Source organism: Bradyrhizobium sp. MI1.7 (assembly GCF_055811795.1).
Window position 1 is genome coordinate 46191 of the sequence record NZ_JBVVPO010000025.1, and the last position, 57671, is coordinate 103861.

Below are 57671 nucleotides of genomic sequence, written 5' to 3' on the forward strand. Positions count from 1 at the left end.
CCCCCCCGGGGGCCCCCCCCCCCTCCCCCCCCCCCCCCCCCCGGGGGGGTGTTCCCCCCCCCCCCCCCCCCCCCCCCCCCCCCCCCCCCCCCCCCCCCCCCCCCCCCCCCCCCCCCCCCGCCGATCCGGGATCCATACTCCCAGCGGATAGTTGAGACGGACGGTGGTAACTCCAAGTCTTCGCCAAACCACTCCCTGTGGTTATGGTCCCGGATCTGCGCTTCGCTTGTCCGGGACGACGGGGGGTAAAGAGCGCGAGTCTCACTCCCTCCCGAACGTCCGCTTCAACTCCACCTTCGCGCGCTCCAGGTTTTGCGCGAATGTGTCGTCTTTCTGACGTGAGCCATGCGTCAACTCCCAGCGGCTCCATCGGAAACGGACGATCCCAAGCGCTGTTCCCGCGGGAACCCGCCTTTGCCGCAGGCGTTGTCGCAGGTGGCAGGCGGAATGCCGCACCTCCATGATCGGAACGCCCCTGTCCACACCATGTGAACCGGGGCCGCTTCCATTGGTTAGACCCAGCAACGCGATGGAATTGCAGCAAAGCCCAGCGCTGAATTATGGACCTGCAGTCTCTGCGGCGGTCGCGGCTGACCGCATCATCGAGACCAGCATTCCCGCGCGGCTCGATGCGCTGCCGTGGAGCGGCTTTCATACCCGCGTCGTGCTGGCGCTCGGGATCACCTGGATCCTCGACGGGCTCGAGGTGACGCTGGCCGGCGCGCTCTCCGGCGCGTTGAAGCAGAGTCCGTCGCTGCAATTCTCCAATCTCGATCTCGGTATCGCCAATTCCGCGTATCTTGCCGGTGCGGTGCTCGGCGCGCTCGGCTTCGGCTGGCTCACCGACCGCATCGGCCGCAAGAAGCTGTTCTTCATCACACTGGCGCTTTATCTCTCCGCGACCGCCGCGACCGCCTTGTCGTGGAATGTCGCGAGTTACGCGCTGTTTCGTTTTCTCACCGGCGCCGGCATCGGCGGCGAATACACTGCGATCAACTCGACGATCCAGGAACTGGTGCCGGCGCGCTATCGCGGCTGGACCGACCTCGTCATCAACGGCAGTTTCTGGATCGGCGCGGCGATGGGCGCGGTGGCGGCCATCGTGCTGCTCGATCCCGCATTGATCGGTCCCGATCTCGGCTGGCGCCTCGCCTATCTCATCGGCGCGACCCTTGGCCTCGTCGTGCTGTTGATGCGGATGTGGATTCCGGAGAGCCCGCGCTGGCTGATGATCCACGGCCGGCCCGACCAGGCCCACGCCATCGTGGACGAGATCGAGCGCTCTGTGATCGGGCATGACCGGCATGCGAGCGATGGCCGCTTCACGAAAATACGCCTGAAGATGCGCGACCACACTCCGATCAGGGAGGTCGTGCACACGCTGTTCTTCGTCTATCGTCAGCGCTCCCTGGTCGGCCTCGTGCTGATGAGCGCGCAGGCGTTCTTCTACAACGCGATCTTCTTCACCTTCGCGCTGGTGCTGACCGACTTCTACGGCATCAGCGCCGAGCATGTCGGCTGGTATCTCCTGCCGTTCGCCGCCGGCAACTTCCTCGGGCCGCTGCTGCTCGGCCGCCTGTTCGACACGCTCGGCCGCCGCGTCATGATCACGTTTACCTACGGCGTATCGGGCGTGCTGCTGGCGCTCTCGGGCTATCTGTTCTCGATCGGCGCGCTGAGCGCGCAGGGGCAGACCATTGCCTGGATGGTGATCTTCTTCTTTGCCTCGCCCGCCGCGAGCGCGGCCTACCTGACCGTCAGCGAGACGTTCCCTCTGGAAGTGCGCGCGTTGGCGATTGCAGTGTTCTACGCGGTCGGCACCGGCATCGGCGGCGTGATCGGGCCCGCGCTGTTCGGCGCGCTGATCGACACGGGATCACGCACCAGCGTGTTCGCGGGCTATTTGCTGGGGGCCTTCCTGATGATCGTGGCTGCGATCGTGGCCTGGCGCTACGCCGTCGCCGCGGAACGCAAATCGCTCGAACAAATCGCGCGGCCGCTTGCCTTTATGGAGTAGACTATGAAATCGGAACTCGCGGAATTGGATCAGAAGCGCCCCATGGTTGACGAAGAAGCGCCCGACGCGGTGCCGGTGCCGCATGCGCTCGTGCCGCATCTGGGGGAGACCGCGATCCTGCTCGACATCGACGGCACGCTGCTCGACCTGATGCCGACGCCGCGCGAGGTGTGGGTGCCGCCGGGCCTGTCGGAAACGCTGAACCTGTTGACCGAGCGCACGTCCGGCGCGCTGGCGATGGTCAGCGGCCGTTCGCTCAACGACATCGACCTGATCTTCGCACCCGACGTGTTTCGCGCGGTCGCCGGTCACGGCGCGGAAATGCGCCTGTCGGTGGGCAATGAGGCCGACGACGTGCACGCGCCGCCGATGGACAAGGAGCTGAAGCGGCGCCTGGCTGCGATCGCCAAGCTCAGCCCCGGCATTCTGCTCGAGGACAAGGGCTATTCGCTGGCGCTGCATTATCGTCTCGCGCCGCATGCGGAGAAGGCGATCTTCGAAGCCGTCTCGCTGATCCGCGCCGATCTGCCCAATGCGCCGATCGAGGTGCTGCCCGGCAAGTTCGTTTGCGAGATCAAGCATTCCGGCTTCACCAAGGCCACCGGCGTGCGCGAATTGATGAAGCATGAGCCCTTCAAAGGGCGCCGTCCGATCTTCATTGGCGACGACGTTACCGATGAGACCGTGTTCGCGATCATGCCCGACATGAACGGGCTGTCCTTCTCGGTCGGTCGCCGCGCCATCGGCGTCAACGGCCATTTCGATGAGCCGAAGGATGTGCGCGCGTTCCTCGCGCGTCTGCTCGACGACACAAGGTTGGAATAAGGCACCGACACCTCGGGGCCACATTGTCGCTCGCGTGGTTCGCTTGCGCGCGCAATTCATGCTGGGCAACACAGTCACGAAAACTGACTTTGTTGAGCGAAACCGCCGGGTTCCCAGCAGAAAAACTGGTTCCAACGCATGTGCCTGATTTTGGTTTCATTTCGTACAAATGATGGACAGGAACCATATTGATGAACAGCAGTTAAACGGGTTGGAATGAAGGAGGGGACGACCTGTGAATTTAGTCGTCGTTTCAAATCGAGTTGCGCGCGGTAAACCCAACGAGCCGATGACGGGCGGCTTGGCTGCGGCATTGCTTCCCGTGGTGGAACATTCGGGTGCTATCTGGGTGGGTTCGTCGGGCCGTGTGCGCGACGGCCATCAGAAGGAACCGTTCGCCGAGATCGAAGCGCTTGGCTCGGGTGCGATTGCGACGCTGGATCTGCCGGCGGCGCACTACGGCGGCTATTACGAAGGCTTTGCCAATTCGGCGCTGTGGCCGGCGCTGCATTCGCGCAGCGATCTGATCCGCGTCTCGCGCGACGACTATGTCAGCTATCGCGAGGTCAACGCCTTCATGGCGCGCGCCTTGATGCGCTTCCGGAAAGCGAAAACGGCTTTCTGGGTGCAGGATTATCATTTCCTCGCGCTCGGCGCGGAGCTGCGCGATCTCGGCGTCGATGATCCGATCGGCTTCTTCCTGCACACGCCGTGGCCGGTCGCCGCGGTGATGCAGGGCGTGCCCAATCATCGCGAGCTGATCACGGCGATGCTGGCCTACGATCTGCTCGGCTTCCAGACCAATGAGGATTGCCAGAATTTCCTCGGCTATGTCGCGGGCGAACTCGGCCTCGCCGTCGAAGACGGCGTTGCGATCTCGCAGCATGGCCGTACGCGTTGCGAGGTCTTTCCGATCGGCATCGATGCGGAGAAGTTCGCAGCTTACGCCGCGAAGTCGGCCTCGCATCCCGACGTGTCGCGGCTGCGCCGCAGCCTCAACGGCGAGCGGCTCGCCATCGGCGTCGACCGGCTCGACTATTCCAAGGGTCTCGTCAATCGCATCAGCGCGTTCGACCGGCTCTGGACCGAGCATCCGCAGTTCGCGCGCAGCATCTCGCTGCTCCAGATCGCCAACCCCTCGCGCGGCGCGATCGAGGCCTATGGCAATCTCCAGAACGAGGTCGCGCGTCTCGTCACCGACGTCAACGGCCGCCACGGCGAGGTCGACTGGACGCCGATTCGCTACCTCAACAAGGGCTTCAGCCAGACCGTGCTCGCGGGTCTCTACCGCACCGCGCAGATCGGCGTGGTGACGCCGCTGCATGACGGCATGAACCTCGTCGCCAAGGAATATGTCGCCGCGCAGAACCCGGCCGATCCCGGCGTGCTGGTGCTGTCGAAGTTCGCCGGCGCCGCCAACGAGCTCGAAACGGCGCTGCTGGTCAATCCGCACGACATCGACGGCATGGCGCGCGCGATCGCGGTTGCGGCCGCGATGCCGCTCGCCGAGCGCAAGATGCGCTGGGACGCGATGATGAAGAAGCTGCGCGGCCACACCATCCAGCAATGGTCCGCCGACTTCGTCGCCGAGCTGGAGAAGTGCCGGACCGAAAAGGCCGTCGTCGCGCCGCTCGAGACCCAGCCGCCGCAGGCACTGCGCTGGCTGAAGTCGGCGATATCAGGTGTGCGGCTGATTTAAGCTCGCTTGCTCTCCCCGTTCTCGCGGGGAGAGGCGCTCAATAACAATACGACACCCCGTCCAAAATCGCGCATTGCCGCTTGTTCGGCGCGTTGGGATCGTCCAGCGGCACCATGCCCTTGCCCTGGCCGACGAACACGCCGGGTCCGACATGCACCGAGCTCTTGTTGCCGATGATCACGCTCGGATGCGGCGAGGCGTTCGAGCGCGTCCCGTCCGGCCAGATGATGGCATCGCCCGAAAGCACCCCGCGCCGCCCGTCGTCGCAACTCACGTCGACGCCCTGCCGGGTGCAGACCTGCGCGGCGGCCGACGCGGCAAAGGCGGAGCCAAGGGCCGAAATCAGGCCCAGCGCGACGATGGTCTTTTGGATGGTCATGGCGTCCCCGGTCGTGTTTGGCGGTCTTGAGTGAATCGTCGCGCCAAACCCGCTTCCGGTTCAGCCTTTGAGCGGTTCCGAAGCGCCAGCTGGCGCCAGATATTGTCTTTCAAATACAATATCTTACGGAAAATTCACCCGATTTCCCCGCGATCTCTTGCAAAATCATCGGCTCCCCTTCAAGAGAGGGCGCTCCGGAGAGATGGCCGAGTGGCTTAAGGCGCACGCTTGGAAAGCGTGTGTGCGGGAAACCGTACCGTGGGTTCGAATCCCACTCTCTCCGCCAGTATATTGTTCGCCACTGTTCGTGGTCGTTCGAACTCCACAATAAAATCAGTGACTTATGCCGAAAGACTGTACTTCGCAGTTCGTCGGTGTTCTTCCTAATCGGGTCACTGACCGTAGCTTTAGACCGTGGGTTCGGAGGACGGTTCTCTCGGAGGAACAATGGCTGGACGGCTTAAACCACTCGACGTAGAGCGCATTATAGAGCCCGGCAAATACACCGACGGTGGCGGCCTCTACTTGATCGTCACAGGAGCAACGTCGAAAAGCTGGTCTTATAGATATTGGAAAGACGGGAAAGAGCGGTGGCACGGTCTTGGCTCGTTGAAGGAGGTGTCACTAAAGGACGCGCGGCTTGCGCGGGATGCGGCTCGGCTGCGCGTCAAAGGCGATCGCAGCACCGCCGGCGTCGACATCGTCCAGGAACGTCGAAAGGCGCGCCAAGACGCGAAAGCCGTCGTGGCCAAGGTGGTGTTGCCGACCTTCGAAGAATGCGCGGAAGCCTACATTCGGGCGAACTGGTCGACCTGGAGTGAGAAGCATCGAGAGCAGTGGCCGTCCTCCCTCAAGCGCTACGCCTACGCCACCATCGGCAAATTGACGATCCCGGAGATTAAGCCAAGCCACATCCACGACCTGCTGGAGCCAATTTGGGTGGAAAAGCGGGAGACTGCGAACCGCGTCCGCGGCCGAATTGAAACGATCATCGCAAAGAACGTCAATATCGATGATCTGGAGTTCCGCAATCCAGCCGAACTTACGCGGCAAATGCGCGAGAAACTCCCAAAGCGCACCAAGCGAGTCGTTCGGCATCATCCCGCTTTGCCCTATGCGGACGCACCGGCATTTTTGTCGCTTCTGGCTAGCGCTCCGGGCAGAGCTGCTGCCATGTTGCGCTTCCTAATCCTCACCGGTTGCCGCACCAATGAGGCAGTCGAGGCGCGTTGGTCCGAGATCGATCGGCAAAACTCAACTTGGAAAATTCCGGGTGAACGAATGAAGATGGACCAGGACCACTACGTTCCCTTGTCCGACCCTGCATTGACGGTGCTTGACGAGTTGAGCGATGGACGCCAAGGCGAACTGATCTTCACCGGTCCTGATGGCGGAGCATTCTCCGAAAACGCAATGCTCGCAGTGCTTGATCGTCTTGGCTACGGACACGTAACGGTACATGGGTTTCGATCAACCTTTGCAACTTGGGCCGAAGAATGCACTGATTATCCGGACGGCGTACGCGAGGCCGCGCTCGCACATAAGTACAAGAGCGAGACTACCGCCGCTTATCAGCGGGGCCAAAAGCTGGAAAAACGACGCGCGCTGATGAAGGATTGGGCCACATTCCTCACTGGCACCAATGTGATCCAGCTGCATGACCGCTGGCCGGATAGAGCCAACGAACGGAGCAGCGCAAAGAACTGACGGCACGGAACCGCAACTGACCGACGTTCTATCAAAAGGGTGTCCGTAGGATGTCCGCTCAGGCGGATCACCGATCCCATCGCGGGGCCGCTGTTTGCCGGCGAGAGCGCCGAAGGCGACCTGGCCAGTGGCACGATCTCCTTCTTAAGTCCGACCACCCCATCGTCGCAGCCCATCGGGACGTTCTGCACAAGATCGGCGTGACCAACGGGGATGTGGAGCGGCGTATCACAAACGCGAAACTCCATTTCTGATGGCAGACGTGGATGTTGTCGCGACTTATGAACTCTACAACGTCAATCGGGCCAAGCTGAAAACCTCATCCACCGAATTTTTGCTTCGGCTCAGCTCTATGTGGAGATCAAGGATCGCTTTGGGAATCCAGTGATCCCGCGCGAATGGTTTCTTGTGCCGCTGTTCGTGGTCAACGAAACAGTTGACCGGATCAAGGACGGAACGATTGCACATACGATCCGAAAGCGGCAGCATTTGTGTGTGTAATCTAGCCGTCTTTGAAGCTGCCATTCGTGAACTGTGCGAACTTTTTGACTGCACGACTTAGTATTCGATCGATGGTCGCACGGCAGATGATGGATTCGCTCGCGCGGAGAACACTGGCCGAGCGGCAACCAATGTTAGCGTTTCGACTTCGCAGGCAAATGAAGAGGGCGAATGGGTTTGGTGTTTGTTTGAGCGAAAAACGACCTCTCACAATTCAAAGGGAAGCCATTAGGTAATGAAAGCTGTCGGTTGTATACGCTTTCGGATTGTGCGGAAAGGTGATATTAATCAAAACGTGTATTAGAGGGAGTAATTTTATGCCCACAATCCAAGAACAAATTCAGATTATTCAAGACCGATACAGACCCCAATTGGAAGATTTGCAGAAGCGGGCCCAACGACTTGTCGATGACTACGAAAAACCTAGCGACGAAGGAGCCGCCGTTGGTATCGACTTCAAGATCGATTGGAAAAATGAGGACATCATCTTTGATGTTCCCTCTGTCACCATGCGGTCGACAACAATATCCCTCGATCTGCCAGAGGTATTCTCTGAGCGTCAAACCATCATTTTTCATACACCATCAGTTCGCATGGTGGACAGGAAAGTCGGGGAGTATCCGGAGTTTCATGGGCCGTTTAACATCGAGTGGAAGCCTATAATCGTTTCTGTTCCAGAGCCGTTTTTGGAGGAACAAAAGATTATATTTGATCTTCCTTCAGTGAAGATGAAGCGCCAAGAGATTAAACTTGATCTGCCCGAGTTTAGAATGGAGACGGTCAAGTGGGTTCTCAAATTGCCGCAAATCACAGTAGTAAACGTTAGAGCAGAGACTGCTAAGCTAAAAGAGGCGGGAGAGCAGCTGAAGAGCGAGGGTGACAGCATCGGCTCGCGCATGAAATCAGAAATTGAAGCGGTCGTCGGCGGTATGAAGGCCGCGGGCGCTCAAGGTCGATCCGGTGCAAAGAATGAGGTTGCAGCTGGATACGATGGCGCAATCGCGAAATTGAAATCTAGCATCGATGAGCTAGTAGCAAAGGGTATCGACCCGATTAAGGTGCCCACAGATGGTGGCGATATCAATCTTCGAAAACAGCTGACAGAATTGATAGCTCAGCGAGAAGCAGCCCTTGGCAAGATTGATCACGACACGGCTGACCTGCCTCTGGCCGCTTAATAAGCCTTGGCTTACCGCCTCCTTGCGGGCAGATTTTGTTCAAGTGGTAGAACACTAGGATACTGTCTGCCTGCATCGCTCTCACAAATAACCCAGCCTCGTCTGCTGCAATGAGATGCGGCCTTGCTTCATTCGTTGGTGAGGGTTGGAAATGGCAACGCTCCGGAAAGGCGGCTATCGACACCTAATCTATTTCATTGACGGCACTTGGCTCTGGGCCGGGAGTGGAAACACGCTTGACGTTTATTCAAACGTTTATCGGATGAACACATTGCTGAACGTCGATGCTACTGATGGTCACGCTCAAATAGTGCACTACAGCAGAGGTCTTGGCGCAATTGGCGGAATAAGACGGTATATCGACGGAGGATTTGCAAACGGGATCGACGTTCTGATTGCAGACCTGTACGTGAATATCTGCTCAAACTATCAACCAAACGATAGAATCTACATCTTCGGCTTTTCCAGAGGGGCGGTAGTTGCCCGAGCATTAACTGGACTTTTAGCGAAAGGAATTCTCGAAGATAAATATATCAATAGTTTTGCGGACATTTGGGCCGACTATCTCGGTGAGCAGGAGGTTTTAGAGCCTGGTTTGAGGGATGATGGTCCGCGGGCCAAACAGGCAATAGCAGATTACAAGTCCCTTTGTTCCGACGCCCACCCGATGATTGAATTCGTGGGCGTGTACGAAACCGTGTCTGGCGGCCATGGCTGGGCAGCGGGCGCTCAACGGCTACGACTTCAAAAGGGCAGACTGCAAGCGAACGTTAAGAATGCAGTGCAGATCCTGGCGATGGACGAAACAAGGTCCTTTTTTCGGCCAATCATGTGGACCGGGGTAGAAAAATCGGCCGTCTCTTGGATGGAGCAGATATGGATGCCGGGCGTGCACTCTGATGTCGGCGGCGCCTATGCGGAGAGGACCCTCGGAAACATAGCATTGATAACTATGATCGATAGAGTATTGGCAAAGACGCGCTTAAGTTTTGATCTAGCAGCATGTCGAAAATTGAATTGCAAGCTGAATCCCGCGGATCCTGTTCGTATCCACTATGAGTACGCTAACAAGTACTGGCGCCTTTGTTGTCCTTGGCCAGTCACGCGGCGCGTTAACCGCGATGTCGACCAATCGTTTCATCCTATCGCAAAGTACCTTCAGAACAATGTCGTTCGCTATAAGTCGACTAACGATCGGTCCCGCTATGAATTGCCATCAGATTTCGCACAGTTAAAGAACGAAGCTCCAGAATTCCTGACGGACCATTTTGAGAGCATCTTGCCTGACTAGGACGTGGAGCCTCATTAACGCGCCGCGAGACTCAACCTGTGTCGGCAACAAAAGCCGCCGCGCCTTTGATACGAAGTCAATACGACTATCCGGCCGCTTAAGATGGTGTCCGAGGAAGTAAAGCGATCGGCAAAATATCGCCAGATCACCGCCTCGGTTGGAGAGATCGGGCTGGTCGAACCGCCCGCCGTGACCCGCAGCCGTGAACAGCGAACAATTCCTGCTTCTCGACGGCCATCTGCGACTGGAAATATTGAGAGATGGCGGAATTGCTGAGTTTGAATGCTTAGTATCCAGGGAAGACGAGGCTTTCACCCACAATAAGCGCGTTAACCGCATTGCTATCATCCAGCAGCATCGGATGATCCTCAAGGCCGTTGAGGACGGCGTTCCGGAGGCGCGGATCGCTAAAGCGCTCAATGTAGGTGTCGCCAGCATCCGGCGACGACGAAAGTTGCTGGATGGCATTTGTGCGGAGGCAGTCGAGCTCCTAAAGGAGAAGCAACTGACGCTGCATGCCTTCTCGGAGCTCCGGAAACTCGGGCCCATTCGGCAGATCGAGGCGGCGGGAGCTGATGATTGCGATGAATAACTATTCCAACAGCTATGTCCGTTCACTGGCGGCTGCGACCCCGGACAGCACAAGCGCTTGTCGGACGAGCAGCTTGCTTTGATTGAACGGGAATCTGCTTCACTCGCACGCGAGTTCAAGGTCGCAGAGCAGACCTATGGCGTCGACCATCTCTACCTGGTGCTCGCCATAGGCTATCTCGCGAAGCTCCTGCGCAACGGCAAAGTGGTCGGCTATCTCGCTAAACATTTCCAGGAGCTGCTCTTCGAGTTTCAAAAGATAACGGAAGCCGAGTCTACTGCGGCCTAAGCGCAATCTAGCCTTTCAGAATCGGGTTTCTGGCCCGACTTCGTAGCTTTGAACCGTAGCTATCGAGCTGGGCACTGAAGAAAATAGCATAATCAAGAGAGTATGGAGGAGGGAGTATCCTTCATCTCTACACATTCATTTTGCGGATTGGTGGTTGTAACATACTCTGCCGGTTTCGGCGAAGGTCAGCTATCACGTAGGCTATTTCGTACCGCAATCCCGGACGTGAGCTGACAGGCGCCAGCAGGATGCACTTGTAAAGCGACCCTCCGCTAGGGCACGAACGTATTCGTCCAGCAAAGGGAGCGGGAGCCTGGATAGCCTGCTCCTTCCATACTCCTCTCCGCCCTCCGCTCCGATCAAGGTGCACAACACCCGATATTCAAGCTCGAAAACGATCGTGAGTTGGTGACTAGATACTTCGGTATTGCTTATATTACTTGGGAGAACGGATTTCCTATCCTGAGCGCTTGGATTTCCTATCTTGCCGGTTTCGATTTCTCCTCTTGATGCTTTCCACACTCGGGCACCTCGATCCGCGCTCTCCGGTTTGCGGCATTCAGCGTAGGCGGCCAGTAGCCGGCGCTCGAAGCTATCTAGGGAGAGCAGCTGCAAAAGACCGCAATGAGATAACGCAAACCGATTGGTTGCCGTCCTTGCCTCGGGGTACTTCCAACCCGCGCCTTCCTCTACTACGATCAATCCGAGGCGCCTGAGCGTCTGAAATGCTGAGTTTACCGTTCTGACGGTGAGGCGCACCTTTTCAGCGATGGTCTTTTGGGAGGCCCATCCGGTCCCAAACCACTCGTTATCGGCGTCCGTGTTGATGTAGGAGGCGATCTGGCAAGCGACGAGCTTCTCGGCGCTCGTCAGGTGAGATGACCCCACGATCGCCTTCTTCCAATCGAAAATGGACTTACGGGATCCTGTGACATCAGACGAATACCAATCCAACGCCTCGCTAAGCGTTTGTGGTTTTACTTTACTGCTGAGCTCTTCACGGGCAAGCCTTTGGCGTCTCGCGCGGATTGTCCGCGAGTTTAGCGGTGTGAACACGCTTCACCTTGTCGTTCGGTTGGACTGGTATATTCAGCAGCTCTCAGGTCGGCTAAGGCACCCAATACGTCAGGCACCTTTCAAATTGCGCTTGCTTGCGCGAGCCTCTGTCGCCTTGGTTGTAGACGACCACCGAGGACAAGATGCCTGCGCCTCGATCTGGCGCTGCACGTACTCGTGGATCGACGACGTGAGTACGCGGCGCGCAGCGCCTTCCCGGTAAGACAGCAACTCGCCGAGTTTGAGCAGGTGATAGATACGGGTTCGGCCGCAGCCGAGGATTTCAGCCGCCTTGCGGGGCGAGACGCCGAGTGCATTGGTGCCGTTGAGTCTGTTGTCGCTCACGTTCGCTCCTGTTCGCAAACGTGTTCGCGCTAACATGTACTTCACGGGCAAAGAAGAAGATTAGCTATCGACTTTGCCCGCCATCGCGCGAAGTTCGAACAACATGCGTAAATCTTCACAACGGCCTTGATGCCAGGACTCGAAAAAGCCGGGCGCAACAGATCGGTGGGAATTGGTTTTTCGGCGTTTGCGCGCGCCAGTGACTAGGGGACGCTTAGTTGCTTTTATGAATGAGTTCAGCGAATAGGGAGTACCTTTACTTTGCTCGATGCCGAAAAGTCGGGCAAACGTGATCGCAAAGTCGATATACGGACCGCCCTTCGCAGCCCGCGCCTGAACTGTATCGCCCCCTGAGAAGCCGGCCGCCGTAAAAACCGCAGGAAGATAATGTCCGAACAGTCGTTCGAAAGGGGTCCAATCCTTGAATGACTGCTTGTAAAGGTCGTCATCGCTTGCAAACGCTACAGCCGCTTCGTTTTCTAGGCGCACGATCAGTTCTTGCGCGAGCTCACTTGACGTTTTGGCCGGCCTGGGTTTGTGAGCGTCATCCCAAAGTACTTCATTGTTCAGAAGGCTGGCCAACTTGCGCGCGATGGGAAGTGCCTCTTGGTACACGCGACGCCGCTCCGTCTCGTGTTTTCCCGTGCTATATTTTCGAGCGTCTACAAACCAGTCTAAACACCAGCTGATCGCTTTGCAGAGTGCCTCTACATTTACGTCGGATGGGCGGAAACGGTCTTCGACCGATCGGACAAGGCGAGCAACATTCGATTCGATTCCCTGCATGTGAACCCCAGCACCACACCTGAACACGTTGAGCTATCTGCCGTCCAAGCATCGACTTCAGAAGGTGGAGTGCAAGCCCATTCACCTAGGTAGGCGTTCTGATTACCCGGTGCGTTGGGCCACACTGGCCAGTATAATTTGTACATCCTAACGCGACATTCTGAGGAGGAGGAGAGTACCGCCGTTCATCTGAGAGAGAGAGAGGTCCCGGCGCGATTGAGGCGCGGTTAAATCGGCGCCCGATGCGGTTTGCAGCTTTCGGCGTTGCTGACGGGAAAGAAAACTAGTCATCTCCGCCCGAGGGACACTGATTCACCGCGCCGCCTCACCTGTCTCATGAGACAGTCGCCCCAATGGCAATGCACGATACGGCACTGATTTCCGCGGCTTATAGCCTGTTCGGGCCTGTGAGACAGGAGATGAGACATACAACGCCAGAACTGATCGGCCCGGCTGATCGCCTCGAAGGGCTGGGTAACAGGCATTGATGAGGCCGGGATCGCTGTGGCGGCCCGGGACGCTTCTGGCGCCCCTGTGCGACTGCTGGAGACCGGCACGGGCGGCGATGGCCGGGTCCGGTGAACAACCGCCTCCGGTCATTCTCGGTCTATGACGCGCCGGTGAAGGCGCAAAAGCAGCACGGCGATCCCACCCATGTCGGGCTGATGTTGTGGGACACCCTATACGCGATGGTCTGCGAGCTGGGCGCTACGCCTGAGGGCGGCAGCAACTAGATCGATCCCGTGATCCGATACAATCTGGCCGAGGGCCGGACCCTGGAAGACGTACTCGCCTTCATGGAGCAGGCCGCCAATGTGGTCGAGGCCAAGCTTGCCCCGCGCCCGGCCCGCCGGCAGAGGCGGCAGCGTCGTGAAGTTCGCTTGGCGCGTCCTGGATGCGTTCTGGAGCCTGTGTGGCACTGGCATCATCCTCTCCACGGCTACTGCATGGGCATGCAGATCGGCTACGGCCGTGGCGCGCGAGACACCGCCCGACTCGTGATCGAGATGAGACAGGGCGCGGTTGAGACATGCCCACGGCATACCGCAAGCAATGCCACGGGCATACCGCTGGCATTGCCACAAGCATAGGAGACGACATGGCACATACGAGAGGCGGCGGCATCGGCAGCATCGCCGGCAGCTAAGACCACACAATAAGAGCTGATCTCCGATTTCCGTGACCCAGGCAGAGGGGGCGGGCGGGGCGGCCATGGCGGCAGCACCGAGGACGACCTCAATCACTGGTCTAGGGCTTGCGCCAATTCCTTATCCCATGCGTCAGACAGTGAGTCAGTGCACTGACGGAGCCGACTAGGGTGTCTCACGCATTTCGCGGAGGAAAGCGCCGATGATAGAATCGCTTAGCGTGGGACATTGAATGTAGAATGTAGCGAGGTGAGACAGCGAACTTCGTCCATGGACAGAAGCCAAGTGCGGTAGGGATGATGGTCATTGGGGCGGAGACTATTCGAAGCTCGCAGTCGACTGATTATCGAAGCGCATCCGGACGGCATTGTGTACCCTCATCGCAGTTCGGCCGTTCGTTCTGAGGCGGGGGCACGTAGTTGGCACCGACTGCATCGGCCAGTATTCGGTAGCCGTCGGCCATTCCCATCATCCTGAGGCTCAGCACGGCATCTAATCGGCGCGTGGCTGCCCACCCGTCGAGCATGTCGGCCAGGAAATGGAGCTCCGAAGCGGAGTGCGTTGGCAACAGCCCTATGGGAGGAACCGCGTAGTAATTAATTATGGCCTCAGTCTCTGCGGTTGTAAGCAGCCGGGATGCATCCTCCTTTTTTCGGATCCATTGCGACACATCTACTGAAAGATACCTCTCCCGCCAGCGCCGCTCGACCTCGGCTTCCTTCTGTCCGCCCTCTAGGAGGTATCCCAAAACGGTGGCCGCGCTACTAACTGAGCTTTCGCCGCTACGTAGCTTTCGGCACGTCTCCGCGTATCGTTTCGCGCAGAGGATGATGTAATAGTTTGGGTCGACCCGAACCATGTTCGTAGAGCCCTACACTCTTGAATGTTTTGGTCTGCGCCGTTGTTTTGCCAAAAGCCGACATCCCGCCGATTTACTTCCGTGCTTCCCTTTTTTCTCGGCAATGATTTGCTCGGCGTGCGCGACTTCGAGCCTCTTCACGACGCAACTCACCCAAGTATTTCTGCCAAACCTCCAGGTTCTCGAACAGATTGGGTGAGACGATCATGCCTCCCAGAACAGGGATCGCTTGCTCCGGTTCTGGCTCGGATTTTCGCCTTGCCAAAGGTCCAATCAGAGAAAGCTTGGTAGTGGTGAACGCCGGATCAAGGGGCCTCATTGATTCGGTGTCATCGCGCAGCGAGAACGTAAGGTTGGCAGAGCTACTATCGTGGACACGAGGAAATCTCGAATTTGCTGATGAGGGAGCCATACCGATCCCGATACTCATACGCATAAACAGCGCCCGCATCGATTTTCGTCCGGTCCTTTGCGCACACAGCATCGCGTAGTCTCTGCTCACGACCCGTCAAGTTGAGCTGTGTAGGCCACGTGACTAGGAACGTCTTGGTCAACGAAGAATAGCCAACCTGCGCACCAACGAGGGTAATGTTGGAATTTATCGGCCTTGGTATCAGCAGGTCGGCAGCTTCAGCTTGCAGATCTTTGTGAAGCGTACTTTTCGAGTTTAACTTCCCGCTCCCCCAAACCGAGAGCGCCACGCCAATCGCAATCAATGGGACTGAGAAGCTTTGAACGAAGATAGATAGTGCGCGTGCAACGCGGAACCGTGTTGGCACCAAAATACGGATAGCCGCGCTCAGCTCGGACGACGTCAAATATCCAAGGCGGCCCTTCGATGTGTGAGCTGCGACCATATAGAGGCGGCTGAATCCAAGGAGCATGGCCGTAAGGTCCACCGCCTTTTCTTCCTTGCGCAACGGATGATGGATCGAATCCAGAACGATATGCGATAGTTCGTGCGCAATCGTGATTGCGATCTTGTCGTAGCTGTTAGCTTCGAGAAATTCTTTGCGAAGAAACATTCTAATCGAAAGCGTCTTAAACTCTGAGCTGCCGTACAACGGCATGTTGGCCGGAATCTCGACCCAGGCTGGAGAGTTAGACATGCCCTTTGGGCCACCGTCGTTTACCCAGCCCACCAGAAGACGGACGTCTAGGTTCATGGCTCGCCGGATAAGGCGCACCATGCCCTCGTAGTCGCGCAACCGATGCTGAGATTTTAACTTTTGCGTCGGAATAGGCGGGACATAAGGAAGATGCTGCCGCAAGTCTGCAATGAAGGATGCAACATCTATATCGCCCACGACACCGGCTCTCCCACTTCCTGCGTTTTAGATATGTCCAGTCTTCAGGCTGACCGATTGGTTGCTCATGTTCGGGGGGCGCTGTACTTGCGGCGTCTTCCGAGGAGAGGCAACGCATACCGCAACCGGCATGTGGTGATGCTATCGCCATCGCTCAAACCGATAGTAGTGCACGTGATTCCTCGGTCGCTCACCGAAGGTTTCCCGGAATCAGCTGGGATTGCGAATGGCGAAAAGTCCAGCGCGGGCGCTTGCTCTTCCTCTTTCTCTCGGCGCATTTGCCGGGCTCTTTCCCGCTGGTAATCCTCCGTCACTGATCTCGCCAAATTTGACGTGGCAGCACGGGGATCGAAGTCGACGCCTTGGGCATCCACTGAAGAACCGACACAAAGCACGACCACTGCCGATAAGGCCAAACTTCCGAAGCGCATGAATTATTCCTCCGCAACTAGCGAATGTAACTTAAAAGCGGTCGCCTTAAAAGCGGTGTTCCGCCGAAATTGCGAAGGTGAAAAGAACTCACAAAGGCCCGCTTCGGGACGTCTTGGCGAAGAACATGCGTCGCCTTCGCGCAAAGCGAGGGCTCAGCCAGGAAGCTTTGGCCTATGAGTGCGGGATTAACCGGACTTACCTGAGTGGCGTGGAACGATCTGAGCGGAACGTCTCAATTGACAATATCGCTCGCATAGCACGCGGTCTAAAGATCGAGCCATATCTCCTCCTGAAGGATGACTGACTCCAATTTCACGCGGCCACGGCTCTCGCTGGATTGTCAGAATGTTCGACAGTGCGCCTGGCTCACCGCGCATGTACCACGGATCCTTCGACAGCGCACATCAAGCTCACTTGGGGATAAGCCGGCTCTTGAGCCTGACCAGAAATTTCCGGCCGCCGCCGGGCTGGCGGAACGGGGCTCCTCCCACCAGTCGAGCCAAAATGTTGAATTTGTTATCTTTGCTGCAGACCGTCGAACACGCGCGAGACTAGCTACGGTGGTAAGCTACAGATAGTCCCAGCCACGGCTCAGGTAGGGTAGGGGACCTCGGTTCGGATGTGAAATCTATGTCTACCGACCGCCTTGAGAGTTTGTGAGACACTGATTCGTGTTTCACCTGAACCCAACCGTTTCGAGTCGTTCCAAGTCAGTGAGACAGCAGAGCAGAACGGCGCGCGGGCCGAGCCATAGCGGATTGAAAGATGCGCAGCAGTGAGCGGCGCGCGGCAAACGGTCACCATCGCTTCCAGAGATCGGGAACGAGGGATGGACCGTGGATACGCGGCGGCGAAAGCCGACATACTTGCGCAGTCCACCCGCGATCTGCTCAATCTGTTGGGCACGATTGCCGAAAAAGGGGCCGGCTGGCGGTTTCGCCGAGTTCGAGCGGGAACTTATCTGGATGCGGACCGGCGAGGGTCGCCAGCGAGCGAAAGCAAGGGGGGCATTCTGGGTCGTAGGCCGAAACTGACAAGCCACCAGCGAAGAGAGGCAATCGCTCGCCGGGAGGCGGGAGAGGTCCTAACGGAAATTGCGCGGTCGTATAACGTCAATCATAGCATGATTAGCCGCCTGAGCTGAAGTCGCAACCACCGCCTCTATGAAGTGTATCTCTATGGAGTGTATAGTGACGACCTCGTTCGGGTCTCGGACAATTGCGTTTCCAAAGATCCGTATGACGGAGGGATAAATGAGCGAGCGTCGCCTTATCGCAAGCCCGCGGTGGGCGCTTGAAGAAGATGATAAACTTCGGCGCTTAGCGCACGAAGGTCGAAGCGCCGCCGTCATAGCTGAACAAATGGACCGAAGCATCAGCTCGATTTACTCCCGAGCGAACAAGCTCGGGATACCACTTGCGCGCCCAGGAGTAAGACGGCGCAGCGTCTCGAGGTGGGGCTAAGGTCTAATAAGCAGGCGTAAAAAGCCAGATTGTTTTGAACAGTCTCGCCGGGTTCAAGCGCGAACTGACCGGGCGCGAGCGCGCAACAGCGAGGGGGCATCTTCGGCCGGAAGTCCAAGTTCACCAGCCCTTCGCCGTGGGAGGCAGCAGAGGTGCTGAACCCAACCGGTTAACTTTTGATGGTTCGATGCGGCCCAGCCGGTTAAGCGAGCTCATAACCTTATCTTCGAAGACGAACCATCTTGACGGACAACCCGCGATTGTGCATCTTAACTGAGCTTCCGGACGGAAGCTGAAAAGAAGAACCTGAGACGGTTCTGGTAGTGGTGTCGCTGGATAGCGATGGTTCTTCGGGACATTTTGCGCTCCGATCGAGCCGTCATATGCGTGAACCCGCATCTAGAATCGGTCTCTCCATTTGGAGAACCGAAAATGAATCCCGCTAAAATCGTTATCCGCTTTGAACAGGTGTCCGAGCAAACGGAGGGTCCCGTTCGCCGAATTGTGGGCTTTGTCAGGGCCAAGAATATGCTGCAGCTGTTTGACGCCGCAGACCTCGAAGCGAACCCCCGCGAGGCCAAGGCCGGCGCAGTAACTGCTGATATCATCGACAGCATTTGCGAGACGCCAGATACTTTCCCTTTCAAGACCAAGGGCGTTCTTGTTGGCGCGTCAAACTACGCAGCACTAGAACGCAAACGCTACGAAATCCGCTTCGAGAATACCAAAATCGAGGGAATCCTGGACGGCGGGCATAATATGCTGGCGATCGGCACATACGTCCTAGCGCGAGCCCTTGGCGATGACCGGATTTTCAAGAAGATCAAGCGTTGGACGGAGCTCAAGGATGCTTGGGCCGCTAATCGCACCGAGATCGAAGAACTAAAGCGAATTGCAGGCGAAGAATCGGGAAGCGGTCCGCTCGATTTTCTTGTTCCGGTCGAAGTGCTTGTGCCAGCGGACATCGCCAACAGCGATACCGTTGACGAATTCAACAGTTCTCTTCTCGATATTTGCGCTGCGCGCAACAACAACGTCGAGCTGACTTTGGAAACCAAAGCAAACAAGAAGGGATTCTACGAATATCTTCGAAGATCCTTGCAGCCATCGATTGCAAGTCGTGTCGAGTGGAAAACGAATGACGGTGGTGAGATCAAGGTACGCGATCTAATCGCGCTCGCCTGGATTCCGTTATCCGTAATTGATCTCCCCGTCGATTTCAAAATCCCGCCTCAAAATCTTTACCGCAACAAAGGCGAGCTTGCGAAGCACTTCGATACGTTGATGAGCGACGAGCGCGTATCCAGCGTCTCGGATGGTGACTACACACATGAACTACACAACACCGCTGTGCACAGCGCGCTTGTAATTGCCGGCGAGCTTCCGGAACTTTACGACAAGATCTATCGGGATTTCCCCGCCGCTTACAATGGTGATCGCGACGGCCGTTTTGGGGGCCTTTCAGTGGTCAAGATGGCCGACAGGATGCGGTCCAAACCTCGGGCCCATTTCACCGATGTCGAAGTCGACTACGCATACCCAGATGGGCTCATCATGCCCCTAGTTTATGGGCTAAAGGCACTCATGGCGAAGGAAGCAAATGGACACGTCCGCTGGAAGGAAGATCCGTTCCACTTCCTGGATGAGCATCTGGAATCCATCGTGAAAAAATACCGAGTTATTCTAGACGCCTTCCGTGCTGATCCACAGAAGGTTGGAAAGAATGAGGGATCGTACGATCTCGTTCTCGATGCTTTCGAGACCGAGGTTCTGAAGCGCCAGGCCGTGGTTGCCTCTGCTCGGGGAGCTCGGTCATGAACGAAGAACGAAAGGGCCGTGATCTTTTCATTGTTGACAATAGTGTGTCGGGCTGGACCGCGCTTCGGTATCTGGAAGAGTGGACGGAGATAGCCAAAGGTTTTGATATCGCTACTGGCTATTTCGACATCGGCACCATCTTGGCCCTTGACGGAAAGTGGCAGTCGCTCAGCAAAATCCGAATACTTATGGGAGCCGACACAACGCACCGAACACGAAAGGCCTTTTTGGATGCCGTGGTCAAAAAAGCTGTTGACGAGCTAGACAAAAGCTTGGAAGCGACCAAGGATCCGAATCCATTCCTTCGAGGTGTGCCTGCGATCATCGCGGCACTTCAGTCCCGGCAGATCGAATGCCGGGTCTACGACCGCGAAAAATTTCACGCGAAAACATATATTACCCACGCGAAACTCGACGTTATCGGTTCCCAAGCATTGGTCGGCTCAAGCAACTTTACGATGCCGGGACTGACCAAGAATATCGAGCTGAACGTCCAGATTCAGAGTGCACGCGAGGTTATCCAACTCCAGGAATGGTTTGAGGCTCATTGGGCTGAAGCTGCTGACGTCACGGACCATATTTTCGAAGCGATTTCGCGCCATGTCCGGCTTTATTCGCCCTTCGATGTCTATACAAAGGCGCTTCAGGAGTTTTTCCGCGGGCATGAATTGACGGCGACCGAGTGGGACGAGGCCCGCTCACAGATGTTCCCCAAAATTGATCGCTACCAGAAGGAGGCATATTGGGCCTTGATGAAGATCGCCCGGCAGCATGGGGGCGCATTTCTTTGTGACGGCGTCGGCCTGGGTAAGACCTTTGTTGGGTTGATGCTGATCGAGCGCTTAGTCCTGCACGAGGGAAAGCGGGTGGTGCTCTTTGCACCGAAAGCGGCGAAGGAAGGTGTTTGGGAGCCTCATCTCCGCGAATACCTCCCGCATATCGGTGGCATCGGAGGAAATGCTGACTTCAGTAATCTGGCGGTTTTCAGTCATACGGATCTTGGTCGAAGAGGCGAGTTTCCGGAGCGGTTTCGCCGTATTGCAGAATTGGCGGATGTCGTGATCATTGACGAGGCCCATCATTTTCGTAATCCCGGAAGCCGCCGAGGTGCCGACGATGAGGGCGTACCATCGCGTTACTATCAGCTCTACGACCTCCTGGATTCGTCGGTCCGACCGAAGAGCCTTTTCATGCTCACGGCCACTCCGATCAATAATCGGATCAGCGATTTCCGGCATATGGCGGAGCTGTTTACTCGCCGGGACGAAGCCTATTTCGCACGGACTCTCGGCGTAAATAATCTGCGATCGCATTTCAACAATATCGAAAAGCAATTACGTAGAACCGTCGGCCATGAAGTCGCGGATGTCTCGGGGCACATCGCGGAAGTACAGGATTTTCTCGCCGCCGACGAGACCTTCAAGAATCTCGTTGTGCAGCGAAGTAGGGCCTACGCACGCGAGAGCCAGATGCGTGAGACAGGTAACGCCGCTGTCTTTCCGGAACGAAAAGCTCCCCAGGTCGCCGAGTACTCCATCCGGAAGACCTATGGCCGCCTGCTGGAGATGTTTGAGAAAGCATTTACCCGAACAAAGCCGCTATTTACGCTGCCGATGTATTATCCGCTCACATGGTACGTGGGCCCGGACGAGAGCATTGATGCCCTGGAGAAGGGGCGCCTGGAACAGGTCGTTGGTCTTATCAGGACGAATTTTCTCAAGCGATTCGAAAGTTCCGTGGCGGCATTCGAGTTGTCCTGCGATCGCCTTCTCCGAAAGCTGCTGGCGTTCCTTGAGGTGCACAGCGAAACTGACTCCGAAAAGAAGAGATTGGAACGCTGGAAATCGCAAAACGCGGAAATTCTTGGCTACGCTGCAGCGCGGCAACTGGAGTTTTGGGAGGATGACGACAGCGACCCTGATGACGATGTCGTGCCGCAAGAAATGCTCGACGCTGTGGAGCGCCTCAAGCGAGAGGACTACGACGTTGCCGAGATGATGTCAGAGACGTTTCTGGACCTGGACCAGATCGTTCAGTTTATCGAGGAGGCCAGAAAATTCGAAACAAAGCACGATGACAAGTTGCAGAAACTCATTCGTCTGCTCAAATCCAAGGAGCTGGCGGACCAAAAGATTCTGATCTTTACGGAGTTCGCCGATACCGCCAGGTATCTGAAGCGTCAGTTGGACAAGGCAGGCGTTGAGGGAGTGGCGCAGGTCGACAGCGGGACCAAGACAAATCGTGCCGACGTTATCCAACGCTTCTCACCCTATTACAATGCCCACACCAGCAAGATGCTCGTCGACAGCAGTCGCGCTGAGATTCGGGTGTTGATCTCAACAGACGTGCTTTCCGAGGGTTTGAACCTTCAAGATGCGTCCCGGATGATCAACTACGATATTCACTGGAATCCTGTGCGGTTGATGCAGCGTATTGGTCGCGTTGATCGCCGCATGAATCCAGAGGTGGAGAAGCGGCTGGTCAACGATCACCCAGAGGTGACCTCATCGCGCGGCAAAGTAAGTTTTTGGAACTTCCTGCCACCTGACGAGCTGAACGCAATTCTGACGTTGTACACCAAGGTAACTCAGAAAACGCTTCTGATTTCCAAGACTTTCGGGATCGAGGGAAAGAAGCTTCTGAGGCCGGATGATGATTACGACGCACTCAGGGAGTTCAATCACGCATATGAAGGCACCAAAACTGCCATCGAAGACATGCATCTCGAATACCAAGCCCTGCTATTGACGGATCCGACGCTTCAAGATCGCCTCAGGGGAATGCCCGGCGGGCTTTTTAGTGGAAGGCAACGGCCGCCAAAGGGTACGACAGGTGTGTTCTTTTGTTATGGTCTCCCCGCCCTGGACAAGGAAACCGGCGAGTTTACCCATGAAGCAGGTACTACACGTTGGTATCTGTATGACCTGGGTCGGAATACGGTCCTTGAAGAGCCAGGCGACATAGTCGCCAGTATTCGCTCCCAAGCGGAAACGCCACGGCAGTGCAAGACAAACGAAAAAACCTTGATCGATCTCCGCGGCAAGATCGAGAAGCACATCAAGAACACGTACCTTAAAAGAGTAGACGCCCCCGTGGGTGTGAAGCCGGCACTCAAATGCTGGATGGAACTTAACGAGGGCTGAGCATATGTCGACCGATCACCGCGCCGCGCTTGCAAGGATCAAGCGGTTTGACCAGCTCATCGCTTACCTCCGCGATGAGATGGGATGGCCTATTGCCCGAGACTCTTTCGAAGACGTGGACGATCTGTTCTACGATTTCACGGCCGCTGAACTCGGTATTGACGCTCACAATTCGGCGAAGATCCAGGAAATCAAGCGTCTGCGCCCGCTCTCGTCCAAGCAGCCATGGGGCATCTTTTTTGTAAAGTTCGAGCCGAAAAATCTGCCGGTCGTCGCACTCCGCCGCATTCTGAGCCAAGTTGCGCTAAAGAAGCGATCCTCTGCCAATAGCGCTGAGCGGGCCGCTTGGTCTGCGGATGATCTGCTGTTCATCTCCAACTACGGCGAGGGCGATGAACGACAGATTAGCTTCGCACATTTCTCGAAGGCGCAGGACAGTAACGATTTACCCACCCTCAAGGTCTTGGGCTGGGACAATCTAGATACAGCGCTTCACCTCGATAATGTGGCCAAGGAGCTGACGGAGCACCTCGCTTGGCCCGACGACGACGCAGACGTCGAGGCTTGGCGAAGAAGCTGGCGCACAGCCTTTAGCGTGCGACACCGGGAGGTTGTTACCACTTCACGCGACCTATCCATTCGTCTTGCCGAACTGGCGCGCGCCATCCGTGACCGCATCAAGGCAGCCCTCGCCATTGAAACGGAGGAGGGCCTGCTCACCAAACTGATGACGGCGTTCCAGGAGGCGCTCGTCCACGACCTTGACCCCGATGGCTTTGCAGATATGTACGCTCAGACCATTGCCTATGGTTTGCTTTCGGCGCGTATCGCTGACCCAGAGAAGAAAACGACGGATGACTTTGCTGCCCACATGCGCACTAATCCATTCTTGCGCGAGCTGATGGAGACTTTCCTTCACGTCGGCGGGCGGCGCGGCAAAGCAGGCGGGCCAGGCATCGATTTCGACGAATTAGGAGTAAGCGAGGTCGTGGAGTTGTTGGACAACTCCAACATGGAGGCCGTCGTCCGCGACTTCGGAGATCGCAACCCGCAGGAAGATCCGGTCATCCATTTTTATGAACTCTTTTTGAAGGAATACGATGCTAAGAAACGAATGCAGCGTGGCGTCTTCTATACCCCACGCTCGGTGGTCTCCTACATCGTGCGTTCCGTGGACGACTTGCTGCGCTCTGAGCTTGGTCTCCAGGACGGTCTCGCAGATACGATCTCATGGGGCGAGATGGCAAAGCGACACGGGGATCTAAAGATCCCCGAAGGTGTTCCAGCCAGCCAAGCGTTTGTCCAAATACTCGACCCTGCGACCGGCACTGGCACCTTCCTCGTCGAAGTTATCGATCTGATCCACAGAACGCTCGTGGCCAAATGGGAGGCACAGGGCGTGAGCCAGGAGAACATCGTTAGGCTTTGGAACCAGTACGTTCCCCAGCACCTGCTGCCACGCCTGCACGGCTACGAATTGATGATGGCGCCCTACGCCATCGCCCATCTGAAGATAGGTTTAAAGCTCTATGAGACCGGTTACCGCTTCGGCAGCGACGAGCGGGCACGAGTTTATCTGACGAACGCGCTTGAGTCGGCGCACGACTTATCAGGTCGATTTTTCTTCGCCATTCCGGCTCTTGCGCACGAAGCGCAAGCTGTAAATGAGGTCAAGCGAAAGCAACGCTTTACGGTGGTGATAGGTAATCCTCCATATTCTCTTCTGTCGGCGAATCTGGAACCACAGCATCGAGCGCTTATCGAAGATTATAAATTTATAAACGGTGAAAGAATTCGAGAGCGTGGCGCGTTACAATTAGAGAAGAACCTAAATGATGACTACGTGAAATTTGCTCGTCTCTCGCAACTAGCCATCGAGCGATCCGAAGTGGGAGTTTCCGGCCTGATCACTAATCACTCGTTCTTGGACAATCCGACTATGCGCGGGATGAGGTGGAGCCTGCTGAATTCTGACTCTCGCCTTTGGGTTAATGATCTTCACGGCAACTCAACAAAGAAAGAGCAGGCGCCTGCTGGCGGCAAGGACGAGAATCTCTTTCAAATAAAGCAGGGCGTGGCTATTGCCTTAAGTGTCCGCCTGCCAGGCGCTCACGCTTCCTGTGAGATGAAGCACCACGAACTATGGGGAACCCAGGAAAGCAAGGAAGCCTGGCTAGCCGCGAACAGCGTTGGCACGCAAGTTTGGCAGCCAATTGACCCGACGGCGGATTTGTATCTTTTCGTCCCGCAAAATTGCTCACTGAAATCTGAGTTTGAGGTTTGGCCTAGTCTGCCAACAGCTATGCCTGTGAACGGCGCGGGCTACATCACCGCGCGAGACAACCTAGTTATCGACTTCGAACGAGATGTTGTTGTTGAGCGTGTTCGAGCATTCAACGCCTCGAGCAAAAACGACGTTTCGTTGCTGAAGACCTTCGATGTTTCTGAAAAAAAGGGGTGGGATGTTGGGCGCGCTCGAAAAGAGCTAAAGTATGTTGATATTCCGAAAGCCGTAATCAAGACAAACTATCGACCATTCGATTCTCGCTGGATATTCTTTAACGCGACACTCGTGTGGGGTCGTTCATGGCCGACTATGCAACATGTCGTCGGACAACGCCGAAACCTGACGATGCTAGCCACTCGCATGACCAAAGACCAATGGGATGTCTGGACCGCCCGAACCGTTAGCTCCCACAAGGCGATGTCCGCTTACGACACGAACAGTGTCTTTCCACTTTATCTCGTAGAAGAGCCGGATGCCTCACAGCGAAGTCTGATTACTGATCATCGCGTTAATTTTTCTGCTTCGTTTTTGAGAACTCTGGCAACGGCGTTGGGAATTCGGCAGGAGGGAACGCAGAAGTTACCCGCGGGTCAATCAGCAGAAGATATTTTTCAATATATTTACTCGGTATTTCATAGTCCGAAATATCGGACTCGTTACGACGAGTTTCTGAAGAGCGATTTTCCGCGCATACCGCTTCCTGGTAGCTTGAAGCTGTTCGTTGAACTCGCCGGCTTAGGGCGAGAGCTCATCGCCCTGCACCTAATGGAATCACCGAAACTGGATCACTTCATCGATACCTATGCTGGCCCAAAGAATCCCTACGTCGAGCGAGTTGGGTGGTCGGACGATGCTGTTTGGCTAGACGCGACAACGAAGAATAATCAGGCCGCGACGCCCGGCACGATTGGTTTCCGTGGCGTGTCCCACTCCGTATGGAACTTCCACATCGGTGGCTACCAGGTCTGCGAAAAATGGCTCAAAGACCGCAAAGGCCGCACACTCTCCAAGGCAGATATCGCCCACTATCAGAAGATAGTACTGGCGCTGTCCGAAACCATCCGTCTGATGAAAGAAATCGACGAAGTAATTGAGGTGCACGGCGGCTGGCCAGGTGCGTTCGTGCAAGGCGATGGAACGGTCCACAGCTCAGCCGGACAGGGCCGACGATAGAAGATGCTACACGATCACTGATAGCGGCAACTGCGACGAAGGTCGGTTGGAAAGCGGCGGCAAGGATAAGCGTTGGAAGCTTTACCAAATTAAGAGCCTTGAGGACGCCGGAGAACTCTTGGGGACGTACCAAGGCCGAGGCAACGCAAACAAAGAGCTGCAGCAGATTGCCTATCAGCCCGAAGCGCGTTGGTAGGCCGATTCAAATCCGGCCATACGGAAAACCCCAAGTCTTCCGGGCGAAAAACTAGTTTGTTTGCAGAGCGGTTGTTGCCGCCCGGGGGCGATCATGAAGCCTGTCGGCATCCATCTGAGGGTTTCATCGGGTGGACAGACGACGGAAAACCAACGGCGAGAACTAGAAGCAGTCGTCGCGCGCTCGGGATGAAAGGTCGTAGGCGTTTACGAGGACGCTGGTATCAGCGGCGGGAAGGGCCGCGACAAGCGCCCGGGCTACGACCGGCTGCTAAAGGACGCCACCGCCCGCAAGGTCAGCTTGGTCGCCGCTTGGTCGGTCGATCGGCTAGGCCGCAGTCTCCAGGATCTCGTCGGCTTCTCGACCGAACTGCGGGCACTCGGATGCGAATGGCGGCCCGCGAGCTCCACCAGCTTGTTCGCCAGAGGTTTCGGGTTGGCAAAGGGGGAGTCAAGTTGTCGAAGCATGGGGGCGGATCACCGCTCCTCCGACCAACACGTCTAAAGAGTTGAGTTTCAATTGTTTTTCCAGACTCGTCGGTCGCGCCTCTCAAGTCTACGGTCGAAAACTACATTTTTGCCGTGCCGCTTCGTCTGATGTCGCCGAAGGTCCACGCACTCCGATTGCCAGACATTTTGGAAGCCTGCCACTTGGATCTGACACGAGCGCTACATCAACCCTCTGCCAAGCGCGAAGCGGATGTACCTGTGGCGGGCGGCGCATCAGGCGCCCAAGGAGTTGCTTTGCAATCGCACTTGCGACTTTAGTAAGGTTGTGTACCACATGTACAACACGTCAGAATAAGTCTAAAATGAAGGCGCTTGCCTGCGCCTGTCGTTATTGGAGGCGGGGGCCTTACGCATTTGAACTCAAGCATCAATCCAAGCGCGGCTGGGCGCATCATCGATGGCCGCTATGCCCTTACGCACGAACCAACTAGGCAAGGCGGGATGTCAACCGTCAGCCAAGCATTCGACCTAAAGACCAGCCGGTTCTGCGCGATCAAGAGAATGAAGGCGGGGAGTCCCGATGATCTGCGTCTAAAGGACAGCTTTAATCGAGAGTACGCGGCCCTAGCCGATCTTTGCCAACATCCGAACATCGTAGAACTGCTGGACGCTGGCGCCGACGAGCTCGGCTTTTACATGGTCCTAGAGTGGGTGCCCACGAACCTCTTTGACTTTATTGCGCAGCGTGGTGCGTTGGAGTGGCGAGAGTTCTATACGTCGATAGGGCGCCCCATACTCGATGCACTGGTTTACGCCCAGAGCCGAGGATGGAACCATCGAGACATCAAGCCTCAGAATATACTTATTGACGATACGTCGGTTCCGAAGCTCTCCGACTACGGCATCGCCAAGCAGTTCGAGCGTCCCTCGCTCGGATTAACTTTCGCGCAGTTCCGCTCAGCTCCGTTCACTCCTCCTGAAGACGATGGAGGAGAATGGAGTTGCTCCCGAGATTGTTTTTCTTGGGCCGCGGTGGCCATCTACTGTCTCTCGGGAAAGATGCCGACCGATTACGGCGAACTGTCAGAACGGCTCGCGAGTCTGGACCAGAGCTCAGTGCCTTCATTGGTCCTGCAGCAGGCGCTCTCGCACGTGCCGTCAGAGCGGCCACCTCTTGCAAGTGGGCTATTGGCGGACCTTGACGCCGTTGCTTCCCGATCGGCGGCAAAAGCGAAGCCATCGTTCAATCTCTACATTCGGCTCGAAGGGGATTGTGCCCAGCGCATTCTGCGCCAGATCGGCCGAAGCGGCACCAAAGATGCTGAGCGTTTTGTGCTCGACGAATTGCACGAAGTAGCGGTCGGATTGAGATACATCGCCGGGCATGACGGCGCGAATGAACTGCTCCGCATTACTGCGGTAACATGGACGTTCGAAGCACAGAGGTTGGCGAAGAACATTCCGCGGTGGTCGATCCAAAGAGCGTGGCAAGGCGGAGCGGGAAATGTTGAACGGGAGCGAGAACTCTGCTTTTGCGCTCCTCTGTGTTTCTCCTTCGAAGATCCGGCAGATGTATTGGATGCGACGGATGAGGTCCGTGAGCTCGCTCTGCAGATCGAGGCGTTTGAGCAGGAGAGAAGGGACCAGGCGATCGCCCAGCAGCGCGACCGGGTATTCCGGCTCTGGTACTCATTTCTTCGTAACAAAGCCGACTACGAAGAGAGGCGCGAAAACGCAATCATGTACATAGACGCCAAGCGTACAGACAATGCCGTGACATTGTCGACCGAACTTCCGGTAGCGCTGGAGCTTATCGGTCAGTCGCGAGTGATCAGGACGGCCTCGGGATCACATGTCTTTTGCGACATTGTTGACATCAATCTTCAAGAAGTCGTTGTGACAGTGGCTTTTGGGGACTCCAGTCTGATTCCGCGACAGGGTCGGCTGGAGCTGAATACCATCGCGGCGGAAAAAGCGATCGAACGGCAGCGAAGGGCCCTCGATTCCATCAACTACGATCGGGCGGCGAGTTCAAGATTAAAAGAAATTTTGGTTCAGCCATCGGCGGCACGCCCATCGGCGGCATTGACTACCCCTTTGGCGACTAAACAGTCGTTTGATCCTGAAAAGCAGGAGATACTTTCAAGAGCTCTTGGGCTCCAAGATGTCCTTGCGATCCAAGGGCCTCCAGGGACTGGCAAGACAACGCTGATCGAAGAGATAATCGTACAGTATTTGATCCGTAACCCGCAGCATCGCGTCCTTCTATCTTCGCAAACCCATGTGGCGCTCGACAACGTTATTGATCGAGTCCGAGCGCGCCAACCGGGGATCGATATTGTCAGAATTGGAAAGCTTGATGATCTAAAGGTCAGTCCATCCTGTCGCGATCTCGTGCTCGATCGGAAGGCTCAAGTTTGGTCGGAAACCGTGCGCGAGCGAGCTCAAGCCTTCATGGCTGATTTGGCGAAGTCTGCTGGAATCGATCGGGCCAATATCGAAGTAGGGATGTTGGCCGAGCGCTTGGCGCTTTTGCTCCAACAGGAGGGAGGTATCAAAGAGTCTCTGTCTAGAGCCAACGACCGGGTGAGGTCGCTCGACGCGCGAGCGGAAAAGACATTAATGGAGACTGGTACTTCGGGGTCCGCCGGCACTGACGCCGCGTCCATTGAGGCTCAGGAAGCGGCAGGAGCGCTCCGCAATGCGCTCGTACGTGTTCGGGCGGAGGCCGAGGATGTGAAGGCCCGTTTGAGCCAGTTTGGCGGTTATGGAGCCGAGCTCTCGACTCTCTCAGAAACAAGAGAGTTGCGCGACTGGTCCTCAATGCTTCTAGGTAATACCGAAGATGCGCGGCATTTCAGAGAGCTACTCGAACTGCAGGAAGACTGGTTACTACGTGTCGGAAGGTCGTCTGATTTTCACGCAGCGATGCTGGCTTCCGCGCAGGTTGTTGCTGGAACGTGCATCGGAATGGCGAGCGTTCGCGGAATGACCGAAGTTGCTTACGATCTTTGCATTGTGGATGAAGCCTCAAAGGCGACTGCTACGGAGATTTTGGTTCCGATGGCTAGAAGCCGTAAATGGATTTTGGTAGGCGATCCCGCCCAGCTTCCGCCGTTCTTTGAAAATGACGAAATAACGCGCCTGGAGCAATTCGACGAAGGGGAGGTGAAGCAGACCCTCCTTGATCGACTCCTGTCAACCTTGCCTGAGCACTCCGTGGCGTTGCTTACAAACCAGCACAGGATGGTTCGGCCGATAGGGAACTTGATCAGTGAAGTATTCTACGGTGGGAAGCTGAACAGTCCAAAAAGCAAGCCAGACGTCTCCTTTCCAGGTACGCTTCCTAAGCCGGTCACTTGGCTTTCGACCACCGCAAGCGATGATCGTCGCGAAGCGCGTCGAGGGCAAAGTTTTCGAAACGAAGCGGAGTGCAGGATTGTTAGGGATCTTCTCCAACAAATCGACTTTCTGGCTAAGAAGCGGAAAGCCGTCTACGACGTTGCGATAATCGCTGGATATGTCGCCCAGGTGAAAGCACTTCAGGACGCTATCCGAGACCAGATCCAGGAATGGTCTGGTCTAAAAATCAGTTGCAGCACCGTAGATGCCTTCCAAGGGAGCGAGGCGGAGATTTGCATTTACAGCGTCGTCAGGTCCAATCGAGACGGAAAGCTCGGGTTCCTTCGGGAGAAGCCCAGACTCAACGTCGCCCTTTCGAGGGGCCGAAGCGCGCTGGTGATCGTCGGTGATGATGAATTCTGCCGTGAAGCTGAAGGAGAGAATCCATTTAGAGACGTGCTCGATTTCATTAAGGGTAACCCAGAGAGCTGCGAAATTAGGACAGCCCGATGAACGCAAGTGATGTTGCAAGGCGCTTCGAACGTCGCCCGGGCTACGATCTCATCGACTACGCGGAAGTTGCCCTTCCACTGTACCGGCTCACCGTCGATTCAATAACGATGATCCATCATGAGATTCCTCCGATCAAGGAATTTGTGATGCGATGCTTGTCGAAGAACTTGCAAAGAACAGAAGACGTTACCGGATTTCTCGGGATCGATGCAACAACAGTGTTAGCGACACTCGGTCAGCTCCGAAACGATCGGTACATCACCAGTGACGAGGATGGTTGTTCAAGTTTAACTCCGCGCGGGCAGGAAGTGCTCGACAAGGCGATGGAATCCTCGCCACAGGACGAGATGCTTGTGTTCCTTTACGATCGGTTGCTTCTGCGACCAATTAGATTGCCACCTGAGGAACTGCTAGCCCCGGCGAACATCGATCCGAAGCGCATGATCGAAATTCGGCCCTATCCTGCGGAGGGTCCGGAAATTGAGCAAATCGCGCTCCCGGAAGTTCTTCACGTGTTGGCCCAACATGCTGGTGGGCGAGACGCCCTCGGCCGGGACATTTTGCGGCTGAAGAAAATTGTGCGTCGCGTGAGACTTTATAGGCCCGGCGTTGCCCTAGTCTACAAGAAGCACAGGTCCTCCGAAATACAGATCGCATTCATTGTTGATGAGGCGAGGAACGAAGCGCTTGAGCATGCATTCGCAGAGCGCGGCGGACCGAAAAAGATGGGTTTTGTTAAAGCAATCGATGACTCCGCGGCGCTTAGCGATCTTAGACGGTACTTAGGGTCAGACATCCTAAAGAAGGTTGCTGAGCAAGAGGCATCGGAAGATATGCGCCAGTCCGTGTCGCTGGCTCGCATTCGGCACCAAGCAGCGCTGACAAAGGCTGAGCGCCGATCTGCACTGGATATCTCCGCGGCTTCGAGCGATGCCGAAGCAGTCGCATCCGCGGCACAAGATTTGGCAGAGGCTGAGGCTCAACTTGCGTCCTTCGCGGTTCGACCAATCGCGCCTTTTGAAATAGCCGAGTTCCGCGAAGCTGCCTTTGAGCGCTGCGATCACCAGCTCCTTGTATCAAGTCGAATTGTAGATCGCTCCGTGGTCGATGCTCTGTTCCTTAAGCGACTCGAGGAGCTTTTGAGCCGTGGGGTACGTGTCATGTTGTCGTTGCGAGAGCCTCCTAAACCCGAATCGCCGGCAATCGAGCTTGAGCGCTTAAACAAACGATATGGCAATCTTCAAATATCAACCGGGGGCAGGGGAAGCCAATTTCATCATCTCGTTTGTGATGATAAATTCGCGCTAGTTTGCAACCAGCCGATGTTGGGCAACCTCGGCAAAGTACGTTCTTTGGCGCATCTGGTTGGTTATCTGCTGCAGGACCCTGAACTCGTGCGCGATTTCGCCAGGAGGCTGGATGGAACTGCGCGGCGACAAGAGCAGAGCGAATAACGGATGCTAGCGCTCGAAGTCGTCGCCTTGACGAACGTCGGTCTTGTCAGGAAGATCAACGAGGACGCCGTCCTTATTGGAGCCTGCCTCATTTCGGAAGAGAGATTCGGCCCGAGCCGGTTCAGTTTGTCCGACGAAACGAGCGTCCTGATCATCGCTGACGGAATGGGTGGGCACAACAACGGTGCCTTGGCCAGCAGGACCGCGCTCTCGGCAATACGCAAGGTGTCGCCTCACGGCACAGAGACATGGCGATGGGAAAATGCAATTCATTTCGCCAACGACGCCGTGTACGATGCAATGGACCATGCGCTGTCCTCGAAGGGAATGGGCACGACGATCGCGGGGGTAGCCATAGGAGAAAGACAGATAGTCTACTTCAACGTTGGAGATAGCCGAGTGTATCGCTACTCAGGAAGTGAGCTGATCAGACTGACGCACGACGACGTCCCGCTGGGTACCGGATCCCAAATAAAGCGGCGATCACACCAAATAACCCAGTCGCTTGGCGGTCGTGTTGCAAAGACCCCGATTCGACCACATGTGGGAATTTCTCCAGCGTTAAGTTCAGAAGATACCTTATTGATCTGCAGCGATGGCTTGACGGACATGGTTTCGGACAGATTGGTTAGCCAGATTATTGGGACAGAGACCGAGATAGAGCAGTGCGCCCGCAGCCTGTTAGGTTTAGCGCTCGACGCGGGTGGGCGAGACAACGTTTCGATCATCGTTGCGCGCTTACCGCAGTGATGAGGACGCCTTCGCATCCTTTGCTAACATGTGACCAAAGTTAGATCATGCCCTGCGAGGTATAATTGCATCTGTATCTGATAAATGGCACGCACGTCAGCGTGCGAGGAGTGGCGGTCGCTTGACGGAGCTTCGCGCGGGTGCCTCTGGCTGCCCTCATGATTCTTGATTAGCTAATATTAGAGGATATCCACTCTTCCACACCGCAAGAGCTAGGACATTGGAGCCACGTCGGTTTTTGTCATTACGTCTAACATTCGGGTGGGAAATCACGGTGAAGAGCCACGGCTGGTCAGTTCGCCCTCGAAGGGCGCAGGGCACTTAGCGTCCCGCGTCTCGCGCGGCCTTCTCAATCCAAACCCCGATGTTGTTATATCCGTCATGGCGAACCCAATCGTAGTTCGCACGGTAGAGACGCGAGAGCGGAAGGCCGCCGACAACGACGTGATCGAGCGGATTAGGCCCCTGTGTATCGATCCCTTTCAGTGGATCTCTCACATTGTGGATGTCGATCGCGATGATCCCATTTCCTCGCTTATGGCTTTGTTCGATCTCATACTTTACCCACTGCCGGCTCCAAGTCTCGGTGCCATAAAGAACGGCGGTAACGCTGGTGTTTTGGAGTTGATCATCGATCCAGTTCTTGATGCCCCCTAAGCGCTTTTGGGCTTGTTCAAATTCGGCTGCGTCATAGAAGGGAGTTGCATCCCCGCGTTCCCGAACGACCCAAGAATTCCGCACCTGTTGAATTCGTCTGACGTCGCGATCGTAATGGAAGCTGAAGAATACTCTGCGTGCCATGGCTAGGCTCTTTCCTGGAGTTTGTGGATGAGCTTGATGATAGGTTCGACGAGGGTTGTCAGATCCGCACACGCTGCAGGGTCGGCGATCGAGGCGAGCAAGGCTATTGCATCGGCGTCTTGATCAGGCAGGAATTGATCCGGAGCTGCTAACGAGACGTCCGCCAACTCTTTGGCCATGCTACCCGTCGCGCCAATTGGTAAGACAGCAACGCGCTGAGCGCGAGCTATGTCGAATTCCTTTCGCATACCGTCGGCGAGAACGATCGAGCCCGCAGCATCGTGTTTATTACCAAACAGAAATATTGCGATCCCTGCGTGCGAGATAATTTCCTGCCGGTAGTCGTGCCAGAGAGCGGCGAGTTGAGCCGGGTCCCCTGTCTGAGGGAAGGGTCGTAATACCAGGCTGTCTTCAATGCGAATCCCTTGCTTCATGGCTTCTCGCAAACCGCCTGTGAAGACGGCGTCGCCGATTCCCAGTCCAAGTCCGGTGGCGATGCGTGTGCCTTCGGCGATCAATCGGCGCGCGAGCTCTTGAGCAAACTGACTTACGGCTGCTTGGCCCCATGGATGGAAGTCGGACGCGCTAGCGGAGATGAAAACGGTCCGACGAAGATAGCGGCGCACAAGAGAATCGAGGATCTCTGTAATCTCCGCGTAGTCGTCGATGAGTACTGCTCTGATATTGAAGCGTTTTAAATCGTCAATTGTGTGCTTCTGGCGCGCTAGGTGATGCGCAAATTCCTCAACGGATTCGCCGGCGAGCTGCTTTCGCGTTCGAAATATTGCGTAGTGATGTCGCTGATTCTTTTTAAAGTTCAGGCGGATTTGCGACAGAACGTGCTCCAGGTTCGGATCGGTGAAACTGAAGCCTAAAAATAGGAACGTCTTGTTGACGAGGTCGCCCGCAAGAGCCGTCACGAATGGTTCGAACTCTCTTCCATATTTTTCGTAGTCGTCTTTGGTTACAATGGCTTCATCAGGTCGATCGATGTCGCCATGCATCTTGTATATGGTGGCATCGCGATTGGCGCGGCTCGTCGCAAGCTGAGGAACGGCGCTTTTGACGTCGACGGTTTTACCGCGCTCACGGAAGGTATTCTCAATTAGCTTGTCGTAGTTGGTCGTCCACACTGTTCGGATTGGGAGCTGAGCCAACAGCTCATGATTTTTGGTCGGTTTTGCGTCCTTCGACAGGGCATCCAGCAGGGCTGCATGCAGCTTGTGACGGTTATCCCCGCTGTGCGTGACATGGAATTGTGCAACCGCAACCAAATCGCTTTCTAGATCAATATTGAGGTCGAGGTCCTTCGCGAGAGGACGGAGCAAGTTGCGCCAATCAACGTAACCAGCCGGGACCGACAAGCCGGCCCCGACGAAAATCGCTGCGTTACCCTGTATGATCTCCCCCAGGAAATCGCTGACGAAATTTATGTGCGTTTGCGTTAAGGGCATTGTGCAAGCATTCGAATTATTGCGCGGCGGGTTGGCCTTCACCCGAAGTGGATGCCGTGGCTATCTAATTAGTGAAGAAAGGCTGGATCGACCTTGAAGGTGATTTGGTTTCCATCATCAAAATCAGAGTAGGCTGAGACCCGCCCGGGTGAGAAAAAGTGGCGGGCTGTCAACGATAGCAACGATCGTGCAGGCGATCTGACCCGGCAATTTGGCGAGCTGTCGCTGCGAGGCTGCATGGGCGTCCAGTACCTGGCGCTTCCGATTGGCGGGCACAGTGTTCTCGGCCATCGATCCTTCCCCGTTTGGGTGCCTGAATGGCACCTCGAAGCTGCGATGGTAGCTGCCACATCGAAGCTGAATGCAATGATGATCGATTCCATCAAGTGATGGCTATCGGAGCGCAACCGACGCGAGAGTTCAAGGGGGATCTCTCGCCCAAAACGCAATGAGAGGGGGATATTTCGAGACTGGGCGCCGGCGCGCTGCCTCCCAACTATTGGAAGTCAGATAGTAAATCGAGCCGACTTTTGACTGCTCTGCTGAGTCCACGGGGCAGAGGGGGTGTGGCCGCCGCCTTCCGCCCCAGCAACAACGCTTCGGACACGGCCGGGTAATCAACATGAGGCCCTGTTGCGATTGCCCTGAAATCCGACGAGGTCGTTTTGTTACAACTTCCTCGCGTGCCCTCTTGGCCGCCCGCCAGTGGCTTGAGTCTGATGGTCGCCACGGAGCAACATCAGCACGACATCGACGAGCTCGCGCGCATGGAACGCATTTGCCTGGAGCTGGCACAGGAGAGCAGGGTGCCCGGCGAGGCCGGTGCGCTGCGGGAGCTGGCCGCAAAACTACGGTCGCGAGGCTGCAAAACGGACCGTGGTCAGGACCGTAGATTGCGCGCGACGCGCGCGGAAAAGGCGAGCAATCTCAGCAAGATTGACAGGACACTCTCTCCGCCATACAGAACGAAAACTCCTTGATTTTCAGCGCTTCGTGAAGCTCGTTGTTTGGCAGCCCATATCCCAGCCCATACTTCCGATCGGACGGAAACGAACCCTCCGGTCGCGCCTGTGGCTAGACTAAGCTGTCGTCCGTGAAGAACTTTGGCTTCGGGCTGGAACGATCTGAAGCGCGGCAGCGAGAGCCGAGAGGATTTGGCGCAGCATCAGGCTGAGCCAGCGGATGAGGCGGCGGAAGTTGTAGCCGGCGGCGGCGAGGACGGCGTTGGCCGCGTCCCCTGGCGGAGCCAGAGAAAATTGCGGCCCATGCGGTGCTCGGCCTTGAGATGGCCGATGACGGGTTCGACGGCGGCCCGGCGGCGCAGTTCGCGCTTGATCTTGGTCGTCACCCCTCGCTTCTGGCCGGAGATGAAGACCCTGAACTTGTGATCGGGTGGCGCATTGTGGCCGCGGTATCGCCTTGTCGGCGAGGATGCGTGCGATGGTGTTGCCGAGCAGCGCCTCCATGTCCGGGATCACGGTGGCCAGCGCGTCAGCGACGAGCGATCGAACACCAGCCGGTGCTGGAAGAACTTCTCGCCGCAGAAGTATTAGTTATAGGGGTTCTCGACCCAACGCTCGCACAGCACCTCGTTGGAGAGGTCGTAGGTGTGCTTGAGGATCGTCAGCCCGCCATCAACCATCCGGGGGAACCTCAAAAGCAGGTGTCACTCGAGACGATCTATCGCAGCCTGTTCATTCAGGCGTGCAGCGTGCTGAAAAAGGAGCTTCTTGAGCACCTGAGGGCGAGGCGCATGGTCCGCCGATCGAGGCACGCCAGCATGAAACGAAACGGGCTCGGCCAGATCAAGAATGCCGTCTCCATCAGCGAGCGACCGCCGTCAGTTGAAGATCGTGCGGTGCCCGGCCATTGGGAGGGCGAGATCGGTCGCTGACCTGGGACAGAGGCAAGGAGCTCGCAGACCATCAACGGCTGACTGCCCGCGCTCGTCGACCTTCGCCGTATAGCCGTGCTTCTCCAGCGTGGCGAACAGGGTGCTCAGGAGGCGATGGCGGCGATGCTCCATCACCGTAAAATCCGGCGGCACGTAGCCGCCGCGACCCCAGGAATGGCGCTTGGCTTGCTCGCGCTCGCGTTGGCGCTCCTCGATCCACCCCGCGACGATGCGATGGGGCCGATGAAGCTTGCTGGGGACCCTGAGCCCCGTGATCAGCCGGCGTGCGGTGGCAAGGCCCTCCTCGAGTTCGGATGGCATCTCGGACGGTGGTGAGGCAGGCAGGCTGGGTGCGATCGTCACCTGCCCCGTGTGCCCGAGCGGATCGCGGGCAAGGCCGCCTGGATCACCTTCCTGCCGGCCTCCTTGCGGGCCCAATAGCCTCGCGGCGGATAGGGTACGTCAAGGCGCCGGCAGATCTTGGCGAGGCCGTTGCCGGAGAGACCGTACTGGACCGCCAGGCGGCTCATCGGCGTCGCCCAGACGAGCGCGTAGAGCTCTTCGCGGCTGAGGGTGACGGACTTCCTTGTTTCTGCGTCGGGCATGTCGTTGGCTCGCAGTGCTGGCTGGTGGCGGGAGGAGGGGCTGCACCTGAGCGCTGCAACCTCCTGGCTGCGAGCAAGGCTACGCCGCCTGCGGGTTATCTTCGCGGCGAAGGAGTTCTCGGAACTTCAAGGATAGCAGGCACGCAAGCGAGCAATCGATCGAGCTGGTGAGTCAGCAAGCGAACGAGCTGGCAAGCCAGCGGACCGACGAGCTAACAAGTTAGCAAGATCATATGCGGCCCCGCGCGCGATCGGTCACAATGTTGGCGGGTCCTCCGGCACCTGTGCTCGCGGGCGGATCGAGTGCCGAACCGCGACATCCCCATGCCGTACCGCACCGGTAGGATACAGGCCGGATGACGGTAAGATACATTGTGAACCGAAAGATCGGGACGAGTTGGGGCCGCAGCGCTGAGCTATGGGAATCAAACCGGGCTGCCGGCGTGGCGAATTGTTAGCAAGCTATCAAGCTGACAAGCAAACAAGTCCGCTTGCGCGCAGCGCATTTAATCTAGTTTGCCGTGTGTTCCGATTGCATCGAGAGGGGGCTTGCGCTTTTCATTCGTACCAGCGGCGTCGCCATCTGCACGAAACGCCTGCAAATTGGTGTACGGAAGATAATTGTCGCAGAGTCCCTCGCTGTGGCCGGCTAAGCTTTCGACAAAGCCATTTTGCGTCGGTCAGCGTAGGTTCTGATCCTACGAGATCGTCATTGGCTCCGAGTGCCGAGTGCCGAGTGCCCGCTCGCGACTATCGCGCCTGCGCGCAATCAGCAGCTCCTCCTTGTAGAGCCCGTACAGCCTCTTCCGGTTGTTCCGGAGCCGTTGCCGAGCCGATAGCAGCCCCGAAAGCCGGTAGCTGAAGCGGCGACGTTGCGAAGCCAATTCCTTGAGCCGGGTTCGGAATGCGGCATCGTTCGGTCGCGTCAAAGCATAACGATAGCTCGTCGGCAGATGGGCAGGGCGGTGAGGTCGTCGTCCGTCGGGTCTCGCAGCGAGAGCATCCAATCTCGAGCTACGGGTGAGGCAAAGCGGCGAGGGTTGAAAAACTTCGCTCTCTAGTAGTTAATCGGGCCCAAGGACCTCCTGGAGGAGAAGCGATGCCGATCATCTACATGCATGGCGTCAACACGCGCGATCCGAAGCATTTCGAGCCGGTGAAAGAATACCTTCGTCGCATCGTTGCGCCAGCGATTGCGCCGGATCCGGACAAGGTCTCGATCCGGGCGGCCGACTGGTTTCCATTGTGCGATCCGCCGAAATGGGGTGGCATCGCCCGTCCGAGTACGCTGCTCGGACAGGGCGCCGAGGTCGAGCGCAGCGAACTGCTCGACGCGATCGCAGCGAAGGTGCCCCGGGCAGCCGCGTCGACATCGAGCTTGACCAGCGGTCAGGCCCCCGGACCCTCCCAGAACGCGCGCCTCGACGCGCTGAGCGATGAGGACCTCGCCGACCTGATCACGGTATCCGTTGCCAGCAACACCGTGGACGGCTTGGTGCGCGCCCGCATCGGTATTGCAGCCGATCGTGTGGCGCGCGATCCAGCGATCCGCGCAAAGCTCAAGGCCGCCAAGGATTTTGATACTCAGCTCGCCATTCTCTCCCAGGCGGTGCAGGAGGATGTCGAGCGGCAATCGACGCTCGCGGGTCAAGGTGCGATGGATTTCCTGCGCGGCATGCGCGACCGGGTGAGCGAGAGCCTCTCACGCACACTTGACAGCCCGGCCGCGGCGGTCGGCCTCGTCGCCGGCGAGCTGCGCCCCAAGCTGAACGATTTCGTCACGCGCTTTCTTGGCGATCTCCTGTTCTACATGACACGGCGCGGCACCGCCGCAGAACCGGGCGATATCCCGAAAGTGCTGATCAAGGAGCTTGAGCTCGCGCATGCCAACAAGGCGGCGCGCGGCGGCGAGCCGATCGTGCTGTTGACCCACAGCATGGGGGGCCAGATCGCCTACGACGTCGTGACCTCGTTCTTGCCGGCTGCCCGCAGCGATATCAAGGTCGACTTCTGGTGCGCGACCGCGAGTCAGGTCGGTTTCTTCGAGGAACTCAACATGTTTCTCGCAAGCTCGCCGGAGTTCTCCAAGGCAACGGAGAAGCCGACGCCGCTCGCCAGCGCCAATCTCGGCCATTGGTGGAACGTCTGGGATCGCAACGACATCCTCAGCTTCACCACCGAGGGCATCTTTGCAAAAGGCATTGACGACGAGGATTATTGGAGCGGCACGTCGCTTGCCGCCGCGCACGGCGGCTACCTCGAACGCCCGAGCTTCTACAGGCACTTTGCAGAAAAGCTGAAGGCTGCGTTTCCATAGCAAGGGGGCCGACATGCCACTCGAGCCATCCAAATCCGAGCAGGGACTTTGGACAAATGACGATTGCCCCTCCGATGGTCCCGGTGTGCATGCGCTGATCATCGGCGTGAGCTGCTACGATCACCTCAATGGAGGCCGCGCGCCGGCGCCGCAGGCCTATGGACTGGGGCAATTGAGCGTCTCGGCATTGACCGCCTACCGCTTCTTTAGCTGGCTCCGCAGCGGCTACACACTCGATGGCTGGCCGGTCGCGCGCGTGCGGCTGCTGATCTCGCCGCTGCGCAAGGGCCCAGGCAACAGCACGACGGACGAACTGGCGGGCTGCGATGCCGCGACTTGCGCGCACGCGCCCGAAGCGACGTACGACAATTGCAAGCGCGCGATCGAAAACTGGTACGCCGACATGGCGGCGCTACAGGCGCCGGCCACGGGTCGCAGCCTGTTCCTGTTCAGCGGACACGGCATGGAGCGGCGACAGAATTACCAGGTGCTGCTGCCGAGCAATTATTTGCGACCGCCCAGCCAGCCCATGAACGAGGCGATCAGCACACCCAACCTTACCGATGCGCTCTCCTATCTCCCGCGCGTATCGTCCCATGTGCTTCTGCTGGACGGTTGCCGCAATGACGTTGACGCGCTCCGCGGTGCCGAAGGCACGAAGATCCTCAATGACGATCAGCGCAGCCCCATCAATCCGCTGTTCGAGAAGGCCGTGCTGTACGCGACCGCGTCGGGTTTGCGCGCCTATTCGCCGAGATCCGGCGGTTTGTCGCTGTTCGGACAGGCGCTGATCGACGGGCTGAGCAACGCGCCTGTGCCGGTGCTCGATGAAGCGCAGATCGAACTCATTCGCAAAGGCCCCGTCGCCACGATCGAGATCAACAAGCTTGCCAGCTACATGAAAGGCCGTGTCGCCGCCCTGATCAAGGCGGCAAACGAAAGTGTCGTGCAGGTAGTGCGTTCCGAGGTGGCCTCCTCGGACCCGGGAAAGCCGATTGAACTCGCCGAGATTCCGCTGACGTCAAGCTTCTCGCTGGATGTGACGCGGGCTCCTCCAGAGCGAGCCAAGACGGCGCAGCATACGCGCTCTCATGACACTTGGTTCCGCGAGCGCTATCAGCCAGCGCAGGCTGCCGTCGTGGCGGCGGAGGGTGCCAGCCGCCAGGAGCACATAGATCGCTTTCACGCAATTTTCGGCTCTGAGTCCGTCACGTATCCGTGGCTGGACAAGCTCCAGATTGTCGGCCTGTCCAGCTATCTGTCCTCCGATCACAAGGCGGTCGAGATCCTCTCATACGCACAGGCGGTGAGGACGCCGCAGTTGCACCGGATTCAGTTACACTTCCGTGTTCAAACGCACGACCCGGTCGGGCACGTGATGACCATCGAGAACGAACGCGGTAGGCGTTTCTGCTGCATTCTTCCGAGCGATGTCAGAAGTCCGATTTTTCAGCTCGAAATTGATGTTGAGGACGGCGACTACATTAACTTTTCAACCTATCTGTCAACGCAGAATGAGGGGCCGACTGGCCGGATCGCGGTGGCCTGGGAGCAACTGCGCGCGCGCGATCCCCTTACGGCCGCGCAGCTTTCAGAATTCAGCCGCACGGAGAAGACGTTGAATGTAGCGTTTCACTCCGGCGAGCAAACGCTCAAGCTGCTTTCACCGCTTGCTGCAACGGTTGCTGCCGCACTACTGCTTCAGGGGAATCAATTCGACCGGCTGCATGACTGGGCACGCAATCTGGCCAACTGGTTTCCGGCAATTCCCGATGGCGTCGTCTTTTGGACTGAACAGTGTCGGCGCGTAGCAGGTTACGGAATGATCGACCCAAAATTGATCCAGTGGTGCGTGCGAGAATTGTCAATGCGTGGCCTTCCATTCACCGCTGATGGCTTCGGATTGGCGGCCGACCTCATGAGTGACGTCGTACGCGGGCGACTGCAGAGTGATGACGCAACGCGCGTGGCGGCGCGTTCGCTCGCGGAGCGTCTTGATGCTGCGGCGCCCTATTTCCGCGACATTGGATTATTCTCCACCTTCGCGGGCTTTCCGGCAGACTGGAATCCGGCGTTTGTTCTGGGTCCACCCAAGACGTGACCGTTGCCAATCGCTTACGCGCACAGCGTGTGATCAAACCGTCGCAAAATGCGCTGGCTCGCCGTCATTTCGATTGCCAAAACATGTACTCCACGTCTGTCTTCAATATTCTTGAAACACCTCGAGCGATACTCTCTCGACGTTCGGGCGCTACTCGGACGAGCTTGACGCAGCTCCTGATCGACATGGACTGGCTATGATAGTCATCCGCCCTCCCAAAAAGCTCGATTGCTTTGATGTAGTTGCGCTCGGCTTCTTCATACTCCTTGCGTCTTTCTGCAAGGGCACCTAGTTGTTGATGATTTAGGGCTGTACCTTCTTCGACAGACTCCTCCGCCTTTATCGCCAGTGCCTTTCGAAATAAGTCCTCTGCTTTTATCAAATCCGCGCTGCCGCCTCTTTCAAGAGCAATCCGGCCGAGTGAGTAATAGGCCATCGCCATCCGGCTTGAGTCGCTATATCTTTCAAATATGTCCAGTGCCGCTCTGTACTCCTCTTCGGCCTTCTCTAAGGCCTCCATGTCCAAATAGATGTGGCCGAGCTGACCGTGGGACACCGCGCGTTTGTCGTCCGATCCCAACGTACGATACAACTCAATCGCGCTTTTGCACGACTCCTCGGCGGCCGAAAAGTCCAGCATTTCGTACAGGATGACTGCCAATTGATGGCGACAATCTGCCAGGTGGAGGAGAATGCCGAATTCTTCATTAATCTCGCGCGCGCTCTCAACGTAAGATCGAGAGACAGCAAATTCCCGTTTCTGGGCGGTAACGACAGATAACATGAACAGAATAGTCGCCGAGATCCGTCGCTCTTCTTCTGGATGCAGATCAGCTTTACTGAGGCGGCCAAGCGCGCTCAGGTACCGTGCTTCGGCGTCATCGAAGCGGCCCAGTCGAACCATTCGCTGAGCAATGTCATCGATGATGGCGACGATTTCGATCGAAATATTTGATTCATAGGGATAGCGCTCCAATGAGTCCAAAAGCTCGACTCCGAAGTCCGCTCCGCCACGATGCTCGCCTATCACATCGTAGTATCTTGATATCGGACGAACAAATTGTTGGACAGTCTCCTGAGACAGAATCGCGCTTCTGAGCGCCTCTCTCAAATTTCCGAACTCAAGTCCAATTATGTGTTCAGCGCGGCTTCGTTCTTTAGGATCAGAAGAACCCGCCTTCGCGATTACGAAGTCTGCAAGGCCTCGCATGCACTTGCGAAATGATCGATCTATCGCATCTCGGACGTGTTGCTGTTTGGTTTGAAACCTGAGAGCTAGAAAGGATGAAAATAGAGGCTGAACGTCAAGATACTCCCCAACCAAGCGATCCACGCACGGCTGCAGTAATCCCAATCTCTTCGCTCGGTGAATGACGGCTCCCCATTCGGCGAAAGCAAGCCCTCGGAGAGCAGTTTCCTGCATCAGCGATGTCTTATACTCAGAGAGAAGAGGTTCGTATGCGACGGATCTAAATGGCAGTAAGCAATCCAGCAGGTCCTTTTCGCTTGGCGAGAGAACGGCGTAAGAGTAGTCGATGGAGGTGGGAATGCTCCGCGTGCGCTCTCCAGCGTCGGGGTCCGCGATATTACCTTTCGCTAGTGCATCGAGAATCTCCGTCGGAGACCGAGAGCGAAGCTCAGGTATCACGACCTCGAGAGAAAGCGGATGCCCACCGAGAACCTTCAAAAGGTCTTGCATCGAGTGGTCGGCAATCTCCCACTCGGTGATATCGTCGCGTTTCAATATCCTGCCGACGAGTTCGGAAGCTGCCTCTGGTTCGAGTCCCTGTAATTGATACGGCTCTTCGTTAAACCCCGCGCGTGCCAGCCAATCTATCGGTCCTCTGGATCCAAAGAGTATGAGGCAGTTGCATTCCACCAGTTTGCTAAGAAACTCTCCAATGCCTCGGCATTCCTTGTTGCTCAATGAGACTTTCGTTAGAGCATCTCCAGTTGTTGTCTCTAGATTATCAAGTACTAGCAGCAATCTTCTACTCGGATCGTCTATTCTGCGAGAGCCGATTTTAGCCATCAGCATACCCTGCTTGCCAATGGACTCTTCGGTACGAAAGCGTCGCATCTCCTGATCTGAGAGAATCGCTTTCGCGATCTCATTCAAAATTTGAAAAAGCTTCCACGAACGTTCATCGAATGCCATGAAGACGGTCGTGGAGACCCAGTTTGTTCGCTGCCACCAATAACCCAAGTAGCGCAGCAGAGTTGTTTTTCCAATGCCACCGAATCCGTGAATTGCTAACGCATTCCGTCGGAGCAGGCGCCGTTCTACGTTGAGAATGTCGATATCTCGCCCGATAAACGCTCCCGTCCTTGATCTCGGCTCGGGCGCTCGCCGCGGTATCGTCGAAAAATCTAATACGCTGCCCTTTAGCACGATGTCCCGTCGTTGATAGAGCACGGGAAGAATCCAGTCCTCCAACATGATCTTGTTGCCATAGTATGCGTCGCGCTCTCTGTCGTTGTGAATATGGACGCGCATCCGCCGCGTTGCCTCGCTGAATGAGGCGCCCTGGAAGAGGTGGCGATACAAAACTGGCATCATCTTCGATGCGGCGCTCACCGTGACAGAATATGCCATCGCAACGGCCGCCACCGCCCCATTTTGGGTGAATTCCGCACCCAAGCTTGTCTCTCCGGTTCCTTTTTGCTTCGCTGATTGACACGCATTCAAAATGACAAACGGTACTCGATATCTTTTAAGCAATTGGGCGATTTCGGGTGCGGAAACGGGGTCAGCCATGCGCTTCGGATTTGCGTCGCTATCTGGCTCGAAGACCAGAAACGCGCGGAGTCCGTCAAATTCTTCTGGTTGACGCCGTCCATAGCGCATGAGGTGGCGCTCCACGGACATCTCCGATTGCGCAACTCTCTCTACGTCGTCATAGTTCAGAAGCATTCCGTGGAGATCAAGGTGTACGATGTGATATGGAGTTTCGCGGCGTCGCTCCAAACATTCAGCCAACGCTCGAAAAGTGCCTGGTCGCAGCAACTCGACGGAAACCGGGACGTCGCTTTCCAAAGCGTCCAATAATGGTCGTGAGATGGTCCGATAGGGAACGTCTTGTTGGCCATGCGGGCGGGCAGTTACAACGAGTACGCGAACCGGAGCTGCGGCATCGTATTCGGCAACTTCGATATTCGATGCGAACTCTACTCGAACTAAAGGTAGGTCGAGCGATAGTGGTCGTTGACGACGCGGATCGAACATGGCCTCCCAGTGAAGGCCACGAAACTCTGGCGAGTTTGCAATAATCTCGACTTTGGCGTCAGCTTGCCGTGTCGCCCTTTCTCGAAAAAGGACGTATGCGTCGCGGATATTTTCATCTGAAAAGAGTTGCTCAAATAGGCGGACGCCGTAGTCCAGGATACTTTGGACGGCTTCCTCCGCCTTGACGGTATCGAGCATTGGCAAATGGAGCCACTTCTCGAAGTACCACTCAAGTCGGCTTTCTCCACCGACCATTTCTGAGAGCGAAAACGGATCCTCTATAGTGAGCGGCGCTCCTGCTTTGGTCGATTTGAAGCGTTTCGTGTCGATCTCAAGCTCAACGATGAACTTGTCACCTATGCGATCCCTCTCACGAATGATCAACGACATCTTTTGTCCTGCCGGGAATGCATTTGCGATTCTGATTTGCCGGCTGCGCTTCGAGCAACCAGCCAGATCTGCGCCGGCTTCCTGATCGAATCCAGATTGCGGCTGCTTAATGCTTGGTCCGATTCCGATCTGGCGTAGCGTCGGGACGGCGTGGAAGCTGCGTGAATGCCCTTGCGATAGCCGATACATCTCCTCCGTTTGGAGATCCAATTACACCGCCGGGTGGTGCGATTGTCGATAGGACGCTTTGATATTGCTGGAAGAGTGGAGAGAAGGGGGTTGTCGGCAATTTTGGGAGCAGTGCTGCCGCTTGGTCTGTTCCATCAGGCGTTGAAGAGAGCATCACGCCAGTAAAGCCTTTGCGGCAGAGTAGTTCTCTGACGATTGGAAGGTGCGTTCCGACGCTCGCGAGCACGACTGGTATGGTGGAGCTCGGGACGTTCTTGAGGCCTTCAAGAACATAGTTTGCCATCAGCCAATCGCGATATGGTTGAATTTTCATCCATTGATCGCCGCTGGCGTAGCCCAAGAACCCGCTTAGGTCCGCAATTGAATCGAGGCAGGCTCCATTCAGCGAACATGAGGCCAAGTACAAGCCCGCGTTCTCGATTCCGAATATCTTGACACTGTTTGAACCGGGTTCTGGGCCCTTCCCTTCGGCGTATAACTTGTAGGCAAGCGCACCGCGGAACGATGCCTTCTTCAACAAGAAGCTCGCAAAATTGGCGTCGCGAGGTTTCAGTTGGTCGAGCCGTCGGCGGAGTTCGGTCCCAGTTGTGCTGTCCTTGTTTGCAAACAAATTGACGAGCGCGAGACTGGGAATCAAGCTTCCTGCGGAGTCGACGCTTCGATAGAATCGAATCTGCGTGGCTAAGGTCTCCTTAGCGACATTGAGATCTATCGGAGTACCCTTGACTTGCAAGAACTTGCTGAACCCGTCAACGATCTCCGTCGTGCCGTCACCAATGCTGATTTTGTTCAGCGGCTCGTAGCCAGTGGACTTCCACGCTGCGTAAGATTCGCCAATCAATGCATCCACGCGGTCTGACGACTGCGGCGAAGGGACGGGTGGCGCGCTGGTCAGCTTATTCGCGATGATTTCAGGAGCGTACTGACCTTCCTGAAACACCACCAACTGACTGAACAGGCGTGGGAATGTGTCCTGCAGGTACTTCAACAGGGTAAAGAGAAGGGCCTCTTCTGCGGGGTCTGCGTGGGGTTCATGCGCCAAGATTGCGAAATGCGTTCCGTCACCGCATTTCGTCGTATTCGGCTTGCCCCAGGTCGTATCGTTGTATTCTTCGAAGCTTGTCGCCGCCGGCGCGCTACCGACTTCATACCAGGCGCCTGGAATTGTTACGGTTGTATCGTCGATTTTAAACAGTTCACTTCCGTAAGACAGTTTGAGGAAGTGATCATCGATATAGGCTCGAGCCTCAAAAACCGGATGCAGTCGAATTTCGCGGGGGGCGTCGAAACGCGAGCGCGGGTTGATGGGCCGGAGAGCAGAATTGAACTCAACCAGTACGGAGTACGGCACATAATCGGCGGCGCGCACGGCCCTCAATGGTGGGGCCTCCGACTGCCATCGAACTAAGGCATTTGCCAAGTCGGAGTTGTATTTGTCAAAATCCGCTTCGGCGCCTTGTCGTTGCGGTGACCGCGGGCCGAAATAGTAAGTCGAATCGTCATTCCGACTTTTGCCGAGATAACCGCAGATCGGCCAATAATCTGGGTTGTCGGACGTTTGCTTCCGGATCGGGGACTTGGGTGCATTCTCTTTCGTATCAGTATTTTTCTCGGTCGAGCACCGAAGTCTTAGGACAATGTATGGTTGCTTTGCGAGAAATTGTTCGACACCATCGATAATACTGACCTGATTTTGCTCCGCGTGGGCAACCGGCAAAAACAGAATGGAAAGGCCTACTGCTAAGCAGACCCTCAAAGCTAGGTAGCGTCGCATCATTGAATCGAGTTGCCGCATTTGTTTCTCCCCTAGCTGCGGCTAAATGCCGAACGTCGCAATTATAATTCAAAGTTGTACTATGGTTCAATTTCGCGGCCTAGGCAAACTTGTTGCAAGCCAAGCGTCATGCGGGGCGCGTGGTGCCCGGGATGACTCCAACCTGAATGAGGCGGACTGCAAGAGCGGCTTCCGGCCAGGGCCCGAATGCCGGCTGTTGATCGGGCAATCATACCGAGAGGTCCACCTTGGACAAGGGATCTGAGCCGGGCCAGCGGTTCAGACACGGTCGGCCTCACACGTTGCCGGCTCACCCTGCCACGCTGTTTTTCTAGGGAGATCGATAAACAGTGTCTTTTTAGGATGGACCGGCCTGTTCACACGGTTTCGCGACTTGCTTCGGCAAGGTATAAAAGTAACCGACTGACACGATCGCAATTTCCAATTGGGGGACGTTCTGCCCAGTTGGAGCGGTGATGCTGAGGTCCAACGACGTGGATTTGTGAGAAGCAATCTCAAGGTGAGGTTGCACATCCTCGCGGCTGTGATAGGCGTGGCCGAAGCCGCAATCGATGAGGAGAAGTTGCGACTTCTGGCCGTTGATGGAGACGGTGAGGTATTCGGGGGTCGGTTGACCTGCCTCGGGCCGGATGAGGATTTCCACTTCAGGAACTTCGAGTTTTGCCAGACTCCGGCTCCACGGGAACATGTCCCGGGAGAGATAGAGTCCAATTCGACGTATTTGGTCATCCTGTGCATTCAGCCATTCGGATGGATAATCCTGGCGAAGATCGAGATATTTTCGCGCCGGTCGGTCGAGGCTCGGCAGGTGCGCATAGGCTGACGTTTGCGCACAACGGCGGAGTGCGACGCCTCCATCGACAGCCGTATAGCGTAGTTGGAAGACGATATCGGTCAGCGAGTCGGGCTCGAACTGATTGGCCGCAGGATCGATCTCAATTCGCCATCGGCTAATGACCCCGGCCCCTTCAAATGGAAGATAGCGTTCGTCTCGGAGGTTGGTTTCGAACAGGCCTGTGTCATTCTGGCCGGAGGTCGTGACGATTGATTGATGGGAGGCGTACCGCCGTATGAAGCGGGCGTCTCCATCCAACGATTTGTCTTCTTCATAATTGGGCAACAGACTTGGCGACAGACGCACGGAATCCCGGAGCAGGGTCAATGTGGCGTTGATTGATTGATAGGGGCCTGTGGCGCATGGAATTGTCACGGCAACGTTCTTGATCCTGCGTCGATAGTGTCCCGGATGATCAAGGTCGAAATGCCATTCCGGGATTTCGATCTCGCACTGGCCGGTGAGGCGCAGCGTAACCAGTGCCTCCGAGGCATGCAGACGCGCGGAAAAGACCTTGGTCAACTCATACTCGCGGACATTTTCGTCCATGTGTGTTTTGTCCATAGCTCGTAGGGCGAGGGCAAGCTGTTCTCCCGCAAGCAGTCCGAAACGATAGGAGGACCAAAGCTGGTCGTCATGAACGAAGCGCCGCGGCGTATAGTGCCGCTCGAAGCGGTAAGCCTGTTCGGCCTGTTTCGCCAGACCAAGAGCCAAGGTGTACATCTGGTGATGCAGGATCAGGAGCTCCTGCTGCATCCAGTCGTAAAGATCGGCGGCGGTGAATTTTGTCCGCAGGAACTCTGCGCTCCGCCGGCTGTTGGCAAGCTGCCGGTGCTGGATGTTGAGTTCGCGTTTCGCGATTTCCAGCCGCTGTCCGGCGGCGTCAATTTGGCGCTCCAAGGAGCGGATCTCCATTGCGGCGCTGTCGCGCTGAAATTCCCATTCACGCCTGCGGCGATCATAGCCGCCGCTGGTTACGGCACGAGTCGCTTCACTCTGCTGTTTGCCAACGACGGTGTGCATGGTCCTGGCGGCAAAGTTCATCATCGACGAGATCATTTCTCCGCCGGCGATTTTAGCGATCGCTACCGGACTGCTGGCCCATCCCGCCGCACCGGTCGTAAGGGTAGGGGCCATCGCCATGAACTGCGCTGAGGTCTCGAACCCCTGAGCGACCAGAGTGAGGATTTCCGCCGCTATGAGTAGATTGAGGTGGGATTGTTCGCCACCGTTCAAGCCGCCGTTGATCAGCTCCTCATAATAACGCTTCCGGAACTCGGTATTGAACCGGTTCTGCTTCAGAATCCGCCATTGCGTTTCCGCCTCGGCCCACTGGCGTTGTTTGATATCCAGCATGGCGTAGCCGATCTGGGTTTCCTGGGCGGCGCGCAGCGCCGCGAGGTGCTCGGCGTCTCCCTTCTCGAAGGCGCTGAGCAGCGCGCCGCTGAAGGCCGTCAGCTGATTGGCGAACTCGAGCGCCTTCTGCTGCAGATAGGCATAGCGATAATGCGCGCGGAAGCCGGTCCAGTCTTGCGGCGCGATTGCACCTGCTTCGTGCGGAACGTCGAACGCATGGGCGCTGAAACGCAGACTCGGCCGATTTTGCGACCATTCGTTCCGCCGGAAATGAACATTGGCAAGACCCGTATCGAGGATGTCCCAGAGCCCGAGCACCGCTCGGTTGAGGTTGGGCCTTTCGATGGATGGGGCTTCGATCGTGCCGGCATTGTCGATTGTACGGCATTGAGACCTGCGTGGGCGCGTGCCGAGTAGACGAGCGGCCTCCCGGTAGTATCCTTCGGCCTGCCGGACGGATTCTTCGGTGTTGCGGGCCAAGCTGTTCTCCGCCCACGCGAGCAACAGTTGCAGATGGCGGATAATGCCGGCCTTGTCCTTTGGGTCCGTGATGTCCGGCCAATGAAACGTCGAAGTGAGAGCCTTGGCACGAGTGAGCCATTCGCGTGCTTCGGCAAAGCTTCCCCGGCGCTCAAGCTGCGCCGCGATGAAGAAGGAGCCGTGGTGACTCTTTTCATCCGCCGAGAGACCGAAGATCGGTACCGAATCCGTCACGGTCAAGACGGTGCCGTATCCCGGCAACGGGTCAACGGATCCGGCGTATTGGGACGGCAGGCTCAGGAGGCCGCCATAGCCGAACAGGCTGCTGTGAACGGTCGGAGTCGGTCGCGTGAGGGCCCTCCGACCGCGTGGGAGATGCGGCAATGAATCTCGGACGAGAATATCAAGTCCCGTCCTGCCGTCGAGGGCAACCCGGAGGGCGTTGCCCGTTTGAAAGGCGGTAAGCTTTACGTCGGCTGTTCCGTCCGGAATGGTCGTGATCTCGTCCGTCCAGAACGGCTCGCTCCATTCGTCCGCGACATGCTTCCCCGGCTTGCATATCTGGTAGCTCCAGCCGACCCGCACCGCGCGCTCGGGTTTCAGGCTCAGCGTAACCTCGCCGTGCTCCCCTGGCGGCTTGTAGCTTTCGGATTGGCTCGGCGCTTCGAAATACTGGCTCTGCCCGGCCACCGGCCAAAGCAGGAAACGGAAATCGCTCAACTCATCCGCGCCCTGAAGCAGGACGGTGGCTTTCATGTCCATTGGGCCAGGCTGCCAGCCATCTGAAAACGCAGCGTCCAACGGGGCGATCCAGCCGGCATGGGGATCGCGCGCGGAAGCCGAACCTTCGAGTGATTGCTTGAGGCGTGCGCCGGACTCTCTCTCAACTTCCTCCAGCCAATCGAAGCTACGAGGATTTGGATGGTCATCCGTCGGGCGCAGCAGGCTCAGCTGGTCGCGCCGGAGGCGCGCTTCCAGCAACCGGAACGCCGCGGACTTGGCAAATACCTGCCGCTTGTCGACATAGTTCTCCGGGTACAGCAACTGGTCGATCGTCGCGCTCCAGGCAGCATAAGTCGCGATTCCGCTCCATTCCTCGAGCCACGTTTCCGCCCCGGCAGGATCCTCCATTTGCTTCTCATGGACGAAGCGCTGGCAGGACACGATCGCCGACTGGATTCGTGAAAGGCGGTTCTCTGGCGAGCATTCCAGGTCGATGAGCAGCATACGGGACCACTCGTTGACCGATCCGCCGGTGTGCGATTGGCCATCGGCCCGGCGCGCTACCGAGAGAAAGGCGAGCAATGCTGCACGGCCGCGCAGGCGCAGGCCATTGACCAGTTCGAGATGCCGGCTGTCGCCGGAGGGGTGTCCCTGGAGGAAGAGCGCCTTGAGGCCGTTTCCAGCCGCGGGGACAAGCGGATCGGCGACCATCAGGCGGACAAGATCACCCGCAAAGCGGCTCCCGGCCTGCATCCAGACGCTGGCATGCTGCAGCAGGTGGACAAACGGCTGGATGCGGCGAAGCCAGACCTCGTTTTTAAGCACTGCGTTGGATAGGGAATAGCCATCCCAGTAGCTCAAGCATTCCTTCACGAGGTCGGTCTGCGCGGCGGAATCAAAAAGAGCAATGGAAATTGGCTGTGCTGCGACCGCAGGGTCAGCGTCTCCGGCCTGTGCGGAAAGGTCGAAGACCGCCTTGAACTGCGCAAAACGCGCAGGCCGCGCCGTGCCAGGAAGATCGCGCAACGAGTTGTAGTCGCGCAGATGCTCCCATTGATCGAGGAAAGCCCGCTTGCGGTCGTCGACGGGCAACTCGTAGAGATCGTTCAGGTTGAATGGTTGCGTTCCGAGCAAAGTGGCGCTGGCCGGGTAGGTCGGGTAGATGCCCTGAAACCGAGTGCGATCGTCACTGAAATAGTCGATTTCCGGCGCAATCAGGCGAAGGGCGTGGGCATAGTAGACGGCCTTCCACGCACGCTGATAGCCCTTGTCGAACTCGGTCTTGCCGACGACCACGCCTGCGTCCGTGAAATAGAACAGCGCACCCGGAATGGGATCGAATTTGTCTTTTGCCGGCGCGGCCACCGTACCCGCCGGTGTCACCGCTGCGCATAGGGCGAACTTGGCATCAAAGGCGTCGGTTGCTTTGGAGACGTCGTAGAATTGAACGACGATATCATAGAAGCCGGCCTCATTCGTGGCGAGGGCCGCTGTCACAGGTTTATGGGGCGGATCCTTCTTCCAGTCATTGATGACTTGCCAGTTTGCAGAATTGTCGGGACGAACAGAAACCCTGAATCCATTGTCGTTCAGCGGTTCAAGATTAAAGGCGAGCCAGACCTTTTGCCCGGCCCAGGCCTTTGGGAGGAAAAGACGGCCAGCCCAGCGGCCACGCCACGACTTCGGATTGCCCCTGGACACAAAAACATGATCACTGGGTAAAAGGAGTGGCCAGGGGGTGTTTTGCTTCCAGCCCCGCGGCAAGCCATCCTCCTTGTTCGTGCCGAGATGCTTGTCTTTCTCCGTATAGTACAGATCGGCATCCCTGCGCGTCCCCTGAAGATCGGCTTCGTCGGGATCGTCTGACGGAAGCGTGTTATCTGAAAGCGAGAAATCATACTTGAATTCGTAGAATTTCGCCTCCAGGCCCGTGCCACGCGGCAGCAACAAATCGCGCCAGACGCGATTGGGCAGTTGGACTTCCGAAGCCGACGAGGGATTGCCGAAGGGCTGGAGCTGCCCGAACAGCAATGTTTTGATGACCTCGCGGTCGACACCAGTCGCCGAGCCCGCTCCCAGCGTAGCAGGCCCCTTCGCGAAGTGTTCGATCACGGCGTCATAGAATGTTCGCAGCTTGGCATAGACATAACGCCATTTCTCGGCTTCCAATTTCCTTGCCGTCAGACCCGTCGGATCATCGTCTTCTTTCCGCGGGTCAGTGTTATCGACGAGCCTCAATCGTAGCTCGCGCTGATTCGGGTAGATCGGCCGCAGGAGGAGCAGATCGGCGATCGGCTGTTGGCAAAGTGCGGACAGCTTGACACGTAGCTCCGCCTTGGCGGTGTCGTTCGCATGCGCGTCGCCATTGACCAGCGTTAGGCCAGAGACAAATCGGAAGGCCCAGATAATTTCCTCTTCGGAGGCGGCGCGCTTTAGCCCAAGCTCTTGCTTGGCATGGTCGTATCGAAACGGCCTGTCCTCGGGAAATTTAATATTCGAGGCCGCCGCGTAATTCAATTTGTAGCGCACATCCTCGTTGCGCTCGATCGCCTTCACCAGGAGATCCAGCTTCTTCAGGATGTCGGACACGGGCGTGGTCGCACCGCCCTCGTTGAAACCCATGACGGTCAGTAAGGTTTGGAGTGCATCCCGCGAGTCGTCGGCCGGGGTCGCTTCGTGCGGTGTATCGAGCCCCGCCGCAACGACACCTCCGAACTCCTCGCTCAACGCATTGAACGCAGCCTCCGGATTGGCGCGCCGGCACTGGTCGGCCGGAGGCGGACCAGCAACGAACCCTTGCTCCCAGAACAGGTAGTGCAATTGCGGCACGCTCAGCTGGGGATTCAACGATATCTTGTTGGCGATTTCGACCAGCCGCGCCGCGCGGCGTATCGGATCTCGATTGGCATCGGTGGTCTGACCGGTGAGATCGATGGCGCAGAGCTTCTGGACAGTGGTCCAGTTGTCTAAGCTCGTCGTCGCGACGAGATTGTCACCGGGGTTGTGCTGGAGATCAATCAAGCCGGCGAGTACGGCTTCCTGGTTGCCCGCCGAGCTGCCGGCAAATTGCAACCCGTCTTTCCACCAGAACCAGCAGATAGGCGGGGTGCAGGCGAGCTTCATCAGCGTCGCCAGCTCCCAGAGGAACGTTTCGTTGAGTTTCCAGCTGCCGCCGTCGGGCAGGTAGAGAGCCAGGGCCTCGGTCACGTCCCGGAGTCTCACAAACGCTTCGGCCAGCGAAGGCCTGTCGGCAAAATACCTCTCCAGGCAGCGGCGGAGACGCAGATAGCGATGGAGGCGATGCAGGACATCCGCATCGAGCCCCTGGAGGGCCACGGCCGGCAGGTCGCAACCCCACTGCGCCGGCGGTGGAGTCGTCGTGATCGGCAGCCATGCCGGCAGATTCTCCAAAAGCTCGCGCGCTTCGGCGAGGTCGAGCGCCGTCCTCTCGAGGAAACCTGGAAGATGGCTCAGATGCCCGATGACGGTCGCATCGGGACTCGGCTCCGGAAAGCCGAAATATTCATCCAGGGAATCCGTCGGATCGGTCGCGAAGATGGCGGCTTCCTCGGGAGAGAGCCCGAGCCGCTCCCAAGCGAGGGGCTCGTTCTCCGGCTCCCGGAGCTCCGAGGCCGCGGTGTGGTGGGCGATGTCCTTGCGCGCGGCCAGCATGGCCCGGTGGCGCGTCGTGCCGAAAGTCCCCAGATAGGTGCGCACGATGTCCAGCTGCTGATCGTACGGCAGTGGAATCGGTGACTTCGCCTGCTTCAGGCGATCGTAGCAGACAGCGTCATCGTGCGGCGTGGAATGCTCCGGGGAGAGCCGCAAGACCGCTTCGTCCGGCGCGGTGGTATTGTGCGTCGCGAGCGGTCTGGGAGCGGCCAGGTCCTCGAGCAATTCGATTCCAAGATCGATCTCCGGCACGAGCGGGCCACTGTTGTTCCTCGTGATAGCCAGCCCCCGGACATCCGGCCGGCGATTTTCGAATTCGCTCGCCTGCGCCAACTTGTCGACAAATTTCACCAAGTCGACAAGGTATGCGGCCGCGCCGGTCGGCGAAGACCATTCCTCGCATTCGCAGTCGACGAGCTGATCCTTGCCATTCACGGGGATGAATGGTGAGGGTTGCAAGACGTTGTTGATGGGTGATGCGCCGGCCTTCTCGCGCGCGCGTTGAAGCACGGATTTCAGCGGTTCGGCGACTGCAGCGATGTCCGTGGCGGTCTGGACATCAACGATAGCAACCTGGTCCGTCTTGCTCTTAGTGACAAACCATTCCACGGCCTTGGTGCGAAGGAGCGGCAGCAGGTGGTCGCGCTTGGTCAGCTCCCAGAGATACCTGAGTGTCTGAAGATTCTTGCCGCAGGCCGTGGCGATCGGCTGCGTGGCGCCAGGCTCGTTGCAGAGATCTTGCAGAAAGCCGTTTGGTGCGCCGCTGGGGCCGATGAGGCCGGTCAGGTCGGCCTTGGAAATATCGAACATGAAATACGGATGGAGGTCGAGAAACAGGCGCAGCGCTTGTTTCTCGTCCTCTGGGCGCAGCCGGGCGAGCAGCGCATCGGCGCTATCTTGCGGCGTTCCGCGTCGAACCTTGATAGGCCAGCTCAAATAGGCATTAAGGTTCTGCGCGACCGACAAGATGGTCGTGCTGAGCACCGCCCTGTTGCAGTCTCGCAGGTCCTTCCGAGTCCGGACCGGACGTGGCGTAACAACGGTAGTCAATGCGCGTAAAGATGTTATGACGTCCTCGATATCGAGGCAGGCTGCCGCGAGGTCCTCGATTTGCGAGACGGCCGTCCGGACATACGGAACGAAGGTGCGGGTCCATTCGACGAATTTGCCCGCGGCGACTTTCGGGTCGACATCGCGAACGAGCGTGGGCCAGGTCGTCGACCCGACGATGGCAAACGGCAGGATCACCGCACGCAGCGCGGGATCGTCGACGGTGCTCAGCTCCCTGATGTCAGTAAAAGCGTTTCCATTGACCGTCTTGAGGCTGTTGGCGAGCATCACAACGCCGCCGCCGAAGGTAGCGCTGATCCCATAGGTGAGTGCGCGCCATTCGAGCTCCTTGCTGTCGGGGTAGCGGGCGAGCTGAATAGTCCAGGCTTCCGCCGTCTGCACTTCAGCCGAAAGCCAGTTGGCGAGCGCGTCTCTTTCGGCAACAACGGTGATGGCGGCAACGTCGATCTTCCACTCCGGGGCGGCTCTCAACTGAGAGCGCAGCTCGGCCAGCGCGATGAGCGCATCGTCGGTCTCTTCAGTATCGGCTGACGTCGGGATGAGTCGGCTGATCAGGCCATCCAGCTTGGCGTTCTCGATCAATCTTCGCTGCTCTTCTCCGCCGGAGAGGCGAAGCATGTTCAGTACTGGCCGCGTCGACATCGACAGACTCGTGGCCGGCAGGAGTGCATAGAACATCTTCGCCGGTAGCGGCGTTGGCGCGCCGACGGCAACGGTGCCGTCGAGGATTAGCGGGAGCTTCTTGTTGGCGTCGAACGGCAGCGCGACCTCGTAGCCCGGAATGCTGGTTAAATCCGCCCGGGCAAGTGCCTCCAGATGAATGGCGCGTAGGACGCGCTCGACGACGATGCTGGCTTCCCTGATCTTTCGGTCGTTTTCCCCATCATATTGCGGGAGCATGTCCGTATCGGACGGCGGTGGATTTGCGGCTCGATCGATCACGATATTCGACGCGAGGTGCCGGATGGCGGCGGTGCGGTTACGCTCCGAGCCCTCGAACAGGCCAGCCGAAAACGCGACGAGGTCCGATAGTCCGGTGATTGCCACCAGGCGCGCCGCCCATTCCTCGAATGGCTCGCCCGTGAGATCAGGCGCCTTGATCACTCCGTTCGGAGGACAGCTGATGTCAACCGACGTTTCCACCGGCCGAGCGTTGTAAACGACCGTGCTACCGACGAGCTGCGGATTGCCCGCGCCATCGTTGCGGTAGGCCTTCACGACCACATCTGGCACTTGCTGCAAGGGAGGCGCTGCGCTTGGCACAAAGTTGATCGCATAGCTCGCGCCAGCGATTGTAACGATGGCCGCGTTCACGCGGCTTTCCAGGAATTCTCCGCTTGCGCTGACGCTGCGCTCGAACAGAACCACATCATCCGCATTTACCGGAGAATTGCGGTACAGGAATTGTCCCTGCACGGCAAACTCGGTCACCCTGATCGGAGGGAACGCCGGGACCGGTGGAACATTCAAGGGGTCTGCCCAGGGAATGGCGATCGGACCGGAAAGCGGCAGGAGCGCCTGATCGCCGGCGCAAAGAGCCAGGACGGCGTTCACGTCGTTGACGTTATTCTCCTCGGGAAAGTTCGGCTGGACCACGCCGTTGTTCGCGCTCAGGCCCTGCCAAAGCAGCTCTCCGGCGATGGAGTTGCGGAACAGGCGTACCCACCAGCCCGCGGGGCTGGTCGCTCCAGCCGATCCATTGGGTTTCCTGAATTCGATAGAGCCGGTTGAGTTGTAGATCTTGGCAGTCGGAAGCTTGAGCCT

At 57.3% G+C, this 57671-nt stretch carries 30 protein-coding genes, 1 tRNA gene and 5 pseudogenes (1 of these 36 only partly in view); 21 read left to right on the top strand and 15 right to left on the bottom strand.

Annotated elements, in window-relative coordinates; genetic code table 11:
- Positions 1–529: 529 nt before the first annotated feature.
- From AC0L3X_RS22660 to AC0L3X_RS22670, 3 genes are all read left to right on the top strand, one after another.
- On the top strand, positions 530–2017 hold the full coding sequence (locus AC0L3X_RS22660) for an MFS transporter (protein ID WP_063980507.1): 1488 nt from the start codon (positions 530–532) through the stop codon (positions 2015–2017).
- Between the two features lie 3 nt (positions 2018–2020).
- A complete protein-coding gene (otsB, locus tag AC0L3X_RS22665) occupies positions 2021–2842 on the top strand; it encodes a trehalose-phosphatase (RefSeq protein WP_063980508.1) in 822 nt (273 codons plus the stop codon).
- 235 nt (positions 2843–3077) lie between these two features.
- Positions 3078–4541, top strand: a complete 1464-nt coding sequence (locus tag AC0L3X_RS22670; RefSeq protein ID WP_028170078.1) for a trehalose-6-phosphate synthase — start codon at positions 3078–3080, stop codon at positions 4539–4541.
- Positions 4542–4578: 37 nt separating this feature from the next.
- Here the strand turns inward: AC0L3X_RS22670 and AC0L3X_RS22675 are convergent, their stop codons facing one another.
- On the bottom strand, positions 4579–4920 hold the full coding sequence (locus AC0L3X_RS22675) for a hypothetical protein (RefSeq protein ID WP_063980509.1): 342 nt from the start codon (positions 4918–4920) through the stop codon (positions 4579–4581).
- Between the two features lie 196 nt (positions 4921–5116).
- On the opposite strand from AC0L3X_RS22675, the gene AC0L3X_RS22680 reads away from it, so the two are divergent.
- The 6 genes and pseudogenes from AC0L3X_RS22680 (at position 5117) to AC0L3X_RS22705 (ending at position 10477) form a co-directional block, all read left to right on the top strand.
- Positions 5117–5206, top strand: a tRNA-Ser gene (locus AC0L3X_RS22680).
- Between the two features lie 161 nt (positions 5207–5367).
- Positions 5368–6627 (top strand): tyrosine-type recombinase/integrase, encoded by a 1260-nt coding sequence (locus AC0L3X_RS22685; protein ID WP_473316766.1) that lies wholly within the window; start codon positions 5368–5370, stop codon positions 6625–6627.
- Positions 6628–6981: 354 nt separating this feature from the next.
- Positions 6982–7128, top strand: a complete 147-nt coding sequence (locus AC0L3X_RS22690; RefSeq protein WP_473316767.1) for a hypothetical protein — start codon at positions 6982–6984, stop codon at positions 7126–7128.
- Between the two features lie 317 nt (positions 7129–7445).
- A complete protein-coding gene (locus AC0L3X_RS22695; RefSeq protein WP_473316768.1) occupies positions 7446–8306 on the top strand; it encodes a hypothetical protein in 861 nt (286 codons plus the stop codon).
- Positions 8307–8457: 151 nt separating this feature from the next.
- Complete coding sequence (locus tag AC0L3X_RS22700; protein ID WP_473316769.1) at positions 8458–9597, top strand: phospholipase effector Tle1 domain-containing protein; 1140 nt, start codon at positions 8458–8460, stop codon at positions 9595–9597.
- Positions 9598–9958: 361 nt separating this feature from the next.
- Positions 9959–10477, top strand: a pseudogene (locus tag AC0L3X_RS22705) (plasmid partitioning protein RepB C-terminal domain-containing protein).
- Positions 10478–10678: 201 nt separating this feature from the next.
- Here AC0L3X_RS22705 and AC0L3X_RS22710 read toward each other — a convergent pair.
- From AC0L3X_RS22710 to AC0L3X_RS22720, 3 genes are all read right to left on the bottom strand, one after another.
- The gene (locus AC0L3X_RS22710; RefSeq protein ID WP_473316770.1) at positions 10679–11533 is read right to left on the bottom strand and encodes a helix-turn-helix domain-containing protein; all 855 of its coding nucleotides are present in this window, start codon (positions 11531–11533) and stop codon (positions 10679–10681) included.
- Positions 11534–11602: 69 nt separating this feature from the next.
- Positions 11603–11878, bottom strand: coding sequence for a helix-turn-helix domain-containing protein (locus AC0L3X_RS22715; RefSeq protein WP_473316771.1), 276 nt, complete (start codon positions 11876–11878; stop codon positions 11603–11605).
- A gap of 60 nt (positions 11879–11938) precedes the next feature.
- Complete coding sequence (locus tag AC0L3X_RS22720) at positions 11939–12664, bottom strand: hypothetical protein (protein ID WP_473316772.1); 726 nt, start codon at positions 12662–12664, stop codon at positions 11939–11941.
- A 578-nt stretch (positions 12665–13242) separates the two neighbouring features.
- Between AC0L3X_RS22720 and AC0L3X_RS22725 the strand changes: the two genes are divergently transcribed.
- Positions 13243–13398 carry a hypothetical protein gene (locus tag AC0L3X_RS22725; protein WP_473316773.1) on the top strand — a complete coding sequence of 52 codons (156 nt, stop codon included), beginning with the start codon at positions 13243–13245 and terminating at the stop codon, positions 13396–13398.
- A 1638-nt stretch (positions 13399–15036) separates the two neighbouring features.
- On the opposite strand, the gene AC0L3X_RS22730 is transcribed toward AC0L3X_RS22725, so the two are convergent.
- On the bottom strand, positions 15037–15978 hold the full coding sequence (locus AC0L3X_RS22730) for a hypothetical protein (protein ID WP_473316774.1): 942 nt from the start codon (positions 15976–15978) through the stop codon (positions 15037–15039).
- Between the two features lie 556 nt (positions 15979–16534).
- On the opposite strand from AC0L3X_RS22730, the gene AC0L3X_RS22735 reads away from it, so the two are divergent.
- The 8 genes and pseudogenes from AC0L3X_RS22735 (at position 16535) to AC0L3X_RS22770 (ending at position 32998) form a co-directional block, all read left to right on the top strand.
- Entirely contained in the window at positions 16535–16714 is a 180-nt protein-coding gene (locus AC0L3X_RS22735; RefSeq protein WP_338025205.1) for a helix-turn-helix domain-containing protein, read from the top strand.
- Positions 16715–18305: 1591 nt separating this feature from the next.
- The gene (locus AC0L3X_RS22740; protein ID WP_473316775.1) at positions 18306–19691 is read left to right on the top strand and encodes a hypothetical protein; all 1386 of its coding nucleotides are present in this window, start codon (positions 18306–18308) and stop codon (positions 19689–19691) included.
- Positions 19688–22834 carry a helicase-related protein gene (locus AC0L3X_RS22745; protein WP_473316776.1) on the top strand — a complete coding sequence of 1049 codons (3147 nt, stop codon included), beginning with the start codon at positions 19688–19690 and terminating at the stop codon, positions 22832–22834. The genes AC0L3X_RS22740 and AC0L3X_RS22745 overlap by 4 nt, the downstream gene beginning before the upstream one ends.
- Before the next feature lie 4 nt (positions 22835–22838).
- On the top strand, positions 22839–26294 hold the full coding sequence (locus AC0L3X_RS22750) for a type ISP restriction/modification enzyme (protein ID WP_473316777.1): 3456 nt from the start codon (positions 22839–22841) through the stop codon (positions 26292–26294).
- Positions 26295–26697: 403 nt separating this feature from the next.
- Positions 26698–26994: pseudogene (locus AC0L3X_RS22755) on the top strand (recombinase family protein); the annotation flags it as partial.
- A gap of 446 nt (positions 26995–27440) precedes the next feature.
- The gene (locus AC0L3X_RS22760; protein ID WP_473316780.1) at positions 27441–30794 is read left to right on the top strand and encodes an AAA domain-containing protein; all 3354 of its coding nucleotides are present in this window, start codon (positions 27441–27443) and stop codon (positions 30792–30794) included.
- Positions 30791–32248 (top strand): phospholipase D-like domain-containing protein, encoded by a 1458-nt coding sequence (locus AC0L3X_RS22765; protein ID WP_473316781.1) that lies wholly within the window; start codon positions 30791–30793, stop codon positions 32246–32248. The genes AC0L3X_RS22760 and AC0L3X_RS22765 overlap by 4 nt, the downstream gene beginning before the upstream one ends.
- A gap of 3 nt (positions 32249–32251) precedes the next feature.
- The gene (locus tag AC0L3X_RS22770; RefSeq protein ID WP_473316782.1) at positions 32252–32998 is read left to right on the top strand and encodes a PP2C family protein-serine/threonine phosphatase; all 747 of its coding nucleotides are present in this window, start codon (positions 32252–32254) and stop codon (positions 32996–32998) included.
- Positions 32999–33319: 321 nt separating this feature from the next.
- On the opposite strand, the gene AC0L3X_RS22775 is transcribed toward AC0L3X_RS22770, so the two are convergent.
- From AC0L3X_RS22775 to AC0L3X_RS22795, 5 genes and pseudogenes are all read right to left on the bottom strand, one after another.
- Positions 33320–33799 carry a TIR domain-containing protein gene (locus AC0L3X_RS22775; RefSeq protein WP_473316783.1) on the bottom strand — a complete coding sequence of 160 codons (480 nt, stop codon included), beginning with the start codon at positions 33797–33799 and terminating at the stop codon, positions 33320–33322.
- Between the two features lie 2 nt (positions 33800–33801).
- The gene (locus tag AC0L3X_RS22780; RefSeq protein ID WP_473316784.1) at positions 33802–35253 is read right to left on the bottom strand and encodes an SIR2 family protein; all 1452 of its coding nucleotides are present in this window, start codon (positions 35251–35253) and stop codon (positions 33802–33804) included.
- Positions 35254–35376: 123 nt separating this feature from the next.
- Entirely contained in the window at positions 35377–35544 is a 168-nt protein-coding gene (locus tag AC0L3X_RS22785) for a hypothetical protein (RefSeq protein ID WP_473316785.1), read from the bottom strand.
- Between the two features lie 788 nt (positions 35545–36332).
- Positions 36333–36740: pseudogene (locus AC0L3X_RS22790) on the bottom strand (IS5/IS1182 family transposase); the annotation flags it as partial.
- Positions 36737–36883: pseudogene (locus AC0L3X_RS22795) on the bottom strand (transposase); the annotation flags it as partial. The pseudogenes AC0L3X_RS22795 and AC0L3X_RS22790, both read right to left, overlap by 4 nt.
- Positions 36884–36913: 30 nt before the next feature.
- Here AC0L3X_RS22795 and AC0L3X_RS22800 point away from each other — a divergent pair.
- Positions 36914–37138 (top strand): annotated as a pseudogene (locus AC0L3X_RS22800) (IS30 family transposase); the annotation flags it as partial.
- On the opposite strand, the gene AC0L3X_RS22805 reads toward AC0L3X_RS22800, so the two are convergent.
- Positions 37094–37510, bottom strand: coding sequence for a hypothetical protein (locus AC0L3X_RS22805; RefSeq protein WP_473316786.1), 417 nt, complete (start codon positions 37508–37510; stop codon positions 37094–37096). The pseudogene AC0L3X_RS22800 and the gene AC0L3X_RS22805 overlap by 45 nt on opposite strands.
- Complete coding sequence (locus tag AC0L3X_RS22810) at positions 37507–37752, bottom strand: hypothetical protein (protein WP_473316787.1); 246 nt, start codon at positions 37750–37752, stop codon at positions 37507–37509. The genes AC0L3X_RS22805 and AC0L3X_RS22810 overlap by 4 nt, the downstream gene beginning before the upstream one ends.
- A 1099-nt stretch (positions 37753–38851) precedes the next feature.
- On the opposite strand from AC0L3X_RS22810, the gene AC0L3X_RS22815 reads away from it, so the two are divergent.
- Complete coding sequence (locus tag AC0L3X_RS22815; protein WP_473316788.1) at positions 38852–40069, top strand: hypothetical protein; 1218 nt, start codon at positions 38852–38854, stop codon at positions 40067–40069.
- Between the two features lie 13 nt (positions 40070–40082).
- Positions 40083–42170, top strand: a complete 2088-nt coding sequence (locus AC0L3X_RS22820; protein WP_473316789.1) for a caspase family protein — start codon at positions 40083–40085, stop codon at positions 42168–42170.
- A 64-nt stretch (positions 42171–42234) separates the two neighbouring features.
- Here AC0L3X_RS22820 and AC0L3X_RS22825 read toward each other — a convergent pair whose 3' ends face one another.
- From AC0L3X_RS22825 to AC0L3X_RS22835, 3 genes are all read right to left on the bottom strand, one after another.
- Entirely contained in the window at positions 42235–45786 is a 3552-nt protein-coding gene (locus AC0L3X_RS22825) for a CHAT domain-containing protein (RefSeq protein WP_473316790.1), read from the bottom strand.
- Positions 45787–45892: 106 nt separating this feature from the next.
- Positions 45893–47770 carry a hypothetical protein gene (locus AC0L3X_RS22830; RefSeq protein WP_473316791.1) on the bottom strand — a complete coding sequence of 626 codons (1878 nt, stop codon included), beginning with the start codon at positions 47768–47770 and terminating at the stop codon, positions 45893–45895.
- A 337-nt stretch (positions 47771–48107) separates the two neighbouring features.
- A protein-coding gene (locus AC0L3X_RS22835; protein ID WP_473316792.1) for a Tc toxin subunit A-related protein crosses the window boundary here: on the bottom strand, positions 48108–57671 show its 3' portion. 273 nt of this gene lie beyond the right edge of the window; the window shows 9564 of its 9837 coding nt (coding positions 274–9837); its start codon lies beyond the right edge, outside the window — the gene reads right to left on this strand; the stop codon is at positions 48108–48110.

Excerpts from the sequence above, each read along its gene's own strand:
- AC0L3X_RS22720 (WP_473316772.1), bottom strand. The coding sequence starts at position 12,664 with ATGCAGGGAATCGAATCGAATGTTGCTCGCCTTGTCCGATCGGTCGAA.
- AC0L3X_RS22770 (WP_473316782.1), top strand. The coding sequence starts at position 32,252 with ATGCTAGCGCTCGAAGTCGTCGCCTTGACGAACGTCGGTCTTGTCAGG.
- AC0L3X_RS22740 (WP_473316775.1), top strand. The coding sequence starts at position 18,306 with ATGAATCCCGCTAAAATCGTTATCCGCTTTGAACAGGTGTCCGAGCAA.
- AC0L3X_RS22820 (WP_473316789.1), top strand. The coding sequence starts at position 40,083 with ATGCCACTCGAGCCATCCAAATCCGAGCAGGGACTTTGGACAAATGAC.
- AC0L3X_RS22830 (WP_473316791.1), bottom strand. The coding sequence starts at position 47,770 with ATGCGGCAACTCGATTCAATGATGCGACGCTACCTAGCTTTGAGGGTC.
- AC0L3X_RS22765 (WP_473316781.1), top strand. The coding sequence starts at position 30,791 with ATGAACGCAAGTGATGTTGCAAGGCGCTTCGAACGTCGCCCGGGCTAC.
- AC0L3X_RS22660 (WP_063980507.1), top strand. The coding sequence starts at position 530 with ATGGAATTGCAGCAAAGCCCAGCGCTGAATTATGGACCTGCAGTCTCT.
- AC0L3X_RS22825 (WP_473316790.1), bottom strand. The coding sequence starts at position 45,786 with ATGTCGTTGATCATTCGTGAGAGGGATCGCATAGGTGACAAGTTCATC.
- AC0L3X_RS22735 (WP_338025205.1), top strand. The coding sequence starts at position 16,535 with ATGCGTCGCCTTCGCGCAAAGCGAGGGCTCAGCCAGGAAGCTTTGGCC.
- AC0L3X_RS22700 (WP_473316769.1), top strand. The coding sequence starts at position 8,458 with ATGGCAACGCTCCGGAAAGGCGGCTATCGACACCTAATCTATTTCATT.
- AC0L3X_RS22695 (WP_473316768.1), top strand. The coding sequence starts at position 7,446 with ATGCCCACAATCCAAGAACAAATTCAGATTATTCAAGACCGATACAGA.
- otsB (WP_063980508.1), top strand. The coding sequence starts at position 2,021 with ATGAAATCGGAACTCGCGGAATTGGATCAGAAGCGCCCCATGGTTGAC.
- AC0L3X_RS22750 (WP_473316777.1), top strand. The coding sequence starts at position 22,839 with ATGTCGACCGATCACCGCGCCGCGCTTGCAAGGATCAAGCGGTTTGAC.
- AC0L3X_RS22810 (WP_473316787.1), bottom strand. The coding sequence starts at position 37,752 with ATGCCCGACGCAGAAACAAGGAAGTCCGTCACCCTCAGCCGCGAAGAG.
- AC0L3X_RS22780 (WP_473316784.1), bottom strand. The coding sequence starts at position 35,253 with ATGCCCTTAACGCAAACGCACATAAATTTCGTCAGCGATTTCCTGGGG.
- AC0L3X_RS22785 (WP_473316785.1), bottom strand. The coding sequence starts at position 35,544 with ATGGCCGAGAACACTGTGCCCGCCAATCGGAAGCGCCAGGTACTGGAC.
- AC0L3X_RS22685 (WP_473316766.1), top strand. The coding sequence starts at position 5,368 with ATGGCTGGACGGCTTAAACCACTCGACGTAGAGCGCATTATAGAGCCC.
- AC0L3X_RS22760 (WP_473316780.1), top strand. The coding sequence starts at position 27,441 with ATGTCAACCGTCAGCCAAGCATTCGACCTAAAGACCAGCCGGTTCTGC.
- AC0L3X_RS22815 (WP_473316788.1), top strand. The coding sequence starts at position 38,852 with ATGCCGATCATCTACATGCATGGCGTCAACACGCGCGATCCGAAGCAT.
- AC0L3X_RS22745 (WP_473316776.1), top strand. The coding sequence starts at position 19,688 with ATGAACGAAGAACGAAAGGGCCGTGATCTTTTCATTGTTGACAATAGT.
- AC0L3X_RS22675 (WP_063980509.1), bottom strand. The coding sequence starts at position 4,920 with ATGACCATCCAAAAGACCATCGTCGCGCTGGGCCTGATTTCGGCCCTT.
- AC0L3X_RS22775 (WP_473316783.1), bottom strand. The coding sequence starts at position 33,799 with ATGGCACGCAGAGTATTCTTCAGCTTCCATTACGATCGCGACGTCAGA.